Genomic DNA, 55,073 nt, shown 5'->3' with positions numbered 1-55,073 from the left:
CAGTACGTGTTGCAGTCGATCCGGCCGTGACCCGGACAGTCCTGATCGCCGGACCGACGGCGTCGGGCAAGACCTCGCTGTCTCTGGCGCTGGCGGCCGAGCTTGATGGCGAGATCGTCAACGCTGACTCCATGCAGATCTATGAGGGGCTGGAACTGCTGACGGCGCGGCCCAGTGCCGAGGAGCGCGCCGCGGCGCCGCATCACCTGTTCGGCGTCGCCGATCCGGCGGAGCGCTGGTCGGTCGGGCGCTGGGCGCGTGCCGCCCTGGCGCTCATAGACGACATCCGTGGGCGCGGCCGGGTGCCTATCCTGGTCGGCGGGACGGGTCTGTATTTTTCCGCCCTGACACGCGGGCTGGCCGAAGTGCCGGAAATCGGTGAGGCGGCCCGTGACAAGGCCCGCCAGGCCGCCGAAGGGGACGGGGCGGCCCTGTACGATGCGGCGCGGAAACGCGATCCGGACGCTGTAGCGGCGATTGCCCCGGCCGACCGGCAACGCCTGCTGCGGGTGCTGGAAGTCTGGTACGAGACCGGCCGTACCCTGTCAGACTTTCGCACCGAGACGCGGCCACTTCTGGAACCGGCTTCGTGGATCGGCCTGGTGGTCGAGCCGGACCGCGAGGCGCTCTACGCGCGGATTGACCGGCGCTTTGACGCGATGATGACGGCGGGCGCGCTGGACGAAGCGAGGCATTTCCTGGCGCGCGGCCTGGCGGCCGACCTGCCGGCCATGAAAGCGCTTGGCCTGCCGTCCCTGGCGGCGCATCTTGCCGGGGAGGTGTCGCTGGAGGATGCGGTCGAGGACGCTAAGCGCGAAAGTCGTCGCTATGCCAAGCGGCAGCTGACCTGGTTCCGCAACCAGATGCCCGACTGGCACCGTATCGCGACACTGGATGCCGGCGCTGCGCAGCGGGAAGCGCTTGAATTTGTGACTGGACGAGGCCTGGCATGACGGACGCACTCTATACCGCCGACATCGACCTAGAGCCCATCCAGACCTGCCGCATGGGCATTGTCGGTTACGGCAATCACGGTCGCTCGCACGCCCTGTGCCTGCGGGATCGCGGCGTCGAGCAGATCCGTATCGCGCTGCGCCCAGGCTCGCCGTCGCGCGCCAAGGCCGAGGCGGACGGGTTTGAAGTGGTCAGCGTGGAGGCGGCAGCCAGATGGGCTGATGCGCTGGCCCTCCTGGCGGCCGATGAGGCCCACAAGGACATCTGGACGAACGCTATCGCGCCCCACCGCAAGCCGGGCCAAGCGCTGATCGTGTGCCATGGCTTCTCGGTGCATTACGGGCTGATCGATGCGCCGGCGGATGCCGATGTCATCCTGGCGGCGGCCAAGGGGCCGGGCGGGGCGGTGCGCGAGGAATTCCTGCAAGGCCGCGGCCTGCTGGGCTTCTGGGCCGTGCACCAGGACGCCAGTGGCGTCGCGCGCGAACGCGCGCTGGCCTATCTGTCGGCGCTGGGCTGCGGCGAGGTCGGCATTTTCCCGACCACATTCCGCGAGGAAACGGTCTCCGACCTGTTCGGCGAGCAGGTGGTGCTGGTCGGCGGCCTGGTGGCCCTGGCCAAGGCCAGCTACCAGCGCCTGGTGGCCGCCGGGGTCAGTGAGCGGATGGCCTATATCGACTGCGTGCACGAGATCAAATACCTCGCCGACCTGATCCAGTCGCGCGGCATTGCCGGCATGTATGAGGCGATTTCCGATACCGCCGAGTTCGGCGCGCGACTGATCGAGGAGCGCATTGCCGGGCCGGAATTGCAGGCCACGTTCGACGCCGCCATGGCGGATATCGAAAGCGGCGCCTTCGCCCGCAAATGGGTGGAGGCGTATGAACAGGGCGGTGTGCTGGAAGCGGCGCGCGAGCAGGACCGCGCCGAACCGGTCGAGGCTGCCGGGGCGGAACTGCGCGCCCGCATCCTTGGTGCCTCGAAATAAACATCAAACCGGCGTATGACTGTGGCCGGACAGAGTCGGGTATTGCGGGGGACGCAAAGTGTCATTCAATCCAGTCAAGATCAGGCGCTACGGCGAGCCGAAGGAAGTGGTGGCGCGGGTCTTCGAGGAAGTCGGCGGCATTCCGAAGGTGATGGAATTGCTCGAGCTGAGCCGGACCCGGGTCTACGCCCTGGCCGACCCGGATTCGACCAATGAGATATCCTACGCCCGGGTAGCGTGCCTGACCGAGGCCGGCTCGACGGCCGCCGCGCAACACCTGGCGGCGCTGGCCGGCGGGGTCTTCGTGCCGATCGACAAGGCCGAGGACGCCAACTGGCTCGCCCTGGCCGGCGAAGCGTCGCGCCGCAATGCCCGTAACATCTCCGCCGTCATGGAATCGCTCAGCGAGACCGAACGCTCGCCCGGGCGCATTGACGAGCACGAGGCGCGCAACATCCTGCGAGTGCTCGATGAACAGCTCGGCGTGCTGGCTGTCCAGAGGGCCAAGCTGGCCGCAATCGTGGCCGGTGAAGCGGAAGAGAATGGCGACGCGGAAATCAGCGGTTAGGCTGTGTTTCGCATTGCCGGTCACCGCGACACTGGCTAATCAGGATACCGGGGCAGCGCGGCGAGGGGGCGCATGAATCGCTTCCAGGACTTCTTCTTGCGCATGGACGCGCGCGCGGCCCGGGCGGTCGGCGTGTCGATTGTGCTGTTTGCCATCGTGGTGCTGGTCTTCCTGCTCGGCCGCTTCGTGCTCGACATCGAGCCGGGCGCGGCGGGCGACCTGTTCGATGCCACGGCAAGCCAGTGGTATGCCCTGCCGGTCACCATCCTGGTGTTCACCCTGCTGTCCTTTCTCGGGGCCCCGCAATTCGGGCTTATGGCGGCAGCCATTGTCGCCTTCGGCCCGACCACCGGGGCGCTCTATGCCTGGATCGCGACCCTGAGTGCAGCCAGCGTCAATTATGTCATGGGGCGCTGGTTCGGGGCCGACTTGCTGGCCCGCTACGGCGGCGACTGGGCCAACAAGATCTCCGATTTCATCGGCCGCAACGGCTTGCTCGCCTCGATGGTGGTGCGCTGGGTGCCGTCCGGACCGTTCATTGTCGTCAATATGGGCTTCGGCCTGGCGCGGACGCCGTATTGGGCCTTCCTTCTCGGCACGGCGCTGGGCACGGGGCCAAAGATCTTCGTGGTCGGGCTGGCCGGCCAGAGCATCATCGCGATGATGAGCGAGGGGCAGATGCTGCTCGGATTGTCGCTGCTCGTCGCGGTGGGCGGCTGGATCGGGGTGATGCTGATGGCTCGGACATGGTTGCGCCGCAATCGCCAGTCTAAGATCGATCCGAACTGATTCCCTGCGGACAAATTTATCCGGCCCATCTGCGCCAAGGCGGATGCAGGCCTTGCAATCTCCCGCGGGGCATCGCACAAGAAAAACAGTTGCACCGCGGCTTTGCCGCCACACTCCTCGAAATTAGCGCCCCCCATGCTCAATAGTCTTTTTGGTTTGCTCTCCGCGGATATTGCCATCGACCTCGGCACCGCCAACACGCTGGTCTACGTCAAGGGACGCGGGGTCGTGCTCGATGAGCCGTCCGTGGTCGCCTACAAGATCGAGAAGGGGCGGAAGCACGTCCAGGCGGTCGGCGCCGAAGCCAAGCTGATGCTGGGCAAAACGCCGGGCAATGTGGAAGCCATCCGGCCGATGCGTGACGGCGTCATCGCCGACTTCGACGTCGCCGAAGAAATGATCAAGCATTTCATCCAGAAGGTGCATAACCGTCGCGCCATGGTGTCGCCGCAGGTCGTGATCTGCGTGCCGTCGGGTGCCACCGCGGTGGAGCGCCGTGCCATTCACGAATCGGCCCTCGGCGCCGGTGCGCGCAAGGTCTACCTGATCGACGAGCCGATGGCGGCCGCGGTCGGAGCCGGCCTGCCGATCGACGAGCCGACCGGTTCTATGATCGTCGACATCGGCGGCGGGACCACCGAAGTCGCGGTGATGTCGCTCTCCGGCATTGTCTATTCGCGCTCGGTGCGCGTCGGCGGCGACAAGATGGACGAGGCGATCATCAACTATATCCGCCGCTCGGCGAACCTGCTGATCGGCGAAACCTCGGCAGAGCGCATCAAGAAGGAAATCGGTTCGGCGATGCCGCCGGTGAAGGGCGAGGGCCTGTCGCTGGACATCAAGGGCCGCGACCTGATGAATGGCGTTCCGCGCGAGATTGCGGTCACCGAGGCGATGATCGCCGACAGCCTGTCCGAGCCGGTCGAGCAGATCGTCGAAGCGGTCAAGCAGGCGCTCGAAGCGACGCCGCCGGAGCTGGCGGCCGACATTGTCGACAAGGGCATCGTGCTCACCGGCGGTGGCGCCCTGTTGCGCAATCTCGACACCGAACTGCGCGAACGCACCGGGCTGCCTGTAAGCTTGGCCGATGAGGCGCTTTCATGCGTTGTACTCGGATGTGGCAAGGCCGTGGAAGATTTGCGCATCTGGCGTCCCATCCTGTCGGAAGCCGTGTAAGCTCCCCGCCTGCATCGCAGAAGGAGTGAAGGCTTGGTGACACGCCGCTCGACACGCCATGACAATGAACAGGGGGTCCAGTTTTCCCGGACCCTGTTCATTGCCCTGCTCGTCCTGTCCGGCGCGCTCATCGCTTTTGACCGGCCCGCATCCCGATCCGCCGCCTTTGCCAGTTTTCGTGCTGGCTTCACCGATGTGGCGGTACCGGTCCTCGAGCTGGCGGCGCAGCCCTTGCGCGCGATCAAGAATATCGGGCCCTATTTCCGCATGCAGGGGGAGCTGGCCGCCGAGAATGCCGAGCTGCGCCAGCAATTGATCGAGGCACGCTACTGGGAGGACCTAGCCTACCGGCAGCGCGACCGCATCGAGATCTACGAGGAAGCGCTCGACGTCGAGTCGGAAACCATCCAAGACCGCATCGGGGCATGGACGGTGGCTGATCCGAGCGGCCCCTTCGTCAAGGCGCGCCTGATCGGGCGCGGCGCCGAGGCGGGCATTCGCGACGGTTATCCGGTGATCAACCTGTTCGGCCTGGTCGGGAGGGTCTACGAAACCGGACGTCGTTCGGCTCGCGTGCTGCTTCTCACCGACCTCAACAGCCGGGTTCCGGTGATGGCCGACCGCTCCAATGCCCGCGCCATCCTGGTCGGCGACAATTCGCAGTACCCGCGACTGGAATATGTCGGTCGGGCACCGGACCTGCAGGACGGCGACCGGATCGTCAGTTCCGGCGATGACGGGGTCTTGCCGCGCGGCCTTCCGGTCGGCGAGGCGGTCCAGGCGCGCGACGGCAGCTGGCGGGTCCAGCTGTACTCCGATCAGGCCTCGGTCGATTTCGTCTGGGTCTGGCCGTTCGAGCGGGTGACCCCGCCGGACGAGGAGCCGGTCCCCGGCGGGCAGGTCGGCATTGAACTGATCGGCATCGGCACGGTCGATGCTGCGCCTGACCGCACGCCTGACAATCGCCGCCGGGCGCCGCTGACAGACGCCGGCAATGCGCCGGTCGTGGTCGCCGATCCGCAGACCGGGACCGCCGCGCCGGTGACGGGGCCGAGCGGTCAGGGTGCGGCTGCTGCTGCTCCCGAGCCAGGCGGACCTGGGGAGGAGGGCGTGATCGCCATTGATGAGCCCGTCGATCCGAGTGGCGAGCAGGACCTCAATGCGTTGATCCTCGACAGCCTGGCGCGCGAGTTCAACGATCTGGCCAATAATGGTGCGCCAAGCGAGGCGACCGAAGCGGACGAGCCGCAGGCGGAGGAGGACGAGCGATGAGATCTCCCAGCGAACGCCAGTCCGTCGCCTGGCCGGCGGCCTTTTGCGTGCTCACCGTCCTGGCCGCGCTTATCCTTCAGGCGACACCGACCCGGCTGGTCGACGGCATCACCGTGATGCCGACCTGGCCGCTGATGGTGATCTTCCTGTGGTCCGGCCTGCGTCCGCGCTTCATGCCGCCCATCGTGGTGTTCGCCATCGGGTTGACCCAGGACTTGCTGACCGGTGCGCCGATGGGCGTGTGGGCGCTGTCTTATCTGGTTTCGATCAGCGTGTTCCGGTTCCGCGGCGAGGATGGCATGCCGCGTGACCTGCCGCCGATCCTGATCCGTTTTGCCGGCACTCTGGTGCTGGCCCATGCCATCGCGTTTGCGGCCGGAAGTTTTGCCCTCGAGCAACTTGCCGACGTCCAGCCCTTGATTATCGAGGTGATCGCCACGATTCTCATGTTCCCGCTCCTGGCCTTCATCGTGCTGCGTCGCCGCCGTTCGGGCCGGACGGGCTTTATCGGAGGCTGACCCTCACCCATGCGCGCTGACCGCCAGGAAGACGATCTCAAGTTCACCCGCCGGGCCCTGCTGATGGCGGGCGGCGGCGGGCTGGCCTTCCTGGGCCTGGGTGCGCGCCTGTACACGCTGCAGGTGCTGGAATCAGAGCGTTACAGCCTGCTGTCGGAGAACAACCAGTTCAATTTCCGTCTTCTGCCGCCATCGCGAGGCCAGATCCTCGACCGGTTCGGGGTCAAGCTGGCGGAGAACCGCGACAGCTACCGGGTTCTGATCACGCCGGAGCAGGCCGGTGATGTGGAAGCTGCGCTCGACCAGCTGGCGCGCTACATGCCGCTGGAGGACCACGACCGAGAACGGGTGATCCGGGCGGCAGGCCGGCAGCCGAGCTTCCGGGCCATCACGGTGGCGGAAGATCTCGACTGGGAGACCTTTGCGGCGATCAATCTCAATGCCCCGGAACTGGCCGGGATCACGCCCGATGTCGGCGAGGTGCGCAGCTATCCCTACGGACCGGCCTTTGCCCATGTGATCGGTTACGTTCAGATCCCCAATGAGGACGATATCGACGCCAATCCGCCGGAAGCGGAACGTTTGCTGCGTCACCCCGGCGCACGGGTTGGCAAGAATGGCGTGGAAGTCGCCCGCGAGCAGGATCTGCGCGGTTCGGCGGGCGCACTCAAGATCGAGGTCAATGCGCGTGGCCGGGTAATCCGTGAACTGCCCGACCAGTCGACGGCTCCACAGCCGGGGCAGGATGTTGTCCTGACCCTGGATGCCGACGTGCAGCGCTATGCTCACGAGCGTCTGGGTGCCGAGAGCGCGGCTGCGGTGGTCATGGACGTCAATAGCGGCGAACTGATTGCCATGGCGTCGACGCCAAGCTTCGACCCCAACCTGTTCGTCAACGGGATCTCGACGCGCGATTACGCGGCGCTTCGCGAGAACGATCACAATCCGCTCTATCACAAGGCTGTGCAGGGGACATACCCGCCGGGCTCGACGTTCAAGGCGGTGGTGGCGACAGCGGCGCTGGAACATGACCTCGTGCGCCCGAGCGAGTATATCCGCTGCACCGGGTCGACCTGGCTCGGCAACCGGCAGTTCCACTGCTGGCGGCGCCAGGGCCACGGCCCGGTCAATCTGCACGGGGCGCTCAAGACCTCGTGCGACATCTTCTTCTACGAGATGGCCAATCGGCTCGGCATCACGCGCATGCATGACATGGCGGTGCAGTTCGGCATCGGCCAGAGTTTCGATATCGGGATATCCGGGGTGCGTCAGGGCACCATGCCAAATCCGGCCTGGTTGCGGGCGCGACACAACCAGCCCTGGACCACCGGTCACACCTACAATACCGGCATCGGCCAAGGCTATGTCACGACCTCGCCGCTGCAGCTGGCGGTGATGACCGCCCGTGTCGCTTCCGGACGCACCGTCAGACCGACGCTTTACCGCAATGCCATGGCCGCGCCGGCGCCCTATATGGGCATCGGCGAAGACAGTCTGAACCGGGTTCGCGAGGGGCTGCGGGCGGTGGTGCACGAACCGGGCGGGACGTCCTATTCGCTGGGCGGGCTGGGCATTGACGGGGTCGACATGGCCGGCAAGACCGGCACCGCCCAGGTTTACTCGATCACCGCGGCCGAGCGCGCCGCCGGCGTGCGTAGCCAGGAAGACCTGCCCTGGCGCCTGCGCGACCACGGCCTGTTCATGTGCTACGCGCCCGCGGACGTGCCGAAATACGCCTGCGTCGTGGTTATTGAACATGGCGGCGGGTCGACTGCGGCCAAGTTCCCCGCCCGTGACATCCTGCGCCGCGTGGTGGCTCGTGACCCGTCGAGCCGGGCCGGCGTGTTTGCCGATGTCTCTCGCCCGCGCTCCGGTGGCGCCTGATGGCCGTCTTCCGCGAGAGCATTCCGCGCAACCTGCCGGCCAAGCTGATGGAGATGAACTGGACCCTGGTCCTGCTTCTCGTCCTGCTCGGCGCGGCGGGCACGGGCATGCTGTACTCTGTCGCCGGCGGCAGCTGGGACCCGTGGGCGACCAAGCACGCCATCCGCTTTGCCATCGGGTTTGTCGGTCTGATCATCATCGCCATGTTCCCGCCGCGCTTCTGGATGGCGCTGTCCTACCCGGTCTATCTGGGCGCCTTATTGCTCCTGGTCGGCGTGGAGCTGGCCGGGATCACCATCAACGGATCCCAGCGCTGGCTCGATATCGGTCCAATCCGCATCCAGCCCTCCGAGGTCATGAAGGTCGCTGTCGTCCTGGCGCTGGCCCGCTTCTATCATGACCTGCCGCGCGAAAAGGTCTCCAGTCTCGGTGGTCTGATCGTGCCGGCAGCACTGATCGGCATGCCGGCCATGCTGATCGCCCTGCAACCGGACCTGGGCACGACGCTCTTGCTGGTGGCGACGGGGGCCGCCGTGGTGTTTCTGGCCGGGTTGAGCTGGAAAGTGATCCTGCCGAGTGCCATCGCCGGCCTTGTCGGCGGTTCGCTCTTCTTCCGTTACGGGCTGCAGGAATACCAGCGATCGCGCATTCTCACCATGTTCAACCCGGATGCCGATCCGCTCGGCGCCGGCTACCAGATCCTGCAGTCCAAGATCGCCCTCGGCTCCGGCGGTCTGACCGGCAAGGGCTACATGGAAGGGACGCAGTCACAGCTGGATTACCTGCCGGAGAAGCAGACGGATTTCATTTTCACCATCCTGGGCGAGGAGTTCGGCTTTGTCGGCGGTATCGCCATCATGGCGATCTATGCCCTGGTGCTGGCCAATACGGTGGCCATCGCGGCGAGCTGCAAATCGACCTTCCTGCGACTGGTGGTCATGGGCGTAGCGACGACCTTCGCGCTCTACGTGATCATCAATGTCGGTATGGTCATGGGCATGCTGCCCGTGGTCGGTGTGCCGTTGCCGCTGGTGTCCTATGGCGGCACGGTGATTCTGGCCGTCATGGCCGGCTTCGGACTGATCCTCGGCGCCCACATCCACCGCAATGCCGAACCTCCGCGCGGCGCCGGGCTGTTCGGCTAGGCCCCGAAACCCCCGAAAACCCTGAACTGCCGCATCCTGCTTGACCGGGCCGGGCGGTTGGGGAAATGTGCCCGCCAATCGCAACTGGCGGGGGGCGCCTCAACGAGCGCCCGCAAGGGGAGAGTTTCATGGCCGTTTCACCGGGTACGCACGCGCACTGGTCGTCGCGTTTCGCTTTCATCATGGCCGCTGTCGGTTCAGCAGTCGGTCTGGGCAATCTCTGGCGCTTCCCGTTCATGACGGGCCAGAATGGCGGGTCGGCCTTCGTGCTGATCTATATCGCCTGCGTCATCCTGTTCGCCCTGCCGGTGCTGATGGCCGAGATCGCCATCGGCCGTCACGCGCAGCAATCGGCCATTTCCTCGACCCGCAAGATGGCACAAGAGGCCGGCAAGTCGGGCAACTGGGCCATCGTCGGCTGGGTGTGTACGGCGGCAGGCTTCCTGATCCTGACCACCTATTCGGTGATCGCCGGCCAGGTCATGGCCTTCTCGGCGGCGGGTTTCACCGGTGGCTTTGGCAGCGAAGCCGGCGCCACCAAATTCTATGAAGGCCAGGGCACGCAGCTGCTGTGGCATGTCATCTTCATGGGCATCACCGTGGGCATCGTGGCCCGGGGCCTGAAGGGCGGGATCGAAAAGGTCGCGACCCTCCTCATGCCGCTGTTCTTCATCGTGCTGATCGGCCTGACCGTGTACTCCCTGGCAACCGGCAGCGCCGGCGAGGCGATTGCATTCCTGTTCACGCCGGACTTCTCGGCGGTCAACGGTCAGACCGTTGTCTCGGCGCTCGGCCAAGCCTTCTTCTCGGTCTCCGTGGCATCCGCCATCATGATCACGTACGGCTCTTACCTGCCCAAGGATACCAATATCGGGTCGTCCTCCATGATCATTGCCTCGGCCGACACGGTTGTTGCGCTGATTGCGGGTCTGATGATCTTCCCGATCGTGTTCATGGTGGGCATCGATCCGGCCGAAGGCCTCGGGCTGATCTTCTCGGCCCTTCCCGCCCAGTTCGCGACTATGCCGGCGGGCAATATCATTGGCGGTGCCTTCTTCGCGCTGGCCTTCATCGCCGCGGTGACGTCGTCGATCTCGCTGATGGAAGCGGTCGTCGCCTTCATCGAAGAGCATTCCGACTTCAATCGCCCGGAAATCGCCACCCTGGTCGGTTTCTTCGCCTTCATGATCGGCGCCGGTGCGGTCTACTCGGCGGACTTCGGAGCCAACTTCGTGGACTGGATCTCCGGCAGCTTCCTGCTTCCGCTGGGTGGTTTCCTGGTGGCGGTATTCACCGGCTGGGTGATCCCGAAGAGCCTGCTGCGCTCTGAACTGTCGCAGATCTCGGACGGCTTCTTCGGCTTCTTCCACTTCGCGGTGAAGTTCGTCGTGCCGCCGGCGATCGCCATCATCCTGATCCTCGGCCTCGATGCCAAGTTCAATGGCGGTGCCCTCGGCGCCACGCTTGGTCTGGGCTAGGACAACAGGTCGGCGAAATTGTCGGTGGCCCGAACCAGGCCATCGACTATGCCCGGCTCGCCGGCCGCATGGCCGGCATCGGCAATGATCTGGAGCCTGGCTTGGGGCCAAACCCGAGCCAGGCTCCACGCCGTTCTGGGCGGGGTCACCATGTCGTAGCGACCTTGCACGATGATCCCCGGCAAATGCTTGAAGCGTTCGACGTCGTCGAGCAATTCGCCGTCGCGGGCGAGGAATCCCTTGTGGTGGAAATAGTGGGTCTCAAGCCGTGCGAGGGCGTCCGCGCGCAGGGGGTCGGCCAGGGGCGCGGCCGGATCTCCGGTGAGCGAAATCAGGGCACTTTCCCAGCGTGCCCAGGCGAGGGCATCCGGTCGCCGCTCGATGATATCGTCCGTGGTCAGGCGCTCGTAATAGGCACGCAGGACATTTGCGCGTTCGGCGCTGGTTAGGGGCTCGACGAAATGCTCCCAAGCGTCCGGGAACAGCATGTTGGCGCCGTGGTGGTAGAACCAGTCGAGTTCCAGCTGGGTGCACAGGAAAACGCCGCGCAGGACCAGGCCGAGGCAGCGGTCGGGATGGGCGCGGGCATAGGCGATGCCCAGCGTGGCCCCCCAGGAACCACCGAAGACCAGCCATTTGTCGACCCCGAGCGCGACCCGGATACGTTCAATGTCATCGACCAGGTGCGCGGTGGTGTTGGCGTGCAGGCCAGCATGCGGTGTCGAGCGCCCGCAGCCGCGCTGGTCGAACAGGATGATGCGGTAGCGATCCGGATCGAAGAAGCGGCGCAGGGCCGGTGACGCGCCCCCACCGGGCCCGCCATGCAGGGTAATGACGGGAACACCGTCAGGCCTGCCGCATTCCTCAATATAGAGCTCATGGCCGTCACCAACCGGCAGGGACCGGGTCCTGTGCGGCCGGATAGGAGGGTAGAGCAGTCGTCTGGAATGGGAGGCGTCCATGCTGCGAGTGTGCTGGCAGTGCGAGATAAATACAATATTGCATGGCGTTGAGGCCGTGCAGGATGTATCGTCCCAGGTGACAGGGGCAAACAGCTACAATTCTGGGAAAACGCGTTACATGGATCGTATCCGGCATGTCGCCATCGCGCTGACTGTGTGCAGTCTGACAGCTGCCTGCGCGAGTGCGCCGATATCCCTGAATGGCAGCGCCCAGCAAGAGGCAGCCATCCCGACGCCGATCCAGAACGAGGTGCAGGCTGCGACGCGCACGCTGGCCAGCCAGTACCGCGACATGAAGCTGATCCGTGCGGCCGATGAAAACGGGGCCGCCCTGGGTTGGCTGGGGCGTCTCGCCGGACAGGCCGACGCGACCGAGCCGTCAGTCACCCCGGTCACGCGCTATCTCGATCATCACGACATTGAAGCCGGATCCGCAGCGCTGGTGACACGGCTCAGCCTGGACGTCGAGGCCGCTGTGCGACTTGCCTCTGAAGTCGACCTGGCGGCGCAACGCCTGGTCGCTGCGGACGGGGGCAATAGCCGGGCCGGGCTGGGGCGCAGCCTGGGCCGGGTCGAAACGGCGATGACCCAGACCCGCGAAGCGCTCGAGGTGGTCGATGCGCTGATCGCCACCATCGATGCCGAGGATGACGCGCTGCCAGCCCTGAACCAGGCCCGCGGCGAGCTGGCGCAGCGCAGCGACGCGCTGCGCAACCGGGCTGACGAGCTGGCGGCCATCCGGCACGCCGCTCCGTCCGCGATCTCCTCCTGAAGCCTTTGGCCATGCTTGATCCAGCCGAAGTCAAAGGTTTCCTCGATCCGGACGAGGGCGAGGCCCTGGCCCGCTATGCCCGCGAGGCGGGACGGAGCGGGCCTGTGCTGGAGATCGGCTCCTATTGCGGCAAGTCGGCACTCTATCTCGGACCGGCGGTGCGCGAGGCGGGCAGTGTGCTCTACACGCTCGACCATCACCGCGGCTCGGAAGAACACCAGCCGGGCGAGGCATACCACGATCCCGAGCTGTACAATGCCAAGCTGGGCGCGGTGGAAACCCTGCCGGCGCTGCGCGAGACGCTGTACCGCGCCGGTCTGGAAGACGTGGTGATCCCGGTCGTCGGCCCGTCCGCCGTGGTGGCGCGTCACTGGAGCACGCCGCTCGGCATGGTGTTCATTGATGGCGGGCATTCCATGCCGGCGGCGCTGGCAGATTATCGCGGCTGGTCCCCCCGCCTGGTCCCTGGCGGGCTTCTGGCCATACACGACGTCTTTCCCGATCCGGCGGACGGCGGGCGTCCGCCCTACGAGATTTTCTGTCTCGCCAAGCAGTCCGGCCTGTTTGAACCGGTCAGTCGGACAGGAACGCTGGAAGTGCTTCGGCGGATCGACTGACAGGCAGTTCGCGCACCCAGTTGCGCACCAGCAGATCATGGCCCGGTGTCAGCCGGTCGAGCGCATCGGCGGCAAGCACGAGAGCGCCGGCCGTCCAGGCGGGTCGTTCCTGCGGCCAGATGATCTCTTCCTCGAATTGCCAGCCCATCCAGTACCCCCCGTCGCGGGCCGCGAGTGGCGCCAGGTTGGCGATCAGTTCGCGGGCCTGGGCCGGCTTGCGGGCGGCCAGACAGGCGAGGGCGAGTTCCGCGGTCTCGGCTGCCGTGACCCACGGCTCGTCCGACACGCACCGGCAGCCGAGGCCGGGGGAGACGAATTCGCTCCAGCGAGCGTAGAGCCGCGCCTGCCCGCTCTCCGGTGCCACCACGCCGGCAAGGACCGGATAATACCAGTCCATGGCGAAGCGGCGCCGGTCAGTGCCGGTGCGGTCGAAGCGAGCATCGTGCTCGCGCAGGGCAGCGCCGATGCGCCGGCGCGCGGCGGCCCAATGGTCAACCCGCTGATCGAGCAGGCGCCCGAGCAGGATGGCGCATTCCAGCGCCTTGTAGAGGCTGGAATTGCCGGCCCGCAGGGAGTCGATGCTGTCGATCGCCTCGCTCCCCTCGGGCGCCCGCCAGACGATGTCGCCGTGCGGTGTCTGGTGGTGCAGGACGAAATCCATGGCGGCGGCGATCATCGGCCAATAGCGTGGTGCCAGGTCGAGGCGCTGAAGAGCGAGCAGGCTGCGCAGCACGGTGACCGCGGCATAGCCGGTGAAATTGGTGTCGCGCGCGCGCGCAGGACGGCCGGGCAGGAGGTGCCGATTGGTGTCGTCAAGCGGTACCGAGGCGCCGAGGTCGCCGCTCCAGCCGCCATCGGCTTCCTGGCGCTCGACCAGGCAATCGAGGGCCCGAAGGGCAGCGGTTTGCCGACCGGCAATCGCCAGGCCCATGGCGCTCTCGCCATGATTCCAGGCATCCCAGATGCCGGCTTCGATCCAAGGCAGGGCCCCGTCCGCCTGCTGCAGGGCCTCGATGCGCTTGGCACAGGCGCGGATATCGACGAGAGCGGGCATCAGGCGGGCTTGCGGAAATACATGACGACAGATTTTCCCAGAACCGGGTCGAGCAGGGCTTCCAGGCCGCGGGTCAGGCGGGGGGCCTTGAGCAGATCCCATTCCAGGAAGCGGCGATAGGCGGCAACCAGACGGCTGCTGTCACGCCGTTCCCACAACGCGCATTGCAGCCACCAGTAGGGGCTGTGCAGGGCGTGCGCCCAGTGGCGGGCGAAGCGACCGAGGCCGCGCGCCTCGACGCGGCGGCGCAGCTCGGCGCTGCGAAAGATGCGGACATGGCCACCGGGCGTGTTGGGATAGCCCTCAGACAGGCGCCAGCAGATGGCCTCGGGCCAGTAGCGCGGCACCGATACCGCGAAGCGGCCGCCGGGTTTGAGCAGGCGTTCGATCTCGGCCAGCACGGTGTCGGGGTCGTCGACATGCTCGAGCACTTCGGAACAGATGATGCGATCGAAGCTGGCATCGGGGAAGGGGAGGCGCTCGGCCCGGCCGGTCGTCAGGACGGCGCTGCGCTCGGACGAGGCCGGCTCGGGCGGCGGCAGCTCGAAGAACTTGTCAGCGGCAATCCGCAAATCGGTTTCGCACAGGTCGAGACCGACGGCGTGCACCGGGATGTCGGACCAGTACAGCCCGTGCATGTGGCGGCCCTGGCCGCAGCCCAGATCCAGCACGCGCATGCCCGGCTCCAGAGCCAGTGCCTCGAGGCGTATCGTCATCATGGGCGCTGCCCTCCGCGCGCGGCGAGGGCCTCGGTATAGAGACGGGTAGCGGCGCGGGCATGGCTGGTCCAGCTGAACACCTCGCGGGCGCGGCGGGCGGCGGTCTCTCCCAGTCGCCGTGCGGTTTCCGGGTCGTCGAGCAGGCGCGCGAGATGGTCGCCGAAGGTAACCGGGTCGCCGGCCCGGGCGATCAGGCCGCATTCACCGACCACTTCCGGCAGGGCTCCACCATCGCTGGCGACAACGGCGGCGCCGCACGCCATGGCCTCCGCGGCGGGAAAGCCGAAGCCTTCAAAGCGTGCCGGGCAGGCGACGATATGGGCCCGGCGATAGAGTGCGGCAACTTCGGCGCGGCTGAGGTCCTGGCTGGTGGTGACGCGGCCGGCGAGACCGTGCGCGGCGAGCTGGCGTGCCGCCGGGCCGTCGCGCATCTGACCGATGATGTGCAGGCGAACCGTGGGGCGCGCAGCGGCCACGCGGGCGAGCGCGTCGATCAGCACGTCGAGACCCTTGATTGGCACATCGGCGCTGGCGGTGGTGACGATGAGACCGGGTTCGCGCTCAATTGACGCATCGGGATGGAAGGTGTCGTGATCGAGACCATTGAAGGCGACCCGCACACGCTCCGGGTCGACACCATAGCGTTCGGCATGGGTGTCGCGCGCGGCTTCCGAGACGGCCAGCAGACGAGGCAGGCGGCGGGCCGTGCGCGCCTGCATACCGACGAAATGATACCAGCGGCGGGTCAGCAGGCGGTGCATGGTGTCCCTGGCGGCCGCGAGCGCGTAATCGCGGTCGATGGCGATCGGATGGTGCAGGGTGGTCACCACCGGCAGGTGGCGCTCGATGCGCAGGAAGGGGCTGGCCAGGGTCTGGTTGTCGTGCAGCACGTCGAAACGGCCCGGATTGTCGGCCAGGAATCGTTCAAGGCGACGGCCAAAGGCGTACAGCTCACCGAAGGCGCCGGTATTGTGGGCCAGCCATTCCGACAGATCCGACCAGCGCCTGAGGTGGGCCGGGCGCAGGGCCAACAGGGCATTGTCCTCGGCGAACAGGTCCAGCGAGGGCAGGCGGTGCAGCTCGATGCCGTCGCCCAGTTCCGGATATGGCGGGCCGGAGACAACGCTCACCGTGTGCCCGAGTGCTTGCAGGGCGCGGCTCAGTTCGCGCACATAGACGCCCTGGCCGCCGACATGCGGGTGCGACCGGTAGCCGCTGACCAGCACGCGCAGCGGACGCACCGGATCAGAGCTGGCACGGATGCCCGAGGCAATGTCGGCCACGTCTTCCAAGCTTGTGGAAACACGGGAATTCTGGTCCATGGGGATGTCGTTCCGCTGGTGCAAATCGGCGTCGCGACCGTATAGACGTGAACAGTGTTCGCCAAGCGCCGGTTACCGGATCGCGTCCGGGCGAGCAGAGCGGGAAGGACAAGCGACAGCATGCACAGGACGCCGGCCTTCCGTTTCGCCGCCTATTACGGAGCGTTCTACCTGACGCTGGGGGCTTTCCTGCCCTACTTCCCGAAATGGCTGGCAGGCCGCGATCTGAGCCCGGAATGGATCGGCTGGATTGTCGCCGCAGGAATGGCCGGACGCACCCTGATATCCCCGCTCGGTGCGCGCTGGGCCGACCGCTCGCTGCGCCGGCGTGACCCGATCCTCGCCTTCGCCATCGGCTGCACCCTCGTGTTCTGGCTGCACTGGCCGGTGGCCAGCCCATGGGGCCTGATGGCGCTGTCCTTCCTGTCCGGGGCGCTGTTGTTCGGCCAGATTCCGGTGATCGACGCCTTCGCCATCCGTTCGGCGCGCGGCGGCGCGTTCAGCTTCGGACCGGTGCGGGCGGTCGGGTCGGCATTGTTCATCCTGGCCAATTTCGCCGCCGGAGCCCTGACCGATGCCTACGGTTCGGAAAGCGTGCTGGCCTGGCTTATCCTGGCGTCCGGCCTGCTGGTGCTGACCGCGGCATGGCTGCCGGAAGGTCGGCGCACGGTCGATGTCGGCGAGGAAGCGGCGCATCTCAAGCATGTGGTGAAGCTGGTCGCCGGCCCGTTCGGTCTGGCGCTGGCGGCTTCGGCGCTGATCCAGAGCGGGCACGGCTTCTACTACGCCTTTTCGGCGGTGGCCTGGAGCGAGCAGGGCTTCAGCGATGTGACCATCGGGGCGCTGTGGGCCTTCGGGGTTGCCGTGGAGATCGGTTTCTTCTGGCTGTCCGGGCGCGGCTTCTTTGGCAAGGCCAGCCCGGCCTTTCTGCTGGCCATCGGCGGCGCCGCCTCGATCGTGCGCTGGGGCGTGACGGCAATGGCGCCACCGCTGCTCGTGCTGGTCGCGGTGCAGGCGCTGCACGCCCTGACCTTCGCGGCCACCTATATCGGCTTCCTGCGCTATGCCGCAGACGCGGTGCCGGACGAACACGGGGCGATGGCGCAGGCGCTCAACTCGGCGCTGTCGGGTGGTATCATCATGGCAGCGGCATCCGCGGCCTCCGGGTATTTCTTCGCCCGCATTGGTGTCGCCGGATTTGCCATCATGGCCGTGCCGGGGATTGCCGGTCTCTTAGCCGCCGTCTGGCTGGCCCGGATTTCCGCACTCCCGCCACCGCGTGGAATCAAATAGGCTGCTGACATGAGGCGTATCAAAGAGAACAGCCCGCAGCCGGCGCAGCTCGACGTTCGTGTCGCGGGAGAACAGACGGTTCTCACGCCGAGCGGTGATTGGGTCGTGCGCACGATCGGCCGGCATGACGAGGCGATCCGCCGGGTGGAGGAAACCACCGAGCCGGGTGATATCGTCATCGACCTGAGCCAGCTGGGCCGCATCGATACGGCCGGGGCCTACTTGCTGGGCCGGACGACGCGGCGCTGTGGCGAGCCGGACGGCGCCTTCCACTTCCTGGGCGAGCACGACATTGCCCGTGACCTGATCCGCGAAGTCCGTGAACGCACGGAAATCTGCCAGCCGGTGGAGCCGCAGGTCTTCGGTTTCATCAAGGCGATGGCGCGGATCGGTGCCGGTCTCGAGGCCGCCTACTGGGAGGCGGTCGACACATTTGCCTTCTTCGGCAGGACCCTGATCACCGGCATGCGGACGCTCGGCCAGCCCTGGCGCTTCCGTCTGACGCCGACCGTGTGGGCGATGGAGGAAGTGGGCGTGAATGCCCTGCCGATCGTGGCCGTCCTGTCCTTCTTCATCGGTGCGGTGGTGGCCTATATGGGCGCCAATCTGCTGCAATCGGTCGGCTTATCCGTGTTCACGGTGGAACTGGTCGGCATCGCGGTGCTGCGTGAGTTCGGCGTGCTGATCACCGCCATAATGCTGGCCGGCCGCTCCGACAGCGCCTTCACCGCCTCGATCGGAGCAATGAAGATGCAGCAGGAGATCGATGCCATGCGGGTGCTTGGGCTCGACCCGTATGAAGTGCTGGTGCTGCCGCGCGTGGTCGCCTGCGTGCTGATGACCCCGCTGCTGACTTTCGGTGCCATGATTGCCGGCATTTTCGGTGGCATGCTGGTGGCCTGGACCGCCCAGGACATCTCGCCGACGCTGTTTTTCACGCGCCTGCACAATGAAGTCGGGGCGACGCATTTCTGGGTCGGCATGTCGAAGGCGCCGGTCTTCGGGCTGGTGGTTGCCATCATCGGCTGCCGCCAGGGTATGCAGGTGAAAGGTGATGTGGAGTCGCTCGGGCGCCGCGTGACCGCCTCGGTGGTGCAGTCGATCTTTGCCGTGATCGTGCTCGAAGCCCTGTTCGCGATGATGTATCTGGAGCTCGACATATGAGTGCCGACCCGCTGATCTCGGTGCGCGGACTGCGCACGGCGTTCGGCAAGCATGTCGTGCATGACCAGCTCGACCTGGATGTCTACCGCGGCGAGATCCTTGGCGTGGTCGGCGGTTCTGGGACCGGCAAGACCGTCCTTCTCAACACCATACTGGGACTCAAACAGCCCGATGGCGGCGAGATATGGTTCGAGGATATCGAACTGTCTGCCCTGTCGATGCAGCAGCACCAGAAAATCAGCCGCAATTGGGGCGTACTGTTCCAGAACGGTGCCCTGTTCACCTCGCTGAGCGTGCTCGAGAATGTCATGGCGCCGCTGCGAGAGCACGTCGACATGCCGCTCGGCCTGATGGAGGAGATTGCCGGCATGAAGATCGGCCTGGTCGGTCTGGAGCCGGAGGCGGCGAGCCGCTTCCCGTCGGAATTGTCCGGCGGCATGCGCAAGCGCGCGGCCCTCGCGCGCGCGCTGGCACTCGACCCGGATATTCTGTTCCTCGACGAGCCGACAGCCGGGCTGGACCCGGTGGGTGCGGCCGCGTTCGATGATCTCATCCTGGAGCTGTCCCGGGCCCTCAACCTGACTGTCATCATGATCACGCACGACCTCGACAGCCTGCACGCCATCTGCGACCGGGTGGCGGTGCTGGCGGACAAGAAAGTCGAAGCGGTCGCGCCGATCAGCGAATTGATGAAGAATGAGCATCCCTGGATCCGGCAATACTTCCATGGGCCGCGCGGCCGTGCCGCGCGCTCGGGATAAGGAGAGTTAGGCTATGGAAACCAAAGCGCATCACGCCCTGGTGGGTCTGTTCGCCGTCATCATTGCCGCAGCACTCGGATTCTTCGTGCTCTGGCTCAGCAATGCCCAGTTCGACGAGGAGTACGCCGAGTACGAGATCGTCTTCGACGGGCCGGTGCGCGGCCTTCGGGAAGCGGCGGAAGTCCGCTTCAACGGTATCCAGGTGGGTGAAGTCACGGATCTCCAGCTTGATGAGCAGAGCCGGGTGATCGCCACCATCCGGGTGCTGGCCCAGACGCCGGTCAAGGTCGACAGCTTCGCCCAGCTAGAGCCGCAGGGTCTGACCGGCCTGTCCTACATTCTGATCACCGGCGGTACGCCGGACGCCCAGCGGCTGGTCAGCCCGGCCAATCGCGAGCCGCCGCGCATCTTTGCCCGGCGGGCGCAACTGGAAGGCCTGTTCGAGGGGTCCGAGGACGTGCTCGACGCCGCCCAGACCGCCCTGTTCCGCCTGTCCAGCCTGCTCAGCGAGCAGAATGTCGAGGAAGTCTCGGCCACCCTGACCAATCTGCGCGAGCTGACCGATCAACTGTCCGAGGAGCAGGCCCTGTTCGAGGATACGCGGCGCACTCTGCAGCAGATCGAAACGGCGGCCGTGGACATGTCCGCGGCGGCGCGCTCGGTCGAGCAGTTCGGACGCACGGCCGATGCTTTCCTCAACAATGAAGCCACTGTTGCGGTCAACGAGACGGCCGCGGCAGCATTGGCTGTGAACCAGTCCGCGATCGATACCGGCATCATGCTGGAAAGCCTGACCCCGGCAGTGGAGAGCTTCTCCCAGAACGGGCTGCAGGACCTCAACCGGTCGGCCTCCGACCTGCGCCGGTTGATTGCCGCGCTGGAGCGGATCACGCTCGAACTGGAAAACAATCCGGGTGCCTTCATCGCCGGCACACCGCCTGAAACCGTGGAGATACCGGAATGAACGCCACCCGTCTCGCGCGCCTGGCCCTGGCGGCCACCTGCCTGGCCGGCCTGAGTGCCTGCGTGTCCCTATTGCCGGAAAGCGAACCGGTCGGTGTCTACCGGCTCAGTTCGCCCGAGCCGCGTGAATGGACCGGGGGGCAGTGGCAAACCGTCGAGATCGAGGCGCCACAGGCGCCACGTGGTCTGTCCGGGCCGGAGATCGCGCTGATGCGCGACGGCCGGATTGCGTATGTTGCCGGTGCACGCTGGATCGCTCCGTCAACGCATATCCTGCAGGACCTGGTGGTCGAGACCTTCGGAGCGGCGGACAGTCATCTGGCCCCGACACGGCCGGAAGACGGAACCCGGTCGAATTACAGCCTGCGGCTCGATCTGCACGACTTCCATGCCGAGTACGACCGTGGCGCGACGGCGGCGCCGCTGGTTCGCGTCCGCCTGGCCGCGCGGCTTATCGACGGGGTCGAGCAGCGCTTGCTGGCGAGCCGCATGTTTTCCGCCGAAACGCGGGCCAGTGCGCACTCGACGCGTGCCATCGTGACGGCATTCGATGCGGCCTCGATGCAGGTCGCACAGGACCTGGCGGCCTGGACGGAAGCGACCACGCAGCGTCCGGCCTTGACCGCCGACGGGGCGACGGACTGATCGCAATCCAATGACGGGCGGGACCTAGTCCTCGTCGGACGACTTGCGGGGCTTGCGCGATCGCGGTGACGGCGTGTCGTCCTCGGACGGCATGGAATTGAGCAGATCCTTCCAGCGCCAGCCAGCCTCGCCGGCCTTGCCCGGAGCCTGGGGCTCGGCGGCGGTCTCGCGGCGCGACTTGCGGCTTTCACCTGGCTCCGGTCTGCCAAGCGGGACATTCATGTCGTCATCGCTGAGGCCGGGCTCATCGGCTTTCGGCGAGGCTTTCTTCTTCGCTTCCTTCGGGCGCTCGGCCTCCGGTTCGCTCTGGCTGGCCTCGGGCCGGCTGCGACGTGCCAGCGGGTCGGGCAGCTCGTTGAAATTGAGGTCAGGCACGCGGCGGCCGCCGGCGACCGAGCCCATGCGCAGCATGAAGTCGCTCAGCAACTCATAATTCTGGCGGATGCGCGCCTGGAAGGCGGCGTCGATTTCCTGGGCCTCCTCGGCGGCGGCCATGGCCGCGGCATTGAGGCCGTCGAGGCCGCGCTGCAGCGCCTGGGTCGCTTCCTCGGCGCGGTCGCGGGCCATTATCGGCATCTCGCCGAGCTTCTCGGTCATGCGGGCAATATGCTGTTCGACCGTCTCGGTCTCGGAGCGCGCCGAGGCGAGCACGCCCTCGAGCCGCTTGCGCACGGCGGCAGCAGCCTCGTCGGCGACCTGCGCAGCGCGGTTTGTCAGTTTCTCGGCCTCGGCGAGGCGCAGCTCGAACGCCTCGTCGGAACGACGGGCCGCTTCGTAGGCCGCCTCATTGGTCTTTTCCACCCGGCTGGAAACCACGTCGGCCTGGGCCTCCATGGCGTTGATGGCAGCTTCGGAAACCTCGCGGGCCTCCTGCGCGGCGGCGACCAGGCGCGACAGCGCGGCTTCGTGCTCGTGCGCGGCATGCTCGCTTTCGCGGTGCACCTGCTCGGCCAGTTCGTCGGCCCGGGCCAGCGCTGCATCGACGGCGCTCCGGAACGCTTCCGCACCGGCGCGAGCGGCCTCGTTGAGGCTGTCGGCGCCACCGCGGGCGGTGGTGGCCATGGTTTCCAGTTCGGCCTTGTGGAAATCGAGCGCCGAGGCGATTTTTTCCTGTTCGTCGCGCAGCGCGTCGCTGGCTGCGGCAAGGCGCTTGCGATGCTTGACGTAGGCGGCGTCGAGGTTCTCCGAGCGCTCCTTGAGGGATTCCGACAGTTCGCGCAGATGCGTGGTGCGCTGGTCGATGACGGCGGCGACGGCGTCGCTGCGCTCGGTAACGGCGGTTCCGGCCTCGTGCAGATTGTCGACACTGGCGCGGATGCGTTTCTCGCTGTCGCTGGCCTGGCTGGCCGCAAGTTCGGCCGCGGCGGCGACCATCTTGGACTGGTCGGAAATGGCGGCGGCGATCAGCGCGGCCTTGTCATCGAGGGATTCGGAAACCTCGCCGAGGCGCTGGCGCTCATTGCGCAGGCCTTTGAGAAGGACTTCGGTGCGGTCGCGGGCGTCGGTGGCGGAGTGTTCCAGGGTCTCGGCATGATGGGAGATGACCTCTTCCATGGCGGCGAGGCGGGCGAGGGCGCTTTCCAGGGCGGAATTGATGCGCTCGACTTCCTGGGTAACGGCAGTTGAAAGCGACTGGACCTGGTGTTCGGCATACAAGGCCGGCTCGGCCAGGCGGCGGATGGCAAGTTCGACTCGACGGGTATTGCCGGCATTGCGTACCACCTCGCCCGCCATCAGGCCGCTCATGATGAAGAGCAGGGCCGGGGCCAGGGCGAAGACGGCAAGGCCGGTCAGCTGCCCGAAGCCGTACTGCGACAATTGCTCAAGCGACTGGACCCCGAGATAACCCCAGATGAAAGCGGCAGCGGCGCCGACCCAGAGCAGGGCAAAGCTGTTGCCCAGCCAGATCAGCCAGCGGCCGCTCTTGGTCTCCGGCGTCTCCCTGCCGCCAGCGCCGGTATGGGCGGCAGCAATGGCGGCCTCGCCGGTGGGGGTGAGAGAGCCGTGCGGGTTGTCGTCCGACATTCCGATCTCCGCATACTGCAAGGGTGATTGGTTCTGGGTCTTGGTCATCGTCCGCCTGAAGGCTGAGCTGCGCTGGCAAGCCACCGCGGCCCGCCTGGCGGACCCCGGTCACAGATTACTATGCCAGAGCATACGCAGTTTTGCGCGCTATCGACACAGATAAACTATGCAAAATGGGACATTTGCGCTGGAAAGGTCGCGCGGGCCGGTTCAGCTGTCGAGCGGAATCGGCGGTTTCACCAGCCAATGGCTCTCGGCGTGCAGGGTGTGGCGGACAGGGTCGGAGCGCCGGCAGTCATCGCCCGCACCCAAGCCGACGGGCCGCAGGGCTTCCTCACCGACATGGCTGATCATGGTGATCTGGTACTGGGTCGGCTGGGTGGTATCGCAGGCCTTGGGGTCGTAGTCGATGCCAATGCTCGAGAGTGCCAGAATGGCCAGCCATTCGATCAGACTTGTCAGCAGCTGGATCATCGGTCCCTCAACCCCTAGCATCCCCGTGCGCCTGACGGTTTAGGCTTGCGAATCCCGCGAGGCAATTCACGATTTCCGGAAGGCGCGTGAAATATTGGTAAGTTTCTTGGCAAGGCGAGGCGGGGAGGGAAGCGGCATGGACGGCCACTCCGGCAAACTGGACGGCAGTGAAGGCGCGACCGACAGCCTGGCCTCCGTGCTCCTGGGCATCAGCATTGTTGGATTGGTGGTCGCCAATATTCCCGGCTTTGCCCTGGTCTGGCCGGCGGCCGACATACCGGTCATCCAGAGCACCTTCGCGGCCTGGCCTGACCAGGTGGCCTGGTGGCTGACGCAGACCTTGTTCAGCTGGACGCTGGTGGTGTTGGGGCTGTTCGCCATCGGGGCCGGGCTGGGCTGGCTGGCGAGGCGGCCGAGCCGGACCCCAGCCAGTCGCTATCTGACGGCGCTGCTGCTGGTCGGGGTGGTGCATGGCTATGTCTTCTGGTTTGGCGACCTGATCGTGGTACTCGCCCTGGCCGGGCTGGTGGCACTGGCCTTTGACGAGGCGGGGACCTGGACCAAGACGCTGGTCGGCGGCGGGCTGGTGCTGGCGACCCTCGGCCTTGTGGTCGCCGGCGCGGCGTTACTGGCCCTGGTTCCCGGCGACATGGATATCGGTGACGTGCTGGGCTATCCCGATGCCCGCCTGGCCGAGGTCGAGGCGGTATGGCGCAGCGGCTTTCTCGATCGCTGGCCCTCAAACCTGGCTCTGGTGCTGCAGTTCGAGCTCATACAGATCGTCTTCCTGGGCGGCGGAGTGACCGGCTTGCTGATGCTGGGCATGGCGGCGCAGCAATCCGGCTGGCTGGCGCGATCACGCACGACGGAAACGCTGGCGCTGGCCACAGCCCTGTTGCTGGGCATTGGGTTGCCGCTTTCGGGATGGGGTGCGCTGCAGGGCATGACGACGGATTTCGCGCCCGACGTGTTGTGGCGTGGGGTAAGCGCGCGCGCCGCCGGAGCGCTGCTGTTGGCGGCCGGGTATGGCGCCGCCGTGCGGCTGGCCACCCAGGAAAGCGTCCTGGTCACCGCGCGCGCCTGGCTGGCCAATGCCGGGCGCCACGCGCTCAGCCTCTATCTCCTGCACACACTGGTCCTGACCCTGGTGTTTGTCGGACCGCCGGGCCTGGGCCTGTTCGGCCGGATGGCGCAGGGCGGGTTGTTCGTGCTTGGCGTGGTCTTGATGGCGGCCCAACTGGGCGCGGTATGGCTGTGGAGCCGCCATTTCCGGATTGGACCGGCAGAATGGGCAGTGCGCTCGCTGGCCGAATGGCGGCGCGTTCCGCTGCGCCGGCAACCGGCTGCCGGCTAGACGTCCGCGTCGGGCTGGTTCTCCGGCGCGGCAGCCTTGAAGGCTGGCAGCTCGGCCGCGGCACCCGCGGCGGCGACCAGAGTCGGGCAATTGGACAGGTCGGCCTCCCAGCGCCGAGCATTGTAGATCTGCGGGACCAGGTAGACCTCGGCCATGCCGGGCATGTCGCCAAACAGGAAGTCAGAAGTGCGCGGCGTGTCGCGGACCATCGCTTCCAGCGCCTCAAGGCCTGAGGTCATCCAGCGCTGGGCCCAGGCTTTCATGCCGTCGCCGCCCTGACCGAGATCGCCTGAGACCGCCTTGAGCACGCGCAGATTCTGTAAAGGATGGATGTCGCAGGCAATGACCGCGCACCAGGCGCGCACGGTGCAACGGTCGGCGGCATGGCCGGGCAGAAGAGCGGGGTCGGGCCATGTCTCCTCGATCCATTCCAGAATGGCCGGCGACTGCACATGGTCGCGGCCTTCATGGCTGAGCACCGGGACCAGCCCCTGGGGCTGGCGGGCCCGCCATTCCGGAGCGTGCTGGGCCCCGTCCTTCAGGTTGATGGAGACCTGGTCAAAGGCAATGCCCTTGAGATTGAGGGCGATGCGCAGACGATAGGCGGCACTGGAGCGCCAATAGCCATAGAGGATCGGGGACATGTCAGCTCTCCGGGTCAAGGGTCAGTTCGAGTGTCGGCAGGCCGTTAATACGCGCAACCACCTGGTCGCCGGGCAGGAGGGCTCCGACGCCGGCCGGGGTGCCGGTGAATATCAGGTCGCCGGGCGCCAGGTCGAAATGGCGAGCCAGCGCGGCGACGAGGTCGGCCGGCGGCAGGATCATGTCCTCCAGCCGCCCGTCCTGGCGGACTTCGCCATTGATGCTGAGGGATATCGACCCGGATGTCGGCGGCGGGCCGGCTCGCAGGGAGGCCACCGGGGCCGAGCACGGGAAGGCCTTGGCGATTTCCCAGGGGGCCCCCTTGGCCTTCAGCGCCGTCTGCACGTCGCGCTTGGTCAGGTCGAGCCCGACACCGCAGGCAAGGATGTCGGCGTTGTCACCAAGCGCCAGCACCAATTCCACCTCATGATGTAGATCAGTAGTCCCTCCGGGCCGGGTCAGCCGCTTCGCCGATGTCACGGCATCCGCGGGCTTCATGAAGAAGATGGCGTCCGCGGCGGCGTTCATCTCGCGCGCATGGGCGGCGTAATTGCGGCCGATGCAGAACACTCGGCCAACCGGGAAGACGGTGTCGGTCTGGACGATGGGCAAGCAGGGTGGGGCGGGCAGGCTGACGCAGTGTTTCATGCGGCACGCTTAACGCGGTCTGTGAGGGGCGTCGAGCCTGACGTTGAGGTCAGACAAGTACAGTCAAGCAGCCCGCTGGGTTTATTATGCAGTTCAGCAGAGCACCGTATTCGCGATACCTGGCAGGCGAATCCATCCAATTTTATTCAACTCTCTCATATCCTATTACTCGCAGTAAGTTTCCCGTTAAAACCCGCCCCTTATGCGGTTCAGATATCGCGAGCCACGGGCTCCCGCACAGATATCTAGGACAGGAAATCCACATGCGTTCACTTATCTTGGCAGCTTTCGCCGGCGCACTCATGGCCAGCCCGGCCGTGGCGGAAACTTCGCAACGCGATCTTGAAGTGATCGGGCGCGCGCTCGGCTTTGTCGAAGGGGCCAGCGGTTCTGACCGCACGGTCGCCATCGTCTACGACCCGGCGAGCGAGGCGGAAGCCCAGGCGCTGGCCAGCGCCATGTCGGGCGGCCTCAGCGCCGGTCGCGTCACCCTGAACGCCCAGCTGGTGCCGCTGGCTGATGCCGGCAGTATCGCCGGTGCTGATGCCGCGGTCCTGCTCGGCGCTGCCGCCGGTGATGCGGGCGTCTTCGGTGCAGCCAGTTCGGCCGGTGTCATGACCGTGTCGACGGACATGTCCTGCGTCGAGAGTGGCCAATGCGTGATGGGCGTGCAGAGCGCTCCGTCGGTTCGCATCGTGGTCAACCGCGCCGCCGCCCAGTCCTCTTCCGTCGCGTTCGCGGCCGCCTTCGCGATGATGATCGAAGAAGTCTAGGTCCGAACTGTCCTCATTCCTCCCCCTCCGGAATTGCACGAGAATCCCCATGAAAAATACAATCCTCTCCGCGAGTGTGTCGGCCATCGCCCTGAGCCTCGGCGTGTCCGCAATCGCTTCCGCCCAGTCGCTGGATTATGCGGCCATGAGCGACCTGTTCGGCGAGCCGGTCACGGCTGGCGCCACGGGCGCGCCGCAGCGTTCCTCCGACGTGCCGGCGACCATGATCATCATCACCCAGGATGACATCCAGCGTTTCCCGGAGCGCGACATTCCGGGCATCCTGCGCCACTATGCTGGTGTCGACAGTGATCGGTACACCTATGGCCAGGGCGAAGCCTCCGTCCGCGGCTACAACCAGCCGATGGCACCGCGCCTCCTCGTGCTGGTCAATGGCCGTCAGGTCTATCTCGACCATTACGGCTATACCAACTGGTCGGCGATCCCGGTCCAGCTCTCGGAAATCCAGCAGATCGAAGTGGTCAAGGGCCCGCAATCGGCGCTGTACGGCTTCAACGCTGTCTCCGGCGTGGTCAACATCATCACCCGCAACGCCCGTCATGGCGAATACCAGACCGGCTCCGTTTCGGTCGGTGATGGCGGTTATGCCGAAGCCAGCGCGGTTGCCGGCTACCAGTTCTCCGACGCGGCGGCCCTGCGCCTGTCGATCGGTGCCACCAAGGCAGACCAGTTCGACGTCGGTCCGTTTGGCAACATTCCGGGTACAGGCACGACCGAAGCATATATCCCGACGGTAGATTTTGACCGCCTGACCGGTGCGGCCGAGCTGACCGGCGCGATCGCCGACTTCGACTACTCGCTGGAAGCGACTTATGCGCACGTCATCCAGCCGGAAATGTTCCCGTTGTTCTTTACCGGCGGCGCAGACACGATTTCATCGTCGGTCAAGGGCGAAGTGTCCTCGGACACGGATTTCGGCATCATCACGGCCCGGGCCTACCGCAATGAACTGAGCGTAGATTACACCACGACTGCGACCCAGGATGTGACCGTGCCGTTCGAGAACGCCGTCACCGTCCTGCAACTGCAGGACATCTTCAAGATCGGCACCAACAACACCTTCCGTCTCGGCTATGAGTGGCGCCGCAATGAGACCGCCTCCAGCCCGGACACCACCAATGGCGATCTCGTCTATACGGTGAACGCGGTGTCCGGCATGTGGTCGCGAAATCTCAACTCGGACTGGACCTTCACGGTTGCCGGTCGTTACGACATGCTTGAGCTGGAGCGGGACCAGGCCCCGGCGGCCTTCTACGGCTACAGCCAGGCCGATTACGACCAGTCGATCGAGGAGTTCAGCTATAACGTCGCCCTGTCCTGGAAGATCGATCCGCAATCGACCCTGCGTCTGACCACCGGCCGGGGAATTCAGGCGCCGTCGCCAGCCGAATTTGGCTTTACGCTGACGTCTAACATCCAGACTCCGTTCGGACCGCTTCCGGCCGCGTTCGTGGGCAATCCGGCGATCGAGCCAACCACGATCACGTCCTATGAACTGGCCTATGACCGCCAGCTGACCTCTGACATCCAGCTGCGAGCGGCCCTGTTCCAGGTGGAAACCGAGAGCATCAAGGGCTTCTTTGGCGCCACGCCGGACTCGGTCGATCTGGCCGCGGTGCCGTTCCCGCGCTTCGAATTCCGCTTCTCCAACCAGGGCGACAGCTCGATGCTGGGTGCGGAAGTCTCGCTGACCGGCCAGCACGGCAATTGGCGCTGGGGCACCAATGCCTCGATCTACGACATCGAGGACAGCCTGACCGTCAACCAGGCCGGCTTCACCCATCCGATCGCCTTCGAGAGCGGCACCCCGGACCTTCGCGTCAATGCCAATCTCGGCTGGAGCGGCGACGGCTGGACGGTTGACGGCTATGTCAACCATGTCGCCGGCTCGACACAGCCGCGTGAATTCGCCTTCGGCCTGCCGACGCTGGTCGATGTCGATGCCTTCACCGCCGTTTCGGTGCGTGTGAACCGCGAGCTCAGCGACACGCTGGACCTCAGCTTCTCCGCCCAGAACGCCAATTTCGGTGACGGTGAGCAGGTCTCTTCGGGGCCGGGCGTCGAAGCCCGCTACTGGGTTGGCCTGACCGCCAGCTTCTAATCATGGAAAATGTCCCGGCCCCTGCGTTTCGGGGGCCGGGCATTAACCCTGAATTCAAAGCTTAGACTGCACATTCACGGCACGGTTCGAGTCGCTCGACTCGCGTGAGGAGAATACTGATGGGCAAGAAAACTTCCGGCTTCAAATTGACGATAGCGCAATCCTTCGCGGTCGCGCCCATCGCCGCCATCATCGCCCTGGTCGCTGTCGCTGCCCTGGGCAGCTGGTCCCTGCAGAACGGATCACAGAGCCAGACCCGCGCCATGACGGAAATGGAAGCCGGACTCGAGCTCGCCAATCTCCAGGCCGAGCTTGAAACCATCAATGGCGACGTCCTCAGTGTCATCACCTCCCAGGCAGCCGGCAATCCGATCGATGTGGCCGCGGAATTCGCCGCGGTGATCGAGCGCGTCAACGCGCTCCAGGCCGAGATCGAAGTCCTCAAGGCTTCCGGCGCTGCGGTGGCCCAGAATCCTGAAACCTTCAACCGTCTGGTCGAGCAGCTGGGCCTCTACCGAGATGCGCTCGACTTTGTCGGTCAGATGCTCGAACTCGACTTTGCCAGCTCGGTTGCCTTCCTGCAGCCGTTCGATGGTGTGTTCACAGAACTCAATGCCGAGCTCAACGGCTTGGTCGATCAGGCTACCTCCCTGGCAGCCGAGGAATCGTCCGCGACGGCAGCCGCTGCGCGCATGTCGATCTTCACCTTCATCGGTCTGACCATCGCGGTTGGCACCGCACTCCTGGTGCTGGCCTACTGGCTGGGCCGTCGCACGGCGCGCTCGGTGCGTTCGATTGCCGACGCAACGGAAGTGCTGGCCCGCGGCGATTACACGCTCGACATCGAAGCCCTGGCCCGCGCAGACGAGCTCGGCGCGGTGGTCGAGAGCCTCAAGCAGTTCCGAGACAACGGCCTGAAGGCCGAGCAGCTGGAAGCGGACACCCGCGAGCAGGCTGCCGCCAATGAAGAGCGCGCCGCCAAGCTCAATGAGCTGGCCCGCGGGTTCGACAGCGAAGTCATGAGCCTTCTGGGCGAAGTGACGGAAGCCTGCACGGCCATGTCGGCGATCTCGGAACAGCTGACCCAGGCTGCCACCGATGGCTCGCAGAAGAGCTCGATGATGGCCTCGGCCGCCTCGGAAGCGACCGACAATGTGGAATCCGTGGCCGCGGCTTCCGAGCAGCTCAGCGCTTCGATCGCCGAAGTCACGCAGCAAATCCAGAACTCTTCCTCCATGGCCGCCCAGGCCGATGAGCGCTCCAAGTCGGTCCAGGTCGTGGTCGCCGATCTCGGGACTGCAGCGCAGCAGATCGGCCAGGTCGTCCAGCTGATCAATGACATTTCCGAGCAGACCAACCTGCTGGCCCTGAACGCCACCATCGAGGCGGCGCGCGCCGGCGAGGCCGGCAAGGGCTTTGCCGTGGTCGCCTCCGAGGTGAAATCTCTGGCGGCCCAGACGGCCAAGGCGACCGGCGACATCCGTGACCAGATCCAGGCGATCCAGGATGCGGCCTCGTCCTCGTCGAGCTCGATCTCCGAGGTGACGCGAGCGGTCGGCGAGATTTCCAACGCTTCCGCAGCGATTGCCGCCGCGGCGGAAGAGCAGAGCGCCTCGACCCGCGAGATTTCCTCCTCCGTGGCCCACGCTGCGCACAGCGCCCGGTCGGTGTCGGACAATGTCGAAGCGGTGTCGCGCTCGGCCAACCAGACCGGCGAGGCCTCGCATGCCGTGCTGGAAGCGGTACGCACGGTGTCGGAGCGCGCCGAACGCCTCAACAGAAGCGTCGAAAGTTTCCTTATCGAGGTTCGCAAGGCCGGCTGATCTCACCTTCCCCCCGATGTCGCCTTGCAACAATATCTCCCGGATCTCCTCGAGATCTGGGCGCTTCTTTTGCCAGCACGGTTATCAGTAACGGTAGCGATCGTAATTGTGGTAGCGGATCACGTATTCGCTGCCGGCATCGGTATACTGGCGGCCATTCGCATCGACACACAGGCGGACCGAGAGCAGGGCTGACCGGCCGTCGCGATAGCCATTGCGCTCCTCGGTCCAGCAGCGCGGTTGGCTGCGGGTGGGGAAATGGCGGTAATGATGGTTGCTGTCGTAGCCGGTGTACCGGCGGCGCTCGTAGCCATCGTAATGCCAGGAATTGCGCCGGCCGGAGTAGAAATTATACCCGCCGGGATAATCACTGTCGGAGTAGTGCCGATAGGTCGTGCGGCGGCAATCGCGGCGACTGAAGCGGTCGTAGGGATCGTAGCGCCGGCGCTCGACGTAACACGTCGTGGAGGGGGTACGGGTACGGGTACGGTAACGCTGGTGGTGGCGGTATGTGTAAGCCCGGTCACGATAGCCGTGCTGGGTACCATACTGGTAGTGTTGGTCGTAATGGTGCCCGTAGGGTCGGCTGTGCGGGTAACGCGAACGGTGGTGCTTGACTTGTGCGTCGGCACCCAGCTGGACGCGAACATCCGTTGCGCCATGATCCGGATATCCGGTCTGTGCGAAGGTCGGGCTCGCGGCCAGCGCACCGAGTGCCAGGGTGCAGGCGAGCGGTTTGAGCAAGGCGATCATGTCCAGTCTCCCGAGTGTTTACCCGCACGTTCCGGTTTCGCGTCTGACGCGAAAACGAACCCTTCATTAACCTGTGCAACGAATTTACTACACCAAGGTTCCGCCGGTAAGGGGCGCTTAAGCCTCACCAACTAGGCTGGTCCCGCGATGACAGCACAACTGCGAACCTCGTCCCCGCTGTTCGACAGCGATCATCTCGCCCGTTACACGGGCGGGGATGTTGCGCTGACCCAGGAACTGACTGGCTTGATGTGTCAGCAGGCGGAGCGCTGCCTGACCCTGATCGAAGGGCAGGTGGACTGGCGCGAGGCCGCTCACACACTCAAGGGGGCCGCTCGCGGTGTCGGGGCCTTCGCCCTGGCCGAACTGTGCGATCCGATTGAATCCGGTGACGAGGCGCCTGACGCCGCTCTGGTGGCCCAGTTATGGACCTGCCTCGACGCGACCCGGGCCGCCATTGAGGCGGCCCAGTTGCGCTAGCGCGTTTCGTCCCAGACGGTAAGTTCGTAGGCAATCGAACGTTCGACCAGTTCGCGCCACACCGGCTCTGCGATCTCGACCGGAAGACCCTCCGACCGGGCGCTGCTGCAGACCTTGTCCAGCACATCGCGGATACGCCATTCGTCGCGCACGACATCGCGCGACGGCTTGATGCGAGCGGCCGCTTCCATGTAGCGCGTGCGCTCGGCGATCAGGGCGACGAGCTGGCGGTCGAGAGCATCCACACCTTCCCGAACCTCAGCCATGCTCTGGCAATCTTCCGGCTTGGTGACCGGGTTCCGGGTGTTCGGGGCAGTGTGCGCACTCGACATGCTGTAACCTCGTTGATGCGCTCCCGTTATAGCGAGACCGGGTCGCCGGCCCAAGCGGGCAGGCGCGGCGGGATGCAGCGCCGGGGCGGATGTTCTTCTGCGGCAAAACCGCTAAGGTGATCCGGTTGGCGGCAGGAGACCCCGATGACCCAGCGCGTCCGTATCCATGGTGATCTCAGTAGCGGCAATTGCCTGAAGGTCAAATGGGTCGCCGATTATCTCGGTCGACCCTATGACTGGGTTGATGTCGACGTGGCAGGCGGGGAGACCCGGACCGAGGATTTCCTGGCGCTCAACCCGGCTGGCCAGGTGCCATGCCTGGAAGCGGCAGACGGGCACGTGCTCGCCCAGTCCAATGCCATCCTGTTCTATCTCGCCGAGGGCTCCGACCTGATCCCGGCCGATGCCTTCGAGCGCGCCAAGATGCTCGAATGGATGTTCTGGGAGCAATACAGCCACGAGCCGTACATCGCCGTGCGACGTTTTCACAAGCGGTATTCCGGAATGGCAGACGAGGACATCGATCCGGCGCTTCTGGCCAAGGGCCGGCGTGCGCTGGGGGTGATGGAGATGCGGCTTTTGTCGCGTGACTTCATGGTTCGCGACCGGCTCACCCTCGCCGATGTGTCACTGGTCGCCTATACCCGGATGGCCGATGAAGGCGGCTTCGATCTGGATGAATTCCTCGCCGTGCGCGGCTGGATCGCCCGGGTTGAGCAGGCCCTGTCCATCCCGCCCGGCGAGGGCCGGGTCCGGCCCCTGTCGCCGGTCGGCGCGAGCGGCTGACGGCTCAGTCGCGTTCGGGAATCCAGACAATCTCGTGGATTTCGCCGGTGCCGAGGGTTTCGGCGTCCGGCATGTCGGTCGGCAAGCCGTCAAAGTCACCGTTGACCCAATAGATCAGGCTCGGTTCTTCCGGGTCGGGGCAGACGATCTGTCCGGAAATCGCTTCAAGCCCCGCAAAGCAATTGTCCAGTGGCAGGTCAGCCTCGGCCAGCGTGTCGCCGAGGCGGGCCGCATTGGCAACCACGCCGCGGCTGCGGATGCGTACCGAGCCGATTTCTTCACCGGCACCGTCATCGAAAAAGGCGAGTGTGGCAAAGCCGTTGATCTCGCGCGCTTCGATAACAGGCGTGCGCATGCCCTCGATCTCCATGACGCCGAGCGATACCGTATATTCCGGCAGCAACTGCGCAAGGGTCGCCCGGTCGAACGGTGTGTCGGCCTGGATCGGACCGAGTGCCTCACCGGACGCCTGCCAGGCTGGTCCCGGAGTGCCAGTCGCGTCGTCCTGGCTGGTGGTCAGGTCCGAACATGAGGCCAAAGCCGGGGCAAGCAGGACGGCCAGGAGCCGGAGCGGACGGTCTGGGCAAAGCATGCGTTAGCCATCTCCCTTCTGGAGGCGCGCCCTCAGCGAGCCAGTTCGCGCATGGCCGCATCAACCCCTTCAAGGGTCAGCGGAAACATGCGCTGGGCGCCGATTATGTCCTGAACAATGCGAGTGGAGTAGGAATGTTCCCACCAGGCCTCGGGGGTCGGATTGATCCAGATCAGGTCGGGCCAGGTGTCGACGAGGCGCTGCAGCCAGACCGCGCCGGCCTCCTCGTTCCAGTGCTCTACTGACCCGCCCTCATGGGTCAGCTCATAGGGCGCCATGGCAGCGTCACCGACAAGGATCAGCTTCCAGTCGCGAGGATATTTGTGCATGAGGTCGAGGGTCGGAACGGTTTCCGCACGGCGGCGCAGGTTGGAGCGCCAGACGCCCTCATACGGGCAGTTGTGGAAGTAGTAGTATTCCAGGTTCTTGAACGTCGAGCGGGCAGCGGAGAACAGATCCTCGACGAGGCGGATGTGCGGATCCATCGAGCCGCCGACGTCGAACAGGCTCAAGACCTTGATGGCATTGCGGCGCTCCGGACGCATGATGACATCGAGCCAGCCCTGGCGGGCCGTGGCGTCGATCGTGCCGGACAGGTCGAGTTCGTCGCGGGCGCCGTCGCGGGCGAACTTGCGCAGCCGGCGCAGGGCGATCTTGAGATTGCGTGTGCCCAGCTCGCGATCACCGTCCAGGTCCTTGTATCGGCGTTGTTCCCAGACCTTCACCGCGCGCTTGTTGCGGCTCTCCCCGCCGATGCGGACGCCGGCCGGATTGTAACCGGAATGGCCGTAGGGTGAGGTGCCGCCCGTGCCGATCCATTTAGACCCACCCTCATGGCGCTTTTCCTGCTCCTCGAGGCGCTTCTTGAGGGTTTCCATCAGCTCGTCGAAGGGCAGGGCCTTGAGCTTGGCCATTTCCTCGTCCGACAGCACGCGCTGCATCATGGCCTCCAGCCAATCGGGCGGAATATCAGCGTCGCCGAACAGGTCGCCGAGGCTTTCCACGCCCTGGAAGACATGGGCGAACACCTTGTCGAACTTGTCGAAATCACCCTCGTCCTTGACCAGGGCGGCGCGACTGACCGAGTAGAAATGCCCGATGTCCGGCTCGATCACGCCCTTGTCGAGCGCTTCCAGCAGGGTGAGGTATTCGCGGGTCGTGACCGGAATGCGGGCAGCCCGCAGCTCGGTGAAAAAATGATGCAGCATGGCGCCAATCTACGCCTTCGCATCCATGCGGCAAGGGCGGCAGGGCAGGTCCGGCAATTTTACGTTTCTTGCGAGCGGCGGATCGCTTACCGTTGAATATAACCAATGGGGACAGGGCATGTCGGTACTGAAACGCAACAATGTCACGGTCGGCGGGCAGGGGACGGCGCCCATTGTCTTCGCGCACGGGTTCGGCTGTGACCAGACCATGTGGCGCTTCATCGCCCCGCACTTCGAGAGGGATCACAAGGTGGTGCTGTTCGATCTGACGGGTAACGGCCAGTCGGACCTGTCGGCCTATGATTTCGATCGTTATTCGCGGCTCGACGCCCACGCGGAGGACATTGTCGACATCATCAGCGAACTGGACCTGGAGGACGTCACCCTTGTCGGTCATTCGGTGAGCGCCATCACCTCGGCGCTGGCCGGCGCCCGGTGTCCGGAGAGGATCGCCCGCATCGTGCTGGTGGCCCCGTCGCCCTGCTTCATGAATGACGGCGATTATACCGGCGGGTTCGAGCGCGCGGAGCTGGAGGGCCTGATCGCCTTCATGGAGGAGAATTACCTGGGCTGGGCCGCCCAGTTGGCGCCGACGATCGCCGGCCAGCCCGAAGGCGAACCGGCGGCAGAGGACCTGACGCGCAGTTTCTGCCGCACCGACCCGAGGATTTCCCAGCATTTCGGGCGCGTGACCTTTCTGTCCGATCGCCGCGACGACATGCCGAAAACGCCGCAGCCGAGCCTGATCCTGCAATGCGATCCGGATGCGCTGGCGCCGGTGTCGGTGGGCGAGTGGATGCGCGACGCCATGCCTGACGCGCGCCTGGAAGTGCTTCCCGTCACCGGTCACTGTCCGCACATGACAGCCCCGGACCTTACCAGCGCCGCTATCCGGCGTTTCATCGATGAAGCGTGACGACAGGGGCGATGCGTCACCCCCGGATTGGGGCGATGCACGCGAGCTGCTGGAAGATGCCCCGTGCGGCATGGTCGTCACCAATGCTGACGGGGTGCTTCTGTACGCCAATCAGACACTGATGCGCTGGCTCGGGCGGCCCGGCCTGCTGGACAATGGTCCGCTGCGCCTGCCGGACCTGTTGGACGTGCCCGGGCGCATCTATTTCGAGACCCATTTGGCACCGATGCTCCACCTGCAGGGGCATGTCCGCGAAATCGCCTGCCGCATGAAGCGTCCCGGGGCGGACGACCTGCCGGTACTGCTCAATGGTGTGGCGCGGGCCGATGCCGACGGGGCCATCACACGGGTCGACTATACCCTGTTCGACGCCCGTGAGAGGACGAGTTACGAGACCGCCCTGCGCGAGGCGCGGCGCGAGGCGGAAGACCTTGCTGCCATCGTTCGCTCGTCACCAAACGCGATTATTCGTGTTGATGCCCGCGGGCGGGTCCGCAGCTGGAACCGGGGCGCGGAGCGGTTGACCGGCCTCGCGGCCGGCCAAGCCCTGGGTGAGAGCATCACCAAAGTTCTGGAGCTGGATGCCGGTGAGGACTGGCTGACCGATTGTCGGGACCGGGTGCCGGCCGATGGGGAACACGTCTTCGAAGCCAGGCTGGGGGCCGATGTCGAGGTCGAGGTCACCCTTGCCTGTGTCGGTGCCAGGGATCCGGAGCAAGCGGGCACCGACCTCGCCTTGATCGTGCGCAATGTCACCGCGCGAAAGCAGGCGGAGCGGCACCTTGAACTGATGGTCGCGGAAATGGACCACCGGGTGAAGAACACGCTGAGTGTGGTTTCGGCGATTGCCAGACAGACGCTGACCAGTGCCGAGAGCCAGGCCTTCACGCATCGATTGCGTGCCCTGGTCCAGGCGCACGACGTGCTGACCCGGGCCCATTGGGGCCCGGTGGACCTGGGCGAGTTACTCAAGGCGACGAGCGATGAGGCCGGTGGGGCGGACCGGTTGAGTTTCGAGGGGCCGCGCGTTGTTCTGGCACCGCGCGAGGCCACCACCTTTGCCATGCTGCTGCATGAGCTGGTGACCAATGCGCTCAAATACGGCGCCCTGTCGGCGCCGGGGGGCACGGTGCGTGTCGACTACAGCGTCGAGGGGGACGAGGATGGCGAGAACCGGCGGGTGTTGATGGCGTGGCGCGAGAGCGGCGGGCCGCCGGTCGCCGCGCCGACCCGGAAGGGCTTTGGCAGCACACTGATCAAGACGATATTCGCGCGCGAGTTCAGGGCCGAGGTCGACATGGACTACGCCCCCAACGGGCTTGTCGGCCGCATCGACTTCCCCTATCGCCCGCCGGCCACGGCATAATCCATAAAGAAACCCTCCCGGCCGGAGCCGGGAGGGCGAGGTGCATGGCTATCTTGTCAGGTCAGTCGACCGGGGCGAGGGCCGGCTTGACCACGCGCTTGCGACTGTCGAAACGCCTGCCCAGCTCTTCGGCCTCCTCTTCGGTGAGGTCCTTGTGGGCAAGGTCGAAGAATTCACCCTCTTCCTCGTCCATGTGATGCTCGAGCAGTTCGGCGAGGGCGTGGAATTTCTGCCCCCATTCGGCATTGTCCTTGGGCATGGTGTCGAGCTCTTCGAGCAGCGAGTTGACCATGTGGTGCTCGTTCTTGGCTTCGAGGCTCTCGTCCTTGTCACCCTTCTGCTCCAGCTTGGCGTAGAAGGTGGCTTCCTCGACCTTGTTGTGGGTCCACAATTCCAGCTTGAACTTGTCGAACAGCTCCTGGCGGGTCTTCTTGGCGCGGTCGGTTGTGTCCTCGATCTGGCTGATCAGTTCGCGGGCCTTGTCGTGGTCCTGCTTGATGCGGTCATAGATGTTGGTCATGGGCTCTCCTCGCTGGGTAGGGTTGCCAGAGCAACGCCCCGCCGAAGCCCCGGTTCCGTCAGGGCCGCGGGGCGAGGGCCTCGATGGCGTCGACATCGGCCTTCATCAGCGCGTCCGAGGCCGCGGCGATGGCGTCGATGGGCCAGTCCCACCAGGCTAGCGCCCGCAGGCGCCGGGCGACATCGTCAGGCAGGCGGCGGCGGATCTCGCGGGCCGGATTGCCACCGACAATGGTGTAGGGCTCGACGTCCGAGGCCACCACAGCCTTGGCGGCGATGATGGCGCCATCGCCGATGGTGACGCCGGGCAGAATGGTCGCGTCCCAGCCGATCCATACATCGTTGCCGACATTGATGCCGCCCTTGTTCGGCCATGCCCCCGGGTCCGGCTCGCCCCAGGCCCCGAAGATCGAGAAGGGATAGCTAGACAGCCGGTCAGCGAAATGATTGCCGCCATTGAGCACGAAGGTTGCCCCGTGGGCGATCGAGCAGAACTTGCCGATGACCAGCCGGTCATCGATGAAATCGAAGGCGTATTTCAGCTGCGTCTCGGCGAAGGATGCCGGGTCGTCGAAGGAGTGGATGTAGGTGTAGTCCCCGGCCTCGATCTTCGGATGCCCGGCGACCAGCGGCTTGAGATAGGCCATGGAGGGCGCCGCCGGCATGGGGTGCCGGGTCATCGGGTCGAGGGCGGGGTGGGGAGCGGACTCTGCGGGCATCAGTTCTCGGGCCCTTCCCCGGGGAGGGTAATGTTCAGATTGCCGTCTTCGCTGACCTCGATCCAGGACTGCAACTCGATATCGCCGCGCAGCACTTGGTCCACCGTAGACGCGAAGGTGGCTGGGGACGGCATGCCTGTATAACTCCCATAAAGTCCGCTGCCGTCCGGGCCCACCTCTTGGAGGATCCAAGGGGAGTCGACGGCGAGATCCTCAACAGCCTCAATGGCCCCGTCGGTTTCCGCAGCTTGCGCCATGCGAATAATGGCCCTCGTATCGCGTGATGCCCGGAGATGCGTCGAACCATCGCCCCGCGGATAGGCGCGGTAGTCGACCAAATCTCCCGTGTCGGAGATCCGTGCCACAACGTATCCACCCTCGGGCCGGAAATCCGCCGCGCCGATGTGACATGTCAGCGCGTCCGTGTCCGGTTCCACGGGTGCCGAAGCCGCTATGACGCTCCAACCCAGCGCTTCCGAGGCACCGGAGGAGCCGGCCCACTCACCCGATCCGCCCAGCGCGGCGCAATGATCCAGATGGCGCTCGACATCGGCCGCGCCAGCAAAGACGAAATCGGCCGCGTCATGCATGTCATTTCGGCTGAGTTCACCGTAGTGGGTAATACGCAGCTTCAGGGTCCAGTCGCCCACCTGGTGTATCCACATGCCGGCAGTCGTGCCCTGCTGCCGATAGATGGCGAAATGCACTGGGCGATCGGCCACCAGAGCTTCGCCCCGATCGACTTCATGACCAGACGAGACATTTTCCAACATTGACTGCAGCGAGCCGGCGAAGGCCTCCTCCTGGCTCATATTGGTCAAATAGGCATGCACGGTGATCACCGGTGCCATTTCTTCGACCCGGGTATACCGGCAGGCGACGTCGGTATTCCAAGCGTTGTAATTCGTCAGGTCGGTCCGCACATAATTGTTGGCGTTGACCGGGCAGGGCATGGCGCTCGCGCGGTGGCGGACGCGCTGTTCATTCTCAAAGCGCCATCCCAGTTCGTACCGACCCCGGTTCAGGGCCAGCGATTCTTCCGCCAGAGCCTGCATATCGTCCCGCCGCCCAAGGACCATCGCCTGGCCGGACATGCGATCAAGGACCGCCTCCAGCACCGACGCATTGTCCGGGGCGTGCGTCTCGACCACTTCCCGGGCGCGCTGGTAAATCTCGAACGCGGCTGCGGCGTCTCCGATGTCGGCGCGCAAGTCGCCATAGAGCAGGAAGGCGTCGTATTGATCCTGGGGGTTACCGGCCGCCGCGACGGCCTCCTCGGCTCTCAGGAGCGCGGTCTCGGTATCCCCGGCATTGTAGGCGGTAACCGCCTGGTCCAGTAATTGCGGCGTAGCAGCCGACTGCATACTGGCGGTCGCCAGCGTCAAGCTCGCGATTGCCATCCCGAAATCATGCATGGTCTATCCCCCCCCTTTACTCGACCAGTCTGTCGGCGTGGGGCAGCCATGCCAAGCGCTACTAGCGGTTGGGTTGCAAAAAGCGCAGGCGCGACAGCTTAAGCCGCCCCCGGCCCGCGCGGGCCGCCGCCCGGCGTGCCGCCCTGGCGCCGCGCCATGAAGGCGAGTTTTTCGAACAGCATGACGTCCTGCTCGTTCTTGAGGAGGGCGCCGTGCAGGGGCGGGATGAGCTTGCGCGGGTCGCGTTCGGACAGGATGGCCGGGTCGATGTCCTCGACGAGGAGAAGCTTCAGCCAGTCGAGCAGTTCAGAGGTCGAGGGCTTCTTCTTGACCCCGGGCACGTCGCGGATCTCGTAGAACAGCTTCAGGGCCTCGGACAGCAGGCGCCCCTTGAGGCCGGGGAAGTGGACCTCGACGATCTGCTTCATCGTCGCCTCGTCGGGGAAGGCGATGAAGTGGAAGAAGCAGCGGCGCAGGAAGGCGTCCGGCAATTCCTTCTCGTTGTTCGAGGTGATGATGACGACCGGGCGCTCGTGCGCCTTCACCGTCTCGCCGGTCTCGTAGACATGGAACTCCATGCGGTCGAGTTCCTGCAGGAGGTCGTTGGGAAACTCGATGTCGGCCTTGTCGATCTCGTCGATCAGCAGAACGCAGCGTTTGTCCGTGGTGAAGGCCTCCCACAGCTTGCCGCGCCGGATGTAGTTATTGATGTCATGCACCCGGTCATCGCCGAGCTGGCTGTCGCGCAGGCGGGCGACGGCGTCATACTCGTACAGGCCCTGGCGCGCCTTGGTCGTCGACTTGACGTGCCACTCCAGCAGTTCCATGCCCATGGCCTGGGCGACCTGGCGGGCCAGCTCGGTTTTTCCCGTGCCCGGCTCACCCTTGACGAGGAGGGGGCGCTCGAGAGCGACCGCCGCATTCACCGCAGCGGACAGCTCTGCATCAGCGACATACTGATCTGTACCTTCAAAACGCATGTCTCGCGACTTAGCGCGATTGGCCGGCCGGCTCCAGTGCCGGGGCGCAGATTTCCGCGCCGTCAGCCGCTCGATTCCTGGCCGGACCAGTCGGCCATGTCGAGGGCGAGCGGGTCGCCGCGCTTGAGGTCGCGGGTCGCCGACCGGCCGATGACGCGATCATACCATTTCGGCGCGAGGCCGAAACCGGGGCGAATGGAACGCACATTGTCCGGCGTGAAAGCCTCCCCGGCGGCGATGTCGCGGACCACGTAGAGCGAGCGGCGGAACTGCACCGAGCCGCGCTCGCACTGGGCCTCGCCATAGCGAACCTGGCCGAGCGCGTGAAAGGCGTTGTGGCAATCCTCGACCAGGCGGGTGAATTCGTCCGGCTCGAGGGAGAAGGCGCTGTCGGGGCCGCCGTCGGCGCGTGACAAGGTGAAGTGCTTTTCGATGACCCGCGCGCCGAGTGCCACGGCAGCCACCGAACAGGCGGTGCCGGGCGTGTGGTCGCTGAGCCCGGGAATGACACCGAAGGCCTGGCCGAGGTGCGGAACCGTGGCCAGGTCGGCCTGGTCGATCGGGGCCGGGTAGGAAGACAGGCAGTGCAGCAGCGCCAGTCCGCTGCAGCCATTGTCGCGGGCGGTGCGCACGGCATCGTCGATCTCGCCGATCGAGGCCATGCCGGTGGAGATGATCATCGGTTTCCCGGTGCGCGCGACACGGGCGATCAGCGGCAGGTCGACAGCCTCGAAGGACGCGATCTTGTAGAGCGGGGCGTCGAGCTCCTCGAGCAGGTCGACGGCGGTGAAATCGAACGGGGTGGAGAAGATGGGCACGTTGTGGCCGCGGGCCCGCTCGAACAGGGCGGCGTGCCATTCGAACGGCGTGTAGGCCTCACGGTAGAGCTCGTGCAGCGTGCGGCCGTCCCACAGTCCGCCCTCAATGGTGAAGCCCGGACCGTCATGGTCGAGCGTGATGGTGTCGGCGGTATAGGTCTGGATCTTGATCGCGTCGGCCCCGCAGGCGGCCGCCGCGTCGATGGTTTCCAGGGCCCGGTCGAGCTGACCGAGATGATTGGCCGAGACCTCGGCAATGACCAGGGGCGGGCAGTCCGCGCCGACCGGCCTGTCGGCAATCACAAATCCGGGGGGCGTGTCAGTCATCATCGGTGTCCTTGCTGGACTGGCGGTCGAGCCAGTCGGTGCGGGTCAGGCGCAGGCGCCAGGCGTCGACGGGAGCGCCGTCGCGAAGGATGCGGGCAGGCAGGCGGCGCCAGCGGGTGAAGCCGAGCCGGGTATTCATGTGCATGGCGGTGTCATTTCCATCGAGCACCTCGCAGTGCAGGGCCGGCAATTTCAGGTGCTCGAAGGCAAAGCGCAGGATCTGGCGGCCGGTGGCCTGGCCGATGCCGCGCGTGGCCGGGCCCGGTTCGCCGATATAGATGGCCCAGTCGGCCTCGGCGCCCAGCGCCCCGGAGATATTGGCATGGCCAAGATCCTGCCCGTCGCGCTGCAGGATCCACAGGTGCCGGCCCGGATCGGCGAGCGCTCCGTCGAACCAGGCCTGGTGTTCGTCCCGCCCGATATCATGGCTGGTATACATGCCGGCCCTGACATGCGGCGCGTTGCGCCAGGCATGGATCAGCCAGATGTCGTCGGCGGTCACGGGGCGCAATGTCGTTGTGCCGTCCGACAGGTGGGGCGTGGCGGGCGAGCGGCTCATGAATCAAACCTCGCAACCGGTTGGTGGGCGGGACTTCGACAACAGGACCGCGATGTGTTCGGCCACACGCATCGCGCCGCGACCGTCGCATAGCTCGGCGGCGGCGGTCCCCATGCGCTGCAGGGCGGGCCTGTCGAGGCTGGCCAGTGCCTGATTCAGCTGGCCTTCGAGGCTTGGCCCGGGCCGCAGGGCCAGCAGGGCACCAGCCTCGGCCATGGCCTCGGCACTGGCGCGCTGGTTCTCGGCCAGGATGACGGCCAGGCTGGGTACGCCCAGCGCGCAGCGCTCCAGCGACCCGATGCCGCCGGCGCCGATAGCAAGGTCGCACGCGGCGAGCCGCTCGGCCATGTCCACGATGTCGACCGAGAGGGTCAGTTTGTCATGGCGGGCAGCCAGGGCCTGCAGATCGGGCAGGCTGGGCGCTGCGGAGCCGACCACGAGCTCGGTTCGGGTATCCGGGCAGGCGCTGACCAGGGCACGGGCAATCGGGGCCATGCAGCCGCCGACATCGGTGAGGCCGGTGGCCACCACGACCCGCCGGGGCGGCCAGCGACGCGCACGCGCGCGGGACGCATCGCGCAGGGCCGCGAATTCAGGCCGCAGCAGGGCGAATTGCGGCCCCGCCAGAATGTCGGTCTTCGGCCCCACGATCGACCGCAGGGCGGCGGCCGTACGGCCAAGGCCCGGCGAAACCAGGATGTGGCACGGCCGCCGATGATCGCAGACATCGTCCAGAACGAGCAGTCTGGAGCCGCAGCGCATGATGTGGTTTTCCAGCGGGTGATCGGGTTCGGGCAGGTCGACAATGACGATGTCCGGCGGGTCGCTGTCGAGCAGGCCAGGCAGAGCGTCGGGGGCGCACAGGTCGAAACCGGCGTCGCGGGCCCCCGGCGCGAAGCGCAGGCTTTCCGGGGTGGTGCAAAGGCTGAACCGGGCCCCCTTGTCCTGAAGGGCCTTGGCGAGCGCCAGACAGCGCATGAGATGGCCGCCCCCGATGGTTTCCGAGGCGTCGGCGCGGATTACGATGTGGGGCGGCTCGATCATGTCGGCTCTCGCAGGGTCCGTGACAGGCTGTGCCGATTGGCTTAACGCTCCCTTTAGAAACGGGCCGTGAGCGTGGCGTCAGCCCGGCCGCAGTCACAGGAAGCAAGATGTCCCTCGCCGTCATCATTCAAGCTCGTATCGGGTCGTCGCGCCTGCGCGGCAAGGTCCTGGACGATCTGGGCGGAGTGCCATTGGTCAGGCGCGTGCTGGACCGGTGCGCCCGCATCCCCTCAGCCGACGTGGTGATGGCGGCGATTCCCGACGATGCGGTCAATGATCCGCTTGAGACCGCCATCCGCCAGGCCGGCTACCCGGTGTTCCGGGGGTCCGAGAGCGACGTGCTGGCCCGCTATGCCGGGGCTGCCCGGGTGGCCGGTCGTGAATATATCATGAGAGTGACCAGCGATTGTCCCTTCATCGACCCGCAATTGTGCGAGGCCGTCTTCCAGTTGCTGCGCGAGAGCGGTGCCGATTATGCCAACAACACCCTTATCCCGGCCTATCCGCACGGGCTGGACTGCGAGGTCTTTCCGCGACGCTGGCTGGACGCCGCTTCTGTCTCGGCAAGCGCGGCGGACGAGCGCGAGCATGTTACGCCGTGGATCCGGAACAACCCAAAAGTAACAACGGCTTGCCTGGAGGGGCCGGGCGGCGATGTGGGGCGGTTGCGGTGGACCGTGGATTATCCCGAAGACATGGACATGGCCAAGGCGGTGTTCGACACCTTGGGACCGCAGGCCGCAGGCGCGGACTGGCAGAGCCTGGCGAGCCTGTTTCGCGACCGCCCGGCCTTGCAGCAGATCAATGCCGGGCGCCGCATTGAGCGCGTGCGCGTCGGCGCGGATATCGTTCGCGCCGGCACGGGCTGACAGGCCTACATGGTTAATGACGAGGTAAGCCTTTCATGGTGAAACAGAGGCTCGCAGGAAAGGATGTCGCATGACTGTCAGCGCCGTTAAGGCCCACAATTTTTATGAATTCGGCTGGGCGACAGGCAAGATTGCGGATTGCGATCCGAATTTTCCGAGCCGGTTGTACGCGTGGGACAAGGACTCTCTGGTCGTCAACGAGGCAGACACCGCTTTCTTCGGCTTTGTCCAGTCAGGCACGGCGACACTGACCAGTGCGTCCGGGACGTTCAGCCTGCAGGCCGGAATGTATTTTTCCGCCAATGAGACTCTGAGCGTGTCCGGCGGTCGCGGCATCGTGATCGCGCGTGCCGGTCATCAGGCCTTCTTCTCGATCGGCGGCCCGGTCGAGGCGCAGGGGCGCCTGAAGTACATTGACGGCTGCACCGACAGCCTGCTGATCGCTCCGGTTCGTCTCGGCGACCCCTGTCTCAACCTGCTCTATTTCCCGCCGGGCATCGACCAGACTTCGCATACCCACCCGTCCGACCGGATCGGTGTCGTGTATTCGGGACGCGGTGAATGCGTCACGCCTGAAGGCGTGATCGCGCTGGAGCCCGGGACGATGTTCCGCATACCCTTCGAGGGCGAACACAAGTTCCGCACGACGGACAGCGAACTGCGCGTGATCGCCTATCACCCGGATTCCGACTACGGGCCCCGCGATGAGGATCACCCGATGATCAACCGCACCATTGTCGGCGGCGTCTCGGCGTCGGAAATCGATACCATCCGCACCCGCTAGTAGCGTTCGGCCCGCTTGTCGGGACCGGTTTGCGGACGCAGCCAGGCATCGCCGTCAGCGGCCGGATGCCCGGTGATTGCGTCATAGCGCCCGCGGCGGAGGTTGCGGCGGCGGTGAATCTCGCTGGCGGCGGGCTTCTTCTGGCCGTCGCCGAGGGCGCGTTCGAGATCGCGAATATCCCGGGACATGGTTGCAAACTCCTCGACCTGCATGGCGAAGGGGTGGTCCGGGCCGTCCAGCTCCCTGTCGAAGGTGACATGCTTCTCCAGCGCGACCGCGCCCAGGGCGATGGCGGCCAGGGCTGCCGTGGCACCGGGAGAATGGTCGGACAGGCCGACGGGCAAACCGAGGGCATTTGCCATGTTCGGGATCGCCCTGAGGTTCAGGTCGTCCCAGGACGGCGGGTAGGTGGCCGTGCAGTGCAGGACGGTTATGTCCGGACATCCGGCCTGTGACAGGACCTGGACCGCGTCCGCCACTTCATCGAGATAGGAGGCGCCGGTCGACAGCAGGACCGGTTTGCCGGTCCGGGCGACGCGCTCGAGCAGGGGGGTGAAGGTGAGGTCGCCCGACGCGATCTTGTAGCGTCGCACGCCGACCGCCTCGAGCTCATCCACCGCCGCCAGCGAGAACGGCGTGGACATGAATTCTACGCCATGTCGCTCGCAGGCCTCGCTCAGCGGGTCGAGCCAGTCCTGCGGCAAGGGCTGGTTGGCGAAGGCCGCGTATTTCGGATTGGCGATAACCCCGTCCGTGTCGGGGTCGGGAAGGACCCGGGCGATCAGGCTGTCGCGGGTCAGGCTCTGGAACTTGACCGCGTCGGCTCCGGCGCGGGCGCAGGCCTCGACATAGCGCAGCGCCTCGTCCAGCGAACCGCCATGATTGGAGCCGATCTCGGCGATGATGAAGGTGTTCCGGCTCATGCCTGGTTCTCCTGTCTCCGGGGCGGGACTCCGCGGTGTTCCTCGGCCAGTCGGCAAATGTGCACGCAATCAACCGGCCAGTCGCGGCGATCCAGCTCCGCGAGCACGTTCTGGACGTAAACCAGGTCGTCGGGGCGGTCGACCGAGAGGTCGATGCCGGGGTGGTGGAGCGCTGCAGGGAAAGCGACGCGACAGACCGGGAAACGGTCCGGATTTTCCCGAATGGCGAGGGTGACATGCTCGCGATGACGCGCGCTGGTGGACGGGTCGCTGGCCAGGTCGCGCAAGGCCGCACTCTCGACAATCTCCGCCCGCATGCCCCGCGGCAGGTGGCCGTCGCAGGGACGGGTATAGCTGGCTGCATTGGCGATATGAGCGTCGAGGCAGGTCTCGATCACAGCCGGGTCACGCAGCGGGCTGTCGGAGGTGATCCGCACCAGGGTATCGGCCCGCCGCTCGTCGGCCGCCTTGATGAACCGGTCCAGGACGTCCTGCTCGGAGCCCCGGACCAGGCCCACCTGCTCGGCGGCGGCGATCTCGACGATGGCGTCATCGTCCGGCTTGTCGGTGGTCGCGATCACCAGTTCGTCGACGCCCCGGATCGCCCGCAGGCGCCGGCACTGATAGGTCAGTATGGACAGATCATCGACGAGCGGGGCGAGAACCTTGCCCGGGAAACGGTGCGATCCCGTGCGCGCCTGGATGACGGCAATGGTGCGGCTCATGCGGGGCCTCCGGCATCGTCGGGCAGGGGCAGGTCCAGCCAGGTCCTCACCATGCGCGCCGGCCGGTAGGCGGGGCCGCTGGCGGGGATGAGCCCGGCGACATGCTCCCGGCCGGCCAGGAGGCGCACCAGCAGATCGGGGATGTTGAGGCCGGCCAGGGTCATGAGATAGCCGAAACCCCACATGCGAGGATTGATCTCGAGGAGATAGGCCGGGGCTCCGGGTTCGGGCCGCTTGAGTTCGACAGCGGCGAGGCCGTGCCAGGGACCACTGGCACGCAGGATGTCCAGTCCGGCGCTCATGAGCTGATCATCGACCACCGTCTCGCCGGCAATGGCGACGCCGCCGCTGGGCGGATTGGTCTGCAGCTTGCGGTGCAGGGTCGAGACGATGAGCTCGCCACGATCCCACAGCGAGCCGATGGTGAAGACGGTGTCGGGGCCACCGGGAATGTATTGCTGAACCAGGCAGGCGCCGTGGTCTCGTACGGTCGTCCGCCAGGCCTCGCGCAGCTTGGCCGGACTGTCCGGATAACTGACCCCGCGCGCACCCCGGGAGCAGCGCGGCTTCAGGACACAGGGGAACTCGTTGCCCCAGCTGTCCAGGTCGGCCTCGCTCTCGGCAAGCAGGGTGCGCGGGTGCGGCAGGTCCCGTTCGGCGGCCCGCTGCAGGAGCAAGCCCTTGTCGATGCCGAAGGCCAGCACGTCCGGATGCGGCAGGGCGAGACGCAGGCCGAGTGCGCTCAGCTCCTCGGCAACCGGGGCCAGGGCCACGGCCTCGGCTTCCGATCCCGGGATGATGGTGTCCAGTCCGTGGCTGAGGCAGGCGGTCATTATCGCCTCGCGATAGACAGGTGCCGGGTCGGCGAAGGGCAGAACCACGCGCGCCACGCCGGGCTCGAACAGGCCGCCGGCCAGCGCATTGCCGTCGGCCGCGACCAGTTTGAGCTCCGGGTCGGACTGGCGCAGCGAGCGCAGCGTACCCAGGCCGGGGGGCGCGCCGACGCCGGTTACCAGGACGCCGGTAGACAGATCGCTGAGCGGTATCATGACACACGCCATCGGGACAGGTCGCGGCCAAGCAGGGTCTCCAAGGTGTCGATCTCCTGTGCGAAGGTGTCATTCAGGCGCGCGCGCAGATGCGGCGGAAGGCTCGGGTGCAGGCGGTCCTCGGGCGGCACGCTGGGAAACACACCGTCCGGCCCACGCGCTCGCTGGATGTGGTCGGGCGACGCCACGGTCTGCGCATGCAGCGTTTCGAACGACTCCCGGCTGTTGTCCCAGCGCCCTTCAAGAATGGCCTGCTTGTCGGCCGGGATGCCTCCGGTATTGAAGCGGCGGCCGAGATCCATTGGCACATCACGCTCGATATCCAAGAAATCGAACAGGTCACGGACCAGGGTTTCGCCGTCTGCGGCGAGGTCTTCCTGGAGCAGGATTTCGACGTGATCGAAACGGTCGAACCAGTGCCGCAGCCGGTGGGCATAGCGGCCTGTATCGGCGTACAGCCACTGGAAGCCCCAGTGCTCCCGGCGGCGCTGGTCCTCGATGTCAAGTGTGTGTTCAAAGGAGTAGAACTCGGCGTCCCGCCGGACATTCTGCAGATAGTGCGACCAGGCCCGTTCGACCGGATTGCGCAGGATGGCGATGATGCGTGTCTGCGTTCCGCACAGGCTGGCGACCCGGGGTGCCGCAATCGAGGAATAGGCATAATAGTCCGGCGACACGTCACCGATCCGGACCTGTCCCGAATAGTCGCTGAACAGCGTCTGGTAGCTGGCCACGGTCGGCGCAGTGTCGAAGTGGTAGTAGGCCGGCCAGTGGATATCGGAATCCCCGACACCGGAGAAAAAGCGGCCCTCCTTGCGAACGGTCGACAGGAAGATGTCCGGGTGCTGTCCGAGATAGTGGTAGAGCGATGTGGTCCCTGACTTCGGCGCGCCGATGACCAGGAAATTCGGCCATATCTCCGGGCGATTGGCGGAGTGTAGGGTGGGGACGGATTCGGACAAGATCAGGTCCTCGATTCCGGGCGAGCCGGGCGGTCGCGGTGTTCAAGCAGGTATTCGGCCAGGCGTTCGGCGCCCCGGCCATCGACCAGGGCCCGGCCGCGATCGGACATCGTCTGCCGCACACCCTCGTCTTCCAGCAAGCCCGTGAGGGCGGCACACAAACGGTCCTGGAAATCGTCGGCGTAGGGGTCGAGCGTCAGTCCCAGGCCGAGGCGGGTAAAATCCGCGGCGCGGGCCTGCTGGTTGTCGGCCAGAGGCAGGCTGATGGCCGGAAGGCCCAGAGCGGCGGCCTCGTGAAGGCTGGTTCCGCCAGCGAGGATGGCCAGGTCGGCGCGGCGCATGGCGCGGTCCAGACCGGTCAGGTGAGACGCGTCACGGGCACCGTCGGGATTGGCCCGTTCGATGGTCAGCCGCTCGGCGGCAGGACAGGCGGCGAGGGCCTGCTCAACCCGTCGTGCGACAGGCGTGGACGTGCCGCCGAGCGAGACTAGCAGGCGCTCTGGCGGGTGATTCATGTCACGCTGGGGGGCGGTCTTCAGTCCGGCCGGAAGCAATATCCAGTCGGGCCCCGACAGGGTAGGCGTTCCAGAGGCTTCGTGTGTTTCCACCAGGCCTTGCCGCACTCTCAGCGCGACTTCTACCGCGCCCGTGAAGCCGCCCACCAGGGCAATCGGCGGGGCCGATCGCGGCCAGGCGCGCAACACGGCGTCCGGCGTGACTTTCCAGTCGCCGACCAGCCAGCTGGCCGACACGGCCGATACGGTCTCTGCCAGCCATTCCGCTTCGTGCCGGTCGTCCGGAAGGGAGACGACTTCGACCCGCTGGCGCAGGGTTTCTGGCATCGCCGCCGGGGTAGCGGTGAGCCAGGCGATGCGGGCGCCTCGCGCCATCAGGGCATCGGCGAGCGCCGCACAGCGCATGACGTGGCCGAGCCCGATCTGCCCGCCGCCGTCCGCCCTGATGGCGATACAGGCCGCTTCCGTCATCCCGAACCGGCCTCGACCAGCTTGACCAGTTCGGACTGCACCATCGACATGACCACGTTCCAGTCGCGAGCCCCCTTGGCCATGAAGGAACGCGAGGTGGGGTACCAAGGCTGGCAATCTCCGCCGAGCAGGGTCCAGGTGGTGCGGCGGGCGTGGACGAACCAGACCTCGCCTCCGCAAGCCGCAGTCAGGTTGGTGGTGGCGTTCATCGGGCCGATCACCAGGTCACAGCTCGCTCCAAGCGCAGCCACCTTGTCGAGATCCATTTTGAGATCGATGTCGCGTGGTTGGTGGATCTCGACGTCGAAACGCTCCCGGGCAGTGGCGATTTCCTCGTCGACCTCGCCATATTGGAGATTGACGAATTCGCATCCCGGCGTCCTCAGCACGCCTTCCCAGGCATCGAACGCCGAGAAGTAGCGGGATCGCTTGGCGTCCATCTTGAGGGATTTCCAGAGCAGTCCGACTTTGAGCCCGGGCCCGAAACCGTCCAGTTGCTCGCGGAAGGCTTTGCACAACTCCGGATCGGGGGTGAGAAAGGCGGGGGTGTTGGGGAACGCCTCGATCGAGCGCCGGAAAGCGCGCGGCGTGGTTCCCATGGCGGTCCAGTAGTCCGCCCCCTGATCGCTTTGGGGGGCGACGCGGATCTGCCGACCTTCGATCGTGGCCGACGCGTGGTGGCTGACCTTGGCTTGCGGGAAGGATCGCTTGACCAGCGCTTGCAGCCGGTATTCGCAGGCGATCCGCAATTCGCCTTCCGGACCCACCGCTTCCAGCAAATCGGGTACCGTGTTCATGAACAGGACTTCGTCGCCGAGGCCCTGCTCGCCCACGAGCAGCAGGGTCTTGCCCTTCAGCTTCTCCGGTTCGGTGCCGTCCCAGTAAGGCGCCCTTATCGAGAACAGGGTGGCATCCTTGCGGTTTGCATCGAGGCGGCTTTCTGCGGCATCCCAGCCGGCTCCGATCTGACCATCGGCCAGCAGAAGCAGCGAGCGGCTGTGCCGCATGGTCGCTTCTTCCATCTCGTCCGCCGGGTCCTTGAGCGCGTGCTCGTAGTGCTCCAGCGCCTTGCCCGGTTCATTGGTCATCTCATAGACGTTGGCCATGTTGTTGTGGGCCCGGCCATAGCCCGGGTTCAGGCGCAGCGCCTCCTCGAAGAAGGTGACCGCCTCCTCGGACTTGTCGGCATCATTGAGCACGACGCCCAGCGAGTTCCAGAGTTCGTAGTTTTCCGGATTGGCGTAGATCGCCGTGCGCAGGAGTTCCGTTGCCTGCTCGAACTTGCCCTGATCACGAAGCACGCCAGCCAGGTTAATTGTCCCGGCGATCGAAGTGGGGGCCAGCTGGAGTTCAATGCGGTAGAATTTTTCGGCCGCTTCCAGCATGTCGAGCTTCCAGGCTACGAGGCCGAGCTTCTGGTATACTTCAGCGTCCTTCGGATCGAGTTTCCAGGCGGTCTCGAGAAACTCGAGAGCCTTGGAGAGGCGGCCGAGATTGTACAGCATCAGTCCCATCAGATGATGGGACAGGGCCAAATCCGGAGCCATCTCGACTGTCTTGTAAGCCAGCTTCGCCGCTTCTGTGTGGTCCTGGGCCGCGGAAGCCTTCATGGCTTTCTTGGCGATGGCGATGACTTTCTGATAGGCGCGTCGCTTGTCTTTCGGGATCGCCCCCAGTCCGATCTTGACCTTGAGCTGGTCCGTTCCGGCCGCGTCGTGCGCGGCGTTCTGGACCGGCTCCGCATCGGCAGCGATCTCGGCAGTCAGATTGAGTTGCGGCGCGTCTGTCATGTCACTGGTAACCTCGTATCGAGGGCGGCAAGGCAGGAGATTCGCTTTAAGGCTTTGCTAATATCGCACTTCCCCCGGTTTCCGGCGGAAACTTTTTCTTCACATCAGATAGCCAGTGTAGCGGCAATGGATTCGCGGACCGGGTCCGACGGGCAAACGGAGACCTGCCATGCCTCTCAAAATCTCGCTCAAACCCGGCGAGAGATTTGTTCTCAACGGCGCTGTCATCGAGAATGGCGACCGGCGGGCCAATCTGGTTCTCAAGAACAAGGCGGCTGTGCTGCGCGAGAAGGACATCCTGCATGAGCAGGACGTGACCTCTCCGGCCCGCCACATCTATTTCCCGATCATGATGATGTATCTGTCCGACAAGCAGGACGACAAACTCTACGACGAGTTCGTGCTCCGCATGAACGAGTTCATGGGGGCCGTCGCAAACCCGGAAACCCTGTCGGTGTGTGTCTCGGTCAGCCGGGACGTCATGGCGGGTGAGTTCTACAAAGCGCTCATGGGTTGCCGCAAACTCATGGCTTATGAAGACGAGAGACTGAAATAATGTCGCTTCAAGCTTATCAGAAAACGGCTCAGCGGAGTGAAGACCCGCGTGCGACCGAGTATCGCCTGTTCGCCCAGGTGACCCGGTCGCTGATCAATGCGCGCTCGCTGCCGAAGGAAGATGTCCGCGGCCGGGCCGAGGCGATTGACTGGAACCGCCGGGTCTGGAGCAATCTTGCGCTGGACTGTGCCAGCGCCGACAACAAGTTGCCGGACTCCCTGCGCGCCGCGATCATCTCGCTGTCACTGTTCGCGTCCAAGCACGGCAGTGTGGCCATGCGCGAGCCGAGCGCGATTGATGACCTGGTGGACATCAACCGAACCATCATGCAGGGCCTGATGCCGCAGGCATCGGCCGACGCCGCCGGGGCCGCTACAGGGTAATAAGTGCCGCGCGGCAAGATCGCTGGGGCAGGATAGGGCGCTTCCTTCGGGAGGCGCCTTTTTTCATATTCTAATCATCTGATTTTGTTGGCTATTGAAGCGCCGGCAAGTGGCATGTCGGTTGCGAGGTCTGGGGCAGGACAAAACGTCCAGGGCTGAAAAATTCAGCTTCACCTGCTTCCAGAATGGAGAGCTACAACATGGCACTTTCTGTCAACACCAATGCTGGGGCGATGATCGCCCTGCAGAATCTGAACAAGACGAACATGGAAATGAACCAGGTTCAGAGCCGTATCAACACCGGCCTCGAAGTCGCGGGCGCGAAGGACAATGGCGGTATCTACGCCATTGCCCAGAAAATGCGTTCGGATGTTGCTGGCTATGGTGTGGTCGGTCAGAGCCTGGACATGGCTGTCTCCATCACCGATGTCGCTCTTGCGGCAGGTGAGGCGATTTCCGATCTGCTCGTGGAAATGAAGGAGAAGGCACTCGCCGGTTCTGACACGTCGCTCGACGCGGCATCCCGTACGGCCCTGAACGAAGACTTCAAGGCCCTGCGTGACCAGATCACGACGATCGTCAGTAATGCCGATTTCAACGGAACCAACCTGATTGACGGTTCGGTCACCTCGATTTCGGCTCTGGCGAATGCTGATGGCAGCAACACGATCACCGTTTCCGACCAGAACTTCTCTCTGGCCGGTGGTGTGGTCACTGTGACCGCTGCCGCGTCGTTTGCTACCGCAGGTGATGCATCCACCCTCGTGACCACGATCGAGACTTCGCTGGACAATCTCAATCAGTCCCTCGCGAAGCTCGGAACGGCTTCCAAGTCTCTTGAAGTCCACAATGACTTCGTGACGAAGCTGTCGGATTCGCTGGAAAAGGGGATCGGCAATCTGGTCGACGCGGACCTGGCCAAGGAAAGCGCCCGACTCCAGTCGCTGCAGGTCAAGCAGCAGCTGGGTGTCCAGGCGCTCTCGATTGCCAACCAGGCGCCACAGACCATCCTGTCGTTCTTCGGCTAAGTTCGTCTGTTATCGGGGCCACCTTCGGGTGGCCCCGATTTTTTTCTGCTGCATTCCGGGTGAAGCGTCAGCATGCCTGAAATTGGCCATTAACCCGATTTTAATCATAAAATTCTGCCGACCGGCAATTTTTGCCGACCATTTTTGCCGCTTTGACCGGCAATATCTGCCGGGTCAATGGTTACCGCGGCAGGAATGACTCGGCAAAAACCTCCTGCCGAATCAGCGCTCACCGAATTTACCTTTTATGACAAGGGGAAATTGGCCCCAGCCTTGCTCTTGTCTGGAGTGGGTCAGAAGACCCGGCGAGCAAAACGCTCGTTAAAACCCAGAACTGGAAAGGGCCAAGAAATGGCTACAATCAACACCAATGCCGGCGCCATGGTTGCGCTGCAGAACCTGAACCAGACCAATCGCGACATGGAGCAGGTTCAGAGCCGGATCAACACCGGTCTCGCCGTTTCGTCCGCCAAGGACAATGGCGGTATCTACGCGATCGCCCAGAAAATGCGTTCGGACGTTGCCGGTTACGGCGCCGTCGCAAACTCGCTCGACCTCGCTGCCTCGACCACGGACGTGGCCCTGGCTGGTGGTGAAGCGATTTCCGACCTGCTCGTCGAGATGAAGGAAAAGGCCCTGGCCGCTTCCGACACCTCGCTCGACAGCGCGTCGCGGACCGCTCTGAACGAAGACTTCAAGGCCCTGCGCGATCAGGTCACGACGATCGTCTCCAACGCCGAATTCAACGGCACCAACCTGATCAACGGTTCGGTGACCTCGATCTCGGCCCTGGCCAATGCCGATGGCTCCAACTCCATCACCATCTCCGACCAGAACTTCTCCCTGGGCGGCGGTGTTGTGACGGTGACCGCAACGGCGTCCTTCGCCACTGCGGGTGATGCCTCGACGCTGGTCGGCACGATCGAAACCTCCATCGACAACCTGAACTCGTCGCTCGCCAAGCTCGGCACCGCGTCGAAGTCGCTGGACGTTCACAAGGGTTTTGTCGGCAAGCTGTCCGACGCCCTGGAAAAGGGTATCGGCAATCTCGTCGATGCGGATCTGGCCAAGGAAAGCGCCCGACTCCAGTCGCTGCAGGTCAAGCAGCAGCTGGGTGTGCAGGCTCTGTCCATTGCCAACTCGGCTCCCAGCACGATCCTGGGATACTTCCGTTAATCTCGGGCCGGATGGCGGGGCTCGTCCCCGCCATCCACGCTCGTGACGCGCGGACAGCGCACAGGAGCGCTGATGGCTCCGCCTCAGCGACACAGACATGGCGGCAGAAGGATTTCAACTCCG

56 protein-coding genes and 1 pseudogene (1 of these 57 running past the window's edge) are annotated in these 55,073 nt (G+C 65.4%); 32 read left to right on the top strand and 25 right to left on the bottom strand.

The features are described 5' to 3' along the window. The 11 genes from ACXYMR_RS00825 to ACXYMR_RS00775 form a co-directional block, all read left to right on the top strand. On the top strand, positions 1–30 hold the 3' portion of the coding sequence (locus ACXYMR_RS00825; protein WP_458940846.1) for a Do family serine endopeptidase. It extends 1,353 nt beyond the left edge of the window; the window shows 30 of its 1,383 coding nt (coding positions 1,354–1,383); its start codon lies off the left edge, out of view; its stop codon occupies positions 28–30. Continuing rightward, entirely contained in the window at positions 27–953 is a 927-nt protein-coding gene (miaA, locus tag ACXYMR_RS00820; RefSeq protein WP_458940845.1) for a tRNA (adenosine(37)-N6)-dimethylallyltransferase MiaA, read from the top strand. The genes ACXYMR_RS00825 and miaA overlap by 4 nt, the downstream gene beginning before the upstream one ends. Further along, entirely contained in the window at positions 950–1,942 is a 993-nt protein-coding gene (ilvC, locus tag ACXYMR_RS00815) for a ketol-acid reductoisomerase (RefSeq protein ID WP_458940844.1), read from the top strand. Before miaA ends, ilvC begins: the two co-directional genes overlap by 4 nt. A 58-nt stretch (positions 1,943–2,000) precedes the next feature. Next, positions 2,001–2,510, top strand: coding sequence for a hypothetical protein (locus ACXYMR_RS00810; protein WP_458940843.1), 510 nt, complete (start codon positions 2,001–2,003; stop codon positions 2,508–2,510). A 72-nt stretch (positions 2,511–2,582) separates the two neighbouring features. Continuing rightward, positions 2,583–3,299 (top strand): TVP38/TMEM64 family protein, encoded by a 717-nt coding sequence (locus ACXYMR_RS00805; RefSeq protein WP_458940842.1) that lies wholly within the window; start codon positions 2,583–2,585, stop codon positions 3,297–3,299. Between the two features lie 135 nt (positions 3,300–3,434). Then, entirely contained in the window at positions 3,435–4,475 is a 1,041-nt protein-coding gene (locus tag ACXYMR_RS00800; RefSeq protein ID WP_458940841.1) for a rod shape-determining protein, read from the top strand. A gap of 36 nt (positions 4,476–4,511) precedes the next feature. Further along, positions 4,512–5,747, top strand: coding sequence for a rod shape-determining protein MreC (mreC, locus tag ACXYMR_RS00795; RefSeq protein WP_458941908.1), 1,236 nt, complete (start codon positions 4,512–4,514; stop codon positions 5,745–5,747). Then, entirely contained in the window at positions 5,744–6,265 is a 522-nt protein-coding gene (mreD, locus tag ACXYMR_RS00790) for a rod shape-determining protein MreD (protein WP_458940840.1), read from the top strand. Before mreC ends, mreD begins: the two co-directional genes overlap by 4 nt. Before the next feature lie 9 nt (positions 6,266–6,274). Further along, positions 6,275–8,149 carry a penicillin-binding protein 2 gene (gene mrdA, locus ACXYMR_RS00785; protein ID WP_458940839.1) on the top strand — a complete coding sequence of 625 codons (1,875 nt, stop codon included), beginning with the start codon at positions 6,275–6,277 and terminating at the stop codon, positions 8,147–8,149. Next, complete coding sequence (gene rodA / locus ACXYMR_RS00780) at positions 8,149–9,294, top strand: rod shape-determining protein RodA (RefSeq protein ID WP_458940838.1); 1,146 nt, start codon at positions 8,149–8,151, stop codon at positions 9,292–9,294. The genes mrdA and rodA overlap by 1 nt, the downstream gene beginning before the upstream one ends. Before the next feature lie 128 nt (positions 9,295–9,422). After that, positions 9,423–10,772, top strand: coding sequence for a sodium-dependent transporter (locus ACXYMR_RS00775; protein WP_458940837.1), 1,350 nt, complete (start codon positions 9,423–9,425; stop codon positions 10,770–10,772). Here the strand turns inward: ACXYMR_RS00775 and pip are convergent. Further along, a complete protein-coding gene (pip, locus tag ACXYMR_RS00770) occupies positions 10,769–11,734 on the bottom strand; it encodes a prolyl aminopeptidase (RefSeq protein WP_458940836.1) in 966 nt (321 codons plus the stop codon). The genes ACXYMR_RS00775 and pip overlap by 4 nt on opposite strands. 118 nt (positions 11,735–11,852) lie before the next feature. On the opposite strand from pip, the gene ACXYMR_RS00765 reads away from it, so the two are divergent. Both ACXYMR_RS00765 and ACXYMR_RS00760 read left to right on the top strand, forming a co-directional pair. Beyond that, positions 11,853–12,506, top strand: coding sequence for a hypothetical protein (locus ACXYMR_RS00765; protein ID WP_458940835.1), 654 nt, complete (start codon positions 11,853–11,855; stop codon positions 12,504–12,506). A gap of 11 nt (positions 12,507–12,517) precedes the next feature. Beyond that, positions 12,518–13,123: a class I SAM-dependent methyltransferase gene (locus tag ACXYMR_RS00760; protein WP_458940834.1), complete on the top strand. Its 606-nt coding sequence runs from the start codon at positions 12,518–12,520 to the stop codon at positions 13,121–13,123. Here the strand turns inward: ACXYMR_RS00760 and ACXYMR_RS00755 are convergent. The 3 genes from ACXYMR_RS00755 to ACXYMR_RS00745 are packed head-to-tail and all read right to left on the bottom strand — an operon-like array spanning position 13,080 to position 16,218. Continuing rightward, on the bottom strand, positions 13,080–14,177 hold the full coding sequence (locus tag ACXYMR_RS00755; protein WP_458940833.1) for a prenyltransferase/squalene oxidase repeat-containing protein: 1,098 nt from the start codon (positions 14,175–14,177) through the stop codon (positions 13,080–13,082). The two genes, ACXYMR_RS00760 and ACXYMR_RS00755, sit on opposite strands and share 44 nt — an antisense overlap. Continuing rightward, complete coding sequence (locus ACXYMR_RS00750; protein WP_458940832.1) at positions 14,177–14,896, bottom strand: class I SAM-dependent methyltransferase; 720 nt, start codon at positions 14,894–14,896, stop codon at positions 14,177–14,179. Before ACXYMR_RS00750 ends, ACXYMR_RS00755 begins: the two co-directional genes overlap by 1 nt. Continuing rightward, on the bottom strand, positions 14,893–16,218 hold the full coding sequence (locus ACXYMR_RS00745) for a glycosyltransferase family 4 protein (RefSeq protein WP_458940831.1): 1,326 nt from the start codon (positions 16,216–16,218) through the stop codon (positions 14,893–14,895). The genes ACXYMR_RS00750 and ACXYMR_RS00745 overlap by 4 nt, the downstream gene beginning before the upstream one ends. A gap of 120 nt (positions 16,219–16,338) precedes the next feature. Here ACXYMR_RS00745 and ACXYMR_RS00740 point away from each other — a divergent pair, with 120 nt between their 5' ends. Genes ACXYMR_RS00740 through ACXYMR_RS00720 form a run of 5 tightly spaced genes read left to right on the top strand, consistent with a single transcriptional unit; the run spans position 16,339 to position 21,044 of the window. After that, the gene (locus tag ACXYMR_RS00740; RefSeq protein ID WP_458940830.1) at positions 16,339–17,511 is read left to right on the top strand and encodes an MFS transporter; all 1,173 of its coding nucleotides are present in this window, start codon (positions 16,339–16,341) and stop codon (positions 17,509–17,511) included. 9 nt (positions 17,512–17,520) lie between these two features. Further along, complete coding sequence (locus ACXYMR_RS00735; RefSeq protein ID WP_458940829.1) at positions 17,521–18,675, top strand: MlaE family lipid ABC transporter permease subunit; 1,155 nt, start codon at positions 17,521–17,523, stop codon at positions 18,673–18,675. After that, a complete protein-coding gene (locus ACXYMR_RS00730) occupies positions 18,672–19,436 on the top strand; it encodes an ABC transporter ATP-binding protein (RefSeq protein WP_458940828.1) in 765 nt (254 codons plus the stop codon). The genes ACXYMR_RS00735 and ACXYMR_RS00730 overlap by 4 nt, the downstream gene beginning before the upstream one ends. A gap of 13 nt (positions 19,437–19,449) precedes the next feature. After that, on the top strand, positions 19,450–20,400 hold the full coding sequence (locus tag ACXYMR_RS00725) for an MlaD family protein (protein ID WP_458940827.1): 951 nt from the start codon (positions 19,450–19,452) through the stop codon (positions 20,398–20,400). After that, a complete protein-coding gene (locus tag ACXYMR_RS00720) occupies positions 20,397–21,044 on the top strand; it encodes an ABC-type transport auxiliary lipoprotein family protein (protein WP_458940826.1) in 648 nt (215 codons plus the stop codon). Before ACXYMR_RS00725 ends, ACXYMR_RS00720 begins: the two co-directional genes overlap by 4 nt. A 24-nt stretch (positions 21,045–21,068) precedes the next feature. On the opposite strand, the gene ACXYMR_RS00715 is transcribed toward ACXYMR_RS00720, so the two are convergent. Together ACXYMR_RS00715 and ACXYMR_RS00710 are read right to left on the bottom strand one after the other, a co-directional pair. Then, positions 21,069–23,069 (bottom strand): hypothetical protein, encoded by a 2,001-nt coding sequence (locus ACXYMR_RS00715; RefSeq protein WP_458940824.1) that lies wholly within the window; start codon positions 23,067–23,069, stop codon positions 21,069–21,071. A gap of 210 nt (positions 23,070–23,279) precedes the next feature. Then, on the bottom strand, positions 23,280–23,543 hold the full coding sequence (locus ACXYMR_RS00710; protein ID WP_458940823.1) for a hypothetical protein: 264 nt from the start codon (positions 23,541–23,543) through the stop codon (positions 23,280–23,282). 136 nt (positions 23,544–23,679) lie between these two features. Between ACXYMR_RS00710 and ACXYMR_RS00705 the strand changes: the two genes are divergently transcribed. Further along, positions 23,680–24,897: a DUF418 domain-containing protein gene (locus tag ACXYMR_RS00705; protein WP_458940822.1), complete on the top strand. Its 1,218-nt coding sequence runs from the start codon at positions 23,680–23,682 to the stop codon at positions 24,895–24,897. On the opposite strand, the gene maiA is transcribed toward ACXYMR_RS00705, so the two are convergent. Further along, positions 24,894–25,541: a maleylacetoacetate isomerase gene (maiA, locus tag ACXYMR_RS00700; RefSeq protein WP_458940821.1), complete on the bottom strand. Its 648-nt coding sequence runs from the start codon at positions 25,539–25,541 to the stop codon at positions 24,894–24,896. The genes ACXYMR_RS00705 and maiA overlap by 4 nt on opposite strands. A gap of 1 nt (position 25,542) precedes the next feature. Next, positions 25,543–26,187 (bottom strand): fumarylacetoacetate hydrolase family protein, encoded by a 645-nt coding sequence (locus tag ACXYMR_RS00695; RefSeq protein ID WP_458940820.1) that lies wholly within the window; start codon positions 26,185–26,187, stop codon positions 25,543–25,545. Positions 26,188–26,450: 263 nt separating this feature from the next. Between ACXYMR_RS00695 and ACXYMR_RS00690 the strand changes: the two genes are divergently transcribed. The 3 genes from ACXYMR_RS00690 to ACXYMR_RS00680 all read left to right on the top strand — a co-directional run bounded on the left by ACXYMR_RS00690 (position 26,451) and on the right by ACXYMR_RS00680 (position 30,905). Continuing rightward, positions 26,451–26,960, top strand: coding sequence for a hypothetical protein (locus tag ACXYMR_RS00690; RefSeq protein WP_458940819.1), 510 nt, complete (start codon positions 26,451–26,453; stop codon positions 26,958–26,960). Positions 26,961–27,009: 49 nt separating this feature from the next. Continuing rightward, positions 27,010–29,082, top strand: a complete 2,073-nt coding sequence (locus ACXYMR_RS00685) for a TonB-dependent receptor plug domain-containing protein (protein WP_458940818.1) — start codon at positions 27,010–27,012, stop codon at positions 29,080–29,082. A 119-nt stretch (positions 29,083–29,201) separates the two neighbouring features. Next, entirely contained in the window at positions 29,202–30,905 is a 1,704-nt protein-coding gene (locus tag ACXYMR_RS00680) for a methyl-accepting chemotaxis protein (RefSeq protein ID WP_458940817.1), read from the top strand. Between the two features lie 84 nt (positions 30,906–30,989). Here the strand turns inward: ACXYMR_RS00680 and ACXYMR_RS00675 are convergent, their stop codons facing one another. Next, a complete protein-coding gene (locus ACXYMR_RS00675; protein WP_458940816.1) occupies positions 30,990–31,658 on the bottom strand; it encodes a hypothetical protein in 669 nt (222 codons plus the stop codon). A 147-nt stretch (positions 31,659–31,805) separates the two neighbouring features. Between ACXYMR_RS00675 and ACXYMR_RS00670 the strand changes: the two genes are divergently transcribed. Further along, complete coding sequence (locus tag ACXYMR_RS00670) at positions 31,806–32,138, top strand: Hpt domain-containing protein (RefSeq protein ID WP_458940815.1); 333 nt, start codon at positions 31,806–31,808, stop codon at positions 32,136–32,138. On the opposite strand, the gene ACXYMR_RS00665 is transcribed toward ACXYMR_RS00670, so the two are convergent. After that, positions 32,135–32,470, bottom strand: coding sequence for a chorismate mutase (locus ACXYMR_RS00665; protein ID WP_458940814.1), 336 nt, complete (start codon positions 32,468–32,470; stop codon positions 32,135–32,137). The two genes, ACXYMR_RS00670 and ACXYMR_RS00665, sit on opposite strands and share 4 nt — an antisense overlap. Before the next feature lie 144 nt (positions 32,471–32,614). On the opposite strand from ACXYMR_RS00665, the gene ACXYMR_RS00660 reads away from it, so the two are divergent. Next, positions 32,615–33,256: a glutathione S-transferase family protein gene (locus ACXYMR_RS00660; RefSeq protein WP_458940813.1), complete on the top strand. Its 642-nt coding sequence runs from the start codon at positions 32,615–32,617 to the stop codon at positions 33,254–33,256. 4 nt (positions 33,257–33,260) lie between these two features. On the opposite strand, the gene ACXYMR_RS00655 is transcribed toward ACXYMR_RS00660, so the two are convergent. Together ACXYMR_RS00655 and ACXYMR_RS00650 are read right to left on the bottom strand one after the other, a co-directional pair. Further along, the gene (locus ACXYMR_RS00655; protein WP_458940812.1) at positions 33,261–33,848 is read right to left on the bottom strand and encodes a DUF1131 family protein; all 588 of its coding nucleotides are present in this window, start codon (positions 33,846–33,848) and stop codon (positions 33,261–33,263) included. Between the two features lie 32 nt (positions 33,849–33,880). Next, positions 33,881–35,056 (bottom strand): vWA domain-containing protein, encoded by a 1,176-nt coding sequence (locus ACXYMR_RS00650; protein WP_458940811.1) that lies wholly within the window; start codon positions 35,054–35,056, stop codon positions 33,881–33,883. Positions 35,057–35,174: 118 nt separating this feature from the next. Between ACXYMR_RS00650 and ACXYMR_RS00645 the strand changes: the two genes are divergently transcribed. Both ACXYMR_RS00645 and ACXYMR_RS00640 read left to right on the top strand, forming a co-directional pair. Further along, positions 35,175–35,972, top strand: a complete 798-nt coding sequence (locus ACXYMR_RS00645) for an alpha/beta fold hydrolase (protein WP_458940810.1) — start codon at positions 35,175–35,177, stop codon at positions 35,970–35,972. Beyond that, complete coding sequence (locus ACXYMR_RS00640) at positions 35,962–37,338, top strand: sensor histidine kinase (RefSeq protein WP_458940809.1); 1,377 nt, start codon at positions 35,962–35,964, stop codon at positions 37,336–37,338. The genes ACXYMR_RS00645 and ACXYMR_RS00640 overlap by 11 nt, the downstream gene beginning before the upstream one ends. Before the next feature lie 61 nt (positions 37,339–37,399). Here the strand turns inward: ACXYMR_RS00640 and ACXYMR_RS00635 are convergent, their stop codons facing one another. The 7 genes from ACXYMR_RS00635 to pseG form a co-directional block, all read right to left on the bottom strand. Beyond that, a complete protein-coding gene (locus ACXYMR_RS00635) occupies positions 37,400–37,858 on the bottom strand; it encodes a hemerythrin domain-containing protein (RefSeq protein WP_458940808.1) in 459 nt (152 codons plus the stop codon). A gap of 58 nt (positions 37,859–37,916) precedes the next feature. Continuing rightward, entirely contained in the window at positions 37,917–38,576 is a 660-nt protein-coding gene (locus ACXYMR_RS00630; protein WP_458940807.1) for a CatB-related O-acetyltransferase, read from the bottom strand. Next, the gene (locus tag ACXYMR_RS00625; protein WP_458940806.1) at positions 38,576–39,991 is read right to left on the bottom strand and encodes a tetratricopeptide repeat protein; all 1,416 of its coding nucleotides are present in this window, start codon (positions 39,989–39,991) and stop codon (positions 38,576–38,578) included. The genes ACXYMR_RS00630 and ACXYMR_RS00625 overlap by 1 nt, the downstream gene beginning before the upstream one ends. Positions 39,992–40,089: 98 nt before the next feature. Continuing rightward, complete coding sequence (locus ACXYMR_RS00620; RefSeq protein WP_458940805.1) at positions 40,090–40,971, bottom strand: AAA family ATPase; 882 nt, start codon at positions 40,969–40,971, stop codon at positions 40,090–40,092. 62 nt (positions 40,972–41,033) lie between these two features. Beyond that, positions 41,034–42,116, bottom strand: coding sequence for a pseudaminic acid synthase (pseI, locus tag ACXYMR_RS00615; RefSeq protein WP_458940804.1), 1,083 nt, complete (start codon positions 42,114–42,116; stop codon positions 41,034–41,036). After that, the gene (pseH, locus tag ACXYMR_RS00610; protein WP_458940803.1) at positions 42,109–42,675 is read right to left on the bottom strand and encodes a UDP-4-amino-4,6-dideoxy-N-acetyl-beta-L-altrosamine N-acetyltransferase; all 567 of its coding nucleotides are present in this window, start codon (positions 42,673–42,675) and stop codon (positions 42,109–42,111) included. The genes pseI and pseH overlap by 8 nt, the downstream gene beginning before the upstream one ends. Before the next feature lie 3 nt (positions 42,676–42,678). Next, complete coding sequence (pseG, locus tag ACXYMR_RS00605) at positions 42,679–43,719, bottom strand: UDP-2,4-diacetamido-2,4,6-trideoxy-beta-L-altropyranose hydrolase (RefSeq protein ID WP_458940802.1); 1,041 nt, start codon at positions 43,717–43,719, stop codon at positions 42,679–42,681. A gap of 107 nt (positions 43,720–43,826) precedes the next feature. On the opposite strand from pseG, the gene ACXYMR_RS00600 reads away from it, so the two are divergent. Beyond that, positions 43,827–44,588 carry a cytidylyltransferase domain-containing protein gene (locus tag ACXYMR_RS00600; RefSeq protein ID WP_458940801.1) on the top strand — a complete coding sequence of 254 codons (762 nt, stop codon included), beginning with the start codon at positions 43,827–43,829 and terminating at the stop codon, positions 44,586–44,588. A gap of 70 nt (positions 44,589–44,658) precedes the next feature. Continuing rightward, a complete protein-coding gene (locus tag ACXYMR_RS00595) occupies positions 44,659–45,372 on the top strand; it encodes a cupin domain-containing protein (protein WP_458940800.1) in 714 nt (237 codons plus the stop codon). Here the strand turns inward: ACXYMR_RS00595 and ACXYMR_RS00590 are convergent. Genes ACXYMR_RS00590 through ACXYMR_RS00565 form a run of 6 tightly spaced genes read right to left on the bottom strand, consistent with a single transcriptional unit; the run spans position 45,369 to position 51,807 of the window. Beyond that, on the bottom strand, positions 45,369–46,295 hold the full coding sequence (locus tag ACXYMR_RS00590) for an N-acetylneuraminate synthase family protein (RefSeq protein WP_458940799.1): 927 nt from the start codon (positions 46,293–46,295) through the stop codon (positions 45,369–45,371). The genes ACXYMR_RS00595 and ACXYMR_RS00590 overlap by 4 nt on opposite strands. Further along, positions 46,292–47,020 (bottom strand): cytidylyltransferase domain-containing protein, encoded by a 729-nt coding sequence (locus tag ACXYMR_RS00585; protein WP_458940798.1) that lies wholly within the window; start codon positions 47,018–47,020, stop codon positions 46,292–46,294. The genes ACXYMR_RS00590 and ACXYMR_RS00585 overlap by 4 nt, the downstream gene beginning before the upstream one ends. Next, positions 47,017–48,069: a hypothetical protein gene (locus ACXYMR_RS00580; protein WP_458940797.1), complete on the bottom strand. Its 1,053-nt coding sequence runs from the start codon at positions 48,067–48,069 to the stop codon at positions 47,017–47,019. Before ACXYMR_RS00580 ends, ACXYMR_RS00585 begins: the two co-directional genes overlap by 4 nt. Beyond that, positions 48,066–49,031 (bottom strand): sulfotransferase family protein, encoded by a 966-nt coding sequence (locus ACXYMR_RS00575; protein WP_458940796.1) that lies wholly within the window; start codon positions 49,029–49,031, stop codon positions 48,066–48,068. Before ACXYMR_RS00575 ends, ACXYMR_RS00580 begins: the two co-directional genes overlap by 4 nt. Before the next feature lie 2 nt (positions 49,032–49,033). Beyond that, positions 49,034–50,017, bottom strand: a complete 984-nt coding sequence (locus ACXYMR_RS00570; RefSeq protein WP_458940795.1) for a hypothetical protein — start codon at positions 50,015–50,017, stop codon at positions 49,034–49,036. Then, positions 50,014–51,807 (bottom strand): tetratricopeptide repeat protein, encoded by a 1,794-nt coding sequence (locus ACXYMR_RS00565; RefSeq protein WP_458940794.1) that lies wholly within the window; start codon positions 51,805–51,807, stop codon positions 50,014–50,016. The genes ACXYMR_RS00570 and ACXYMR_RS00565 overlap by 4 nt, the downstream gene beginning before the upstream one ends. 169 nt (positions 51,808–51,976) lie before the next feature. On the opposite strand from ACXYMR_RS00565, the pseudogene flbT reads away from it, so the two are divergent. From flbT to ACXYMR_RS00545, 4 genes and pseudogenes are all read left to right on the top strand, one after another. Further along, a pseudogene (flbT, locus tag ACXYMR_RS00560) lies at positions 51,977–52,403 on the top strand (flagellar biosynthesis repressor FlbT). After that, entirely contained in the window at positions 52,363–52,746 is a 384-nt protein-coding gene (flaF, locus tag ACXYMR_RS00555) for a flagellar biosynthesis regulator FlaF (RefSeq protein WP_458940793.1), read from the top strand. The pseudogene flbT and the gene flaF overlap by 41 nt, the downstream one beginning before the upstream one ends. Before the next feature lie 200 nt (positions 52,747–52,946). After that, entirely contained in the window at positions 52,947–53,774 is an 828-nt protein-coding gene (locus tag ACXYMR_RS00550) for a flagellin (protein ID WP_458940792.1), read from the top strand. Between the two features lie 351 nt (positions 53,775–54,125). Continuing rightward, the gene (locus tag ACXYMR_RS00545; RefSeq protein ID WP_458940791.1) at positions 54,126–54,950 is read left to right on the top strand and encodes a flagellin; all 825 of its coding nucleotides are present in this window, start codon (positions 54,126–54,128) and stop codon (positions 54,948–54,950) included. Positions 54,951–55,073: the final 123 nt, after the last annotated feature.

The organism is Maricaulis sp. CAU 1757, assembly GCF_054482675.1.
This window is presented reverse-complemented; position numbering and strand designations above follow the sequence as displayed.

Coding starts and splice junctions, on each gene's coding strand:
- ACXYMR_RS00550 (WP_458940792.1), top strand. CDS start 52,947: ATGGCACTTTCTGTCAACACCAATGCTGGGGCGATGATCGCCCTGCAG.
- ACXYMR_RS00690 (WP_458940819.1), top strand. CDS start 26,451: ATGCGTTCACTTATCTTGGCAGCTTTCGCCGGCGCACTCATGGCCAGC.
- ACXYMR_RS00545 (WP_458940791.1), top strand. CDS start 54,126: ATGGCTACAATCAACACCAATGCCGGCGCCATGGTTGCGCTGCAGAAC.
- pseG (WP_458940802.1), bottom strand. CDS start 43,719: ATGATCGAGCCGCCCCACATCGTAATCCGCGCCGACGCCTCGGAAACC.
- ACXYMR_RS00570 (WP_458940795.1), bottom strand. CDS start 50,017: ATGACGGAAGCGGCCTGTATCGCCATCAGGGCGGACGGCGGCGGGCAG.
- ACXYMR_RS00760 (WP_458940834.1), top strand. CDS start 12,518: ATGCTTGATCCAGCCGAAGTCAAAGGTTTCCTCGATCCGGACGAGGGC.
- maiA (WP_458940821.1), bottom strand. CDS start 25,541: ATGTCCCCGATCCTCTATGGCTATTGGCGCTCCAGTGCCGCCTATCGT.
- ACXYMR_RS00680 (WP_458940817.1), top strand. CDS start 29,202: ATGGGCAAGAAAACTTCCGGCTTCAAATTGACGATAGCGCAATCCTTC.
- ACXYMR_RS00625 (WP_458940806.1), bottom strand. CDS start 39,991: ATGCATGATTTCGGGATGGCAATCGCGAGCTTGACGCTGGCGACCGCC.
- ACXYMR_RS00695 (WP_458940820.1), bottom strand. CDS start 26,187: ATGAAACACTGCGTCAGCCTGCCCGCCCCACCCTGCTTGCCCATCGTC.
- ACXYMR_RS00725 (WP_458940827.1), top strand. CDS start 19,450: ATGGAAACCAAAGCGCATCACGCCCTGGTGGGTCTGTTCGCCGTCATC.
- ACXYMR_RS00645 (WP_458940810.1), top strand. CDS start 35,175: ATGTCGGTACTGAAACGCAACAATGTCACGGTCGGCGGGCAGGGGACG.
- ACXYMR_RS00805 (WP_458940842.1), top strand. CDS start 2,583: ATGAATCGCTTCCAGGACTTCTTCTTGCGCATGGACGCGCGCGCGGCC.
- mreD (WP_458940840.1), top strand. CDS start 5,744: ATGAGATCTCCCAGCGAACGCCAGTCCGTCGCCTGGCCGGCGGCCTTT.
- ACXYMR_RS00650 (WP_458940811.1), bottom strand. CDS start 35,056: ATGCTGCATCATTTTTTCACCGAGCTGCGGGCTGCCCGCATTCCGGTC.
- ACXYMR_RS00800 (WP_458940841.1), top strand. CDS start 3,435: ATGCTCAATAGTCTTTTTGGTTTGCTCTCCGCGGATATTGCCATCGAC.
- ACXYMR_RS00675 (WP_458940816.1), bottom strand. CDS start 31,658: ATGATCGCCTTGCTCAAACCGCTCGCCTGCACCCTGGCACTCGGTGCG.
- ACXYMR_RS00705 (WP_458940822.1), top strand. CDS start 23,680: ATGGACGGCCACTCCGGCAAACTGGACGGCAGTGAAGGCGCGACCGAC.
- ACXYMR_RS00585 (WP_458940798.1), bottom strand. CDS start 47,020: ATGAGCCGCACCATTGCCGTCATCCAGGCGCGCACGGGATCGCACCGT.
- ACXYMR_RS00565 (WP_458940794.1), bottom strand. CDS start 51,807: ATGACAGACGCGCCGCAACTCAATCTGACTGCCGAGATCGCTGCCGAT.
- ACXYMR_RS00640 (WP_458940809.1), top strand. CDS start 35,962: ATGAAGCGTGACGACAGGGGCGATGCGTCACCCCCGGATTGGGGCGAT.
- ACXYMR_RS00685 (WP_458940818.1), top strand. CDS start 27,010: ATGAAAAATACAATCCTCTCCGCGAGTGTGTCGGCCATCGCCCTGAGC.
- ACXYMR_RS00745 (WP_458940831.1), bottom strand. CDS start 16,218: ATGGACCAGAATTCCCGTGTTTCCACAAGCTTGGAAGACGTGGCCGAC.
- ACXYMR_RS00595 (WP_458940800.1), top strand. CDS start 44,659: ATGACTGTCAGCGCCGTTAAGGCCCACAATTTTTATGAATTCGGCTGG.
- ACXYMR_RS00635 (WP_458940808.1), bottom strand. CDS start 37,858: ATGACCAACATCTATGACCGCATCAAGCAGGACCACGACAAGGCCCGC.
- ACXYMR_RS00735 (WP_458940829.1), top strand. CDS start 17,521: ATGAGGCGTATCAAAGAGAACAGCCCGCAGCCGGCGCAGCTCGACGTT.
- ACXYMR_RS00590 (WP_458940799.1), bottom strand. CDS start 46,295: ATGAGCCGGAACACCTTCATCATCGCCGAGATCGGCTCCAATCATGGC.
- rodA (WP_458940838.1), top strand. CDS start 8,149: ATGGCCGTCTTCCGCGAGAGCATTCCGCGCAACCTGCCGGCCAAGCTG.
- ACXYMR_RS00740 (WP_458940830.1), top strand. CDS start 16,339: ATGCACAGGACGCCGGCCTTCCGTTTCGCCGCCTATTACGGAGCGTTC.
- ACXYMR_RS00720 (WP_458940826.1), top strand. CDS start 20,397: ATGAACGCCACCCGTCTCGCGCGCCTGGCCCTGGCGGCCACCTGCCTG.
- ACXYMR_RS00665 (WP_458940814.1), bottom strand. CDS start 32,470: ATGTCGAGTGCGCACACTGCCCCGAACACCCGGAACCCGGTCACCAAG.
- pseI (WP_458940804.1), bottom strand. CDS start 42,116: ATGACTGACACGCCCCCCGGATTTGTGATTGCCGACAGGCCGGTCGGC.
- pseH (WP_458940803.1), bottom strand. CDS start 42,675: ATGAGCCGCTCGCCCGCCACGCCCCACCTGTCGGACGGCACAACGACA.
- ACXYMR_RS00710 (WP_458940823.1), bottom strand. CDS start 23,543: ATGATCCAGCTGCTGACAAGTCTGATCGAATGGCTGGCCATTCTGGCA.
- ACXYMR_RS00660 (WP_458940813.1), top strand. CDS start 32,615: ATGACCCAGCGCGTCCGTATCCATGGTGATCTCAGTAGCGGCAATTGC.
- ilvC (WP_458940844.1), top strand. CDS start 950: ATGACGGACGCACTCTATACCGCCGACATCGACCTAGAGCCCATCCAG.
- ACXYMR_RS00620 (WP_458940805.1), bottom strand. CDS start 40,971: ATGCGTTTTGAAGGTACAGATCAGTATGTCGCTGATGCAGAGCTGTCC.
- pip (WP_458940836.1), bottom strand. CDS start 11,734: ATGGACGCCTCCCATTCCAGACGACTGCTCTACCCTCCTATCCGGCCG.
- ACXYMR_RS00580 (WP_458940797.1), bottom strand. CDS start 48,069: ATGATACCGCTCAGCGATCTGTCTACCGGCGTCCTGGTAACCGGCGTC.
- mrdA (WP_458940839.1), top strand. CDS start 6,275: ATGCGCGCTGACCGCCAGGAAGACGATCTCAAGTTCACCCGCCGGGCC.
- ACXYMR_RS00600 (WP_458940801.1), top strand. CDS start 43,827: ATGTCCCTCGCCGTCATCATTCAAGCTCGTATCGGGTCGTCGCGCCTG.
- ACXYMR_RS00730 (WP_458940828.1), top strand. CDS start 18,672: ATGAGTGCCGACCCGCTGATCTCGGTGCGCGGACTGCGCACGGCGTTC.
- flaF (WP_458940793.1), top strand. CDS start 52,363: ATGTCGCTTCAAGCTTATCAGAAAACGGCTCAGCGGAGTGAAGACCCG.
- ACXYMR_RS00755 (WP_458940833.1), bottom strand. CDS start 14,177: ATGCCCGCTCTCGTCGATATCCGCGCCTGTGCCAAGCGCATCGAGGCC.
- ACXYMR_RS00750 (WP_458940832.1), bottom strand. CDS start 14,896: ATGATGACGATACGCCTCGAGGCACTGGCTCTGGAGCCGGGCATGCGC.
- ACXYMR_RS00670 (WP_458940815.1), top strand. CDS start 31,806: ATGACAGCACAACTGCGAACCTCGTCCCCGCTGTTCGACAGCGATCAT.
- ACXYMR_RS00655 (WP_458940812.1), bottom strand. CDS start 33,848: ATGCTTTGCCCAGACCGTCCGCTCCGGCTCCTGGCCGTCCTGCTTGCC.
- ACXYMR_RS00775 (WP_458940837.1), top strand. CDS start 9,423: ATGGCCGTTTCACCGGGTACGCACGCGCACTGGTCGTCGCGTTTCGCT.
- ACXYMR_RS00630 (WP_458940807.1), bottom strand. CDS start 38,576: ATGCCCGCAGAGTCCGCTCCCCACCCCGCCCTCGACCCGATGACCCGG.
- ACXYMR_RS00765 (WP_458940835.1), top strand. CDS start 11,853: ATGGATCGTATCCGGCATGTCGCCATCGCGCTGACTGTGTGCAGTCTG.
- ACXYMR_RS00715 (WP_458940824.1), bottom strand. CDS start 23,069: ATGTCGGACGACAACCCGCACGGCTCTCTCACCCCCACCGGCGAGGCC.